Annotated in this window: 49 protein-coding genes (1 of these 49 running past the window's edge); 29 read left to right on the forward strand and 20 right to left on the reverse strand. The window is 44.5% G+C overall.

Features of this window, described 5'->3' with window-relative positions; translation table 11 throughout:
* The 9 genes from pseI to OH456_RS20560 all read left to right on the forward strand — a co-directional run.
* Window positions 1–555: the 3' portion of a pseudaminic acid synthase gene (gene pseI / locus OH456_RS20520; protein ID WP_198558416.1), read on the forward strand. It extends 504 nt beyond the left edge of the window; 555 of the gene's 1,059 nt are visible here — the last part of the coding sequence; the start codon falls outside the window, past its left edge; it ends in the stop codon at window positions 553–555.
* Complete coding sequence (locus OH456_RS20525; protein ID WP_242456546.1) at window positions 555–1,337, forward strand: glycosyltransferase family 25 protein; 783 nt, start codon at window positions 555–557, stop codon at window positions 1,335–1,337. Before pseI ends, OH456_RS20525 begins: the two co-directional genes overlap by 1 nt.
* Before the next feature lie 28 nt (window positions 1,338–1,365).
* The gene (gene waaF, locus OH456_RS20530) at window positions 1,366–2,409 is read left to right on the forward strand and encodes a lipopolysaccharide heptosyltransferase II (RefSeq protein ID WP_198558417.1); all 1,044 of its coding nucleotides are present in this window, start codon (window positions 1,366–1,368) and stop codon (window positions 2,407–2,409) included.
* On the forward strand, window positions 2,406–3,422 hold the full coding sequence (locus OH456_RS20535; RefSeq protein ID WP_198558418.1) for a glycosyltransferase family 9 protein: 1,017 nt from the start codon (window positions 2,406–2,408) through the stop codon (window positions 3,420–3,422). Before waaF ends, OH456_RS20535 begins: the two co-directional genes overlap by 4 nt.
* Window positions 3,423–3,429: 7 nt before the next feature.
* Window positions 3,430–4,395 carry a glycosyltransferase family 2 protein gene (locus tag OH456_RS20540; protein ID WP_198558419.1) on the forward strand — a complete coding sequence of 322 codons (966 nt, stop codon included), beginning with the start codon at window positions 3,430–3,432 and terminating at the stop codon, window positions 4,393–4,395.
* Window positions 4,388–4,795, forward strand: a complete 408-nt coding sequence (locus OH456_RS20545) for a GtrA family protein (RefSeq protein WP_198558420.1) — start codon at window positions 4,388–4,390, stop codon at window positions 4,793–4,795. Before OH456_RS20540 ends, OH456_RS20545 begins: the two co-directional genes overlap by 8 nt.
* Before the next feature lie 16 nt (window positions 4,796–4,811).
* Window positions 4,812–6,140 carry a 3-deoxy-D-manno-octulosonic acid transferase gene (locus tag OH456_RS20550; protein WP_270034153.1) on the forward strand — a complete coding sequence of 443 codons (1,329 nt, stop codon included), beginning with the start codon at window positions 4,812–4,814 and terminating at the stop codon, window positions 6,138–6,140.
* Between the two features lie 4 nt (window positions 6,141–6,144).
* On the forward strand, window positions 6,145–7,407 hold the full coding sequence (gene waaA / locus OH456_RS20555) for a lipid IV(A) 3-deoxy-D-manno-octulosonic acid transferase (protein WP_270034154.1): 1,263 nt from the start codon (window positions 6,145–6,147) through the stop codon (window positions 7,405–7,407).
* Between the two features lie 304 nt (window positions 7,408–7,711).
* Window positions 7,712–8,737 (forward strand): O-antigen ligase family protein, encoded by a 1,026-nt coding sequence (locus OH456_RS20560; RefSeq protein WP_270034156.1) that lies wholly within the window; start codon window positions 7,712–7,714, stop codon window positions 8,735–8,737.
* A gap of 32 nt (window positions 8,738–8,769) precedes the next feature.
* On the opposite strand, the gene OH456_RS20565 is transcribed toward OH456_RS20560, so the two are convergent.
* Window positions 8,770–9,513: a 3-deoxy-D-manno-octulosonic acid kinase gene (locus OH456_RS20565; protein ID WP_270034176.1), complete on the reverse strand. Its 744-nt coding sequence runs from the start codon at window positions 9,511–9,513 to the stop codon at window positions 8,770–8,772.
* 75 nt (window positions 9,514–9,588) lie between these two features.
* Here OH456_RS20565 and OH456_RS20570 point away from each other — a divergent pair, with 75 nt between their 5' ends.
* Both OH456_RS20570 and OH456_RS20575 read left to right on the forward strand, forming a co-directional pair.
* Window positions 9,589–10,641: a glycosyltransferase family 9 protein gene (locus OH456_RS20570; RefSeq protein WP_270034158.1), complete on the forward strand. Its 1,053-nt coding sequence runs from the start codon at window positions 9,589–9,591 to the stop codon at window positions 10,639–10,641.
* 217 nt (window positions 10,642–10,858) lie between these two features.
* Window positions 10,859–11,644 carry a glycosyltransferase family 2 protein gene (locus tag OH456_RS20575; RefSeq protein ID WP_031493551.1) on the forward strand — a complete coding sequence of 262 codons (786 nt, stop codon included), beginning with the start codon at window positions 10,859–10,861 and terminating at the stop codon, window positions 11,642–11,644.
* Here OH456_RS20575 and OH456_RS20580 read toward each other — a convergent pair.
* Window positions 11,613–12,647: a glycosyltransferase family 9 protein gene (locus OH456_RS20580; RefSeq protein WP_270034159.1), complete on the reverse strand. Its 1,035-nt coding sequence runs from the start codon at window positions 12,645–12,647 to the stop codon at window positions 11,613–11,615. The two genes, OH456_RS20575 and OH456_RS20580, sit on opposite strands and share 32 nt — an antisense overlap.
* A 140-nt stretch (window positions 12,648–12,787) precedes the next feature.
* Between OH456_RS20580 and coaD the strand changes: the two genes are divergently transcribed.
* Together coaD and OH456_RS20590 are read left to right on the forward strand one after the other, a co-directional pair.
* Window positions 12,788–13,282, forward strand: coding sequence for a pantetheine-phosphate adenylyltransferase (coaD, locus tag OH456_RS20585; RefSeq protein WP_124940402.1), 495 nt, complete (start codon window positions 12,788–12,790; stop codon window positions 13,280–13,282).
* Window positions 13,283–13,472: 190 nt separating this feature from the next.
* Window positions 13,473–14,879 (forward strand): ArnT family glycosyltransferase, encoded by a 1,407-nt coding sequence (locus OH456_RS20590; protein ID WP_270034177.1) that lies wholly within the window; start codon window positions 13,473–13,475, stop codon window positions 14,877–14,879.
* Between the two features lie 55 nt (window positions 14,880–14,934).
* On the opposite strand, the gene pyrE is transcribed toward OH456_RS20590, so the two are convergent.
* Complete coding sequence (gene pyrE, locus OH456_RS20595; protein ID WP_270034161.1) at window positions 14,935–15,576, reverse strand: orotate phosphoribosyltransferase; 642 nt, start codon at window positions 15,574–15,576, stop codon at window positions 14,935–14,937.
* Window positions 15,577–15,747: 171 nt separating this feature from the next.
* Window positions 15,748–16,464 (reverse strand): ribonuclease PH, encoded by a 717-nt coding sequence (gene rph / locus OH456_RS20600; protein ID WP_270034162.1) that lies wholly within the window; start codon window positions 16,462–16,464, stop codon window positions 15,748–15,750.
* A gap of 199 nt (window positions 16,465–16,663) precedes the next feature.
* Between rph and OH456_RS20605 the strand changes: the two genes are divergently transcribed.
* Entirely contained in the window at window positions 16,664–17,530 is an 867-nt protein-coding gene (locus OH456_RS20605; protein WP_031493547.1) for a YicC/YloC family endoribonuclease, read from the forward strand.
* A 22-nt stretch (window positions 17,531–17,552) separates the two neighbouring features.
* Window positions 17,553–18,674: a hypothetical protein gene (locus OH456_RS20610; RefSeq protein ID WP_198558428.1), complete on the forward strand. Its 1,122-nt coding sequence runs from the start codon at window positions 17,553–17,555 to the stop codon at window positions 18,672–18,674.
* Window positions 18,675–18,752: 78 nt separating this feature from the next.
* Here the strand turns inward: OH456_RS20610 and OH456_RS20615 are convergent, their stop codons facing one another.
* Window positions 18,753–20,123 carry an NCS2 family permease gene (locus tag OH456_RS20615; protein ID WP_270034164.1) on the reverse strand — a complete coding sequence of 457 codons (1,371 nt, stop codon included), beginning with the start codon at window positions 20,121–20,123 and terminating at the stop codon, window positions 18,753–18,755.
* Between the two features lie 389 nt (window positions 20,124–20,512).
* On the opposite strand from OH456_RS20615, the gene gmk reads away from it, so the two are divergent.
* The 5 genes from gmk (at window position 20,513) to recG (ending at window position 26,718) form a co-directional block, all read left to right on the forward strand.
* Window positions 20,513–21,136: a guanylate kinase gene (gene gmk / locus OH456_RS20620; protein ID WP_031494034.1), complete on the forward strand. Its 624-nt coding sequence runs from the start codon at window positions 20,513–20,515 to the stop codon at window positions 21,134–21,136.
* Between the two features lie 178 nt (window positions 21,137–21,314).
* Window positions 21,315–21,587 carry a DNA-directed RNA polymerase subunit omega gene (rpoZ, locus tag OH456_RS20625; RefSeq protein ID WP_006071268.1) on the forward strand — a complete coding sequence of 91 codons (273 nt, stop codon included), beginning with the start codon at window positions 21,315–21,317 and terminating at the stop codon, window positions 21,585–21,587.
* Between the two features lie 45 nt (window positions 21,588–21,632).
* The gene (gene spoT, locus OH456_RS20630) at window positions 21,633–23,750 is read left to right on the forward strand and encodes a bifunctional GTP diphosphokinase/guanosine-3',5'-bis pyrophosphate 3'-pyrophosphohydrolase (protein WP_006071270.1); all 2,118 of its coding nucleotides are present in this window, start codon (window positions 21,633–21,635) and stop codon (window positions 23,748–23,750) included.
* A 63-nt stretch (window positions 23,751–23,813) separates the two neighbouring features.
* The gene (gene trmH, locus OH456_RS20635; protein WP_270034165.1) at window positions 23,814–24,500 is read left to right on the forward strand and encodes a tRNA (guanosine(18)-2'-O)-methyltransferase TrmH; all 687 of its coding nucleotides are present in this window, start codon (window positions 23,814–23,816) and stop codon (window positions 24,498–24,500) included.
* 139 nt (window positions 24,501–24,639) lie between these two features.
* Window positions 24,640–26,718, forward strand: coding sequence for an ATP-dependent DNA helicase RecG (gene recG / locus OH456_RS20640; RefSeq protein ID WP_270034166.1), 2,079 nt, complete (start codon window positions 24,640–24,642; stop codon window positions 26,716–26,718).
* A 140-nt stretch (window positions 26,719–26,858) separates the two neighbouring features.
* Here recG and envZ read toward each other — a convergent pair whose 3' ends face one another.
* Both envZ and ompR read right to left on the reverse strand, forming a co-directional pair.
* Complete coding sequence (gene envZ / locus OH456_RS20645) at window positions 26,859–28,178, reverse strand: two-component system sensor histidine kinase EnvZ (protein ID WP_006071275.1); 1,320 nt, start codon at window positions 28,176–28,178, stop codon at window positions 26,859–26,861.
* A gap of 93 nt (window positions 28,179–28,271) precedes the next feature.
* A complete protein-coding gene (gene ompR / locus OH456_RS20650; protein WP_006071277.1) occupies window positions 28,272–28,991 on the reverse strand; it encodes an osmolarity response regulator transcription factor OmpR in 720 nt (239 codons plus the stop codon).
* A gap of 355 nt (window positions 28,992–29,346) precedes the next feature.
* On the opposite strand from ompR, the gene OH456_RS20655 reads away from it, so the two are divergent.
* The gene (locus OH456_RS20655; protein ID WP_006071279.1) at window positions 29,347–30,210 is read left to right on the forward strand and encodes a helix-turn-helix domain-containing protein; all 864 of its coding nucleotides are present in this window, start codon (window positions 29,347–29,349) and stop codon (window positions 30,208–30,210) included.
* A 61-nt stretch (window positions 30,211–30,271) separates the two neighbouring features.
* On the opposite strand, the gene greB is transcribed toward OH456_RS20655, so the two are convergent.
* The gene (greB, locus tag OH456_RS20660) at window positions 30,272–30,757 is read right to left on the reverse strand and encodes a transcription elongation factor GreB (protein WP_006071280.1); all 486 of its coding nucleotides are present in this window, start codon (window positions 30,755–30,757) and stop codon (window positions 30,272–30,274) included.
* 282 nt (window positions 30,758–31,039) lie between these two features.
* On the opposite strand from greB, the gene OH456_RS20665 reads away from it, so the two are divergent.
* The 6 genes from OH456_RS20665 (at window position 31,040) to OH456_RS20690 (ending at window position 37,119) form a co-directional block, all read left to right on the forward strand.
* Entirely contained in the window at window positions 31,040–31,573 is a 534-nt protein-coding gene (locus OH456_RS20665) for a hypothetical protein (protein ID WP_240207256.1), read from the forward strand.
* Window positions 31,574–32,064: 491 nt separating this feature from the next.
* A complete protein-coding gene (locus tag OH456_RS20670; RefSeq protein ID WP_270034167.1) occupies window positions 32,065–32,829 on the forward strand; it encodes a hypothetical protein in 765 nt (254 codons plus the stop codon).
* A gap of 61 nt (window positions 32,830–32,890) precedes the next feature.
* Window positions 32,891–33,550 carry a fimbrial biogenesis chaperone gene (locus OH456_RS20675; protein WP_107307270.1) on the forward strand — a complete coding sequence of 220 codons (660 nt, stop codon included), beginning with the start codon at window positions 32,891–32,893 and terminating at the stop codon, window positions 33,548–33,550.
* An 11-nt stretch (window positions 33,551–33,561) separates the two neighbouring features.
* Window positions 33,562–35,892, forward strand: a complete 2,331-nt coding sequence (locus OH456_RS20680) for a fimbria/pilus outer membrane usher protein (protein WP_270034168.1) — start codon at window positions 33,562–33,564, stop codon at window positions 35,890–35,892.
* Window positions 35,893–35,895: 3 nt separating this feature from the next.
* On the forward strand, window positions 35,896–36,603 hold the full coding sequence (locus OH456_RS20685) for a winged helix-turn-helix domain-containing protein (RefSeq protein ID WP_270034169.1): 708 nt from the start codon (window positions 35,896–35,898) through the stop codon (window positions 36,601–36,603).
* 36 nt (window positions 36,604–36,639) lie between these two features.
* Window positions 36,640–37,119 carry a hypothetical protein gene (locus tag OH456_RS20690; protein ID WP_270034170.1) on the forward strand — a complete coding sequence of 160 codons (480 nt, stop codon included), beginning with the start codon at window positions 36,640–36,642 and terminating at the stop codon, window positions 37,117–37,119.
* Between the two features lie 91 nt (window positions 37,120–37,210).
* Here the strand turns inward: OH456_RS20690 and OH456_RS20695 are convergent, their stop codons facing one another.
* Window positions 37,211–37,798, reverse strand: coding sequence for a YjaG family protein (locus OH456_RS20695; protein ID WP_006071293.1), 588 nt, complete (start codon window positions 37,796–37,798; stop codon window positions 37,211–37,213).
* A 65-nt stretch (window positions 37,799–37,863) separates the two neighbouring features.
* Here OH456_RS20695 and OH456_RS20700 point away from each other — a divergent pair, with 65 nt between their 5' ends.
* A complete protein-coding gene (locus tag OH456_RS20700; protein WP_006071296.1) occupies window positions 37,864–38,790 on the forward strand; it encodes a D-2-hydroxyacid dehydrogenase in 927 nt (308 codons plus the stop codon).
* Window positions 38,791–39,001: 211 nt separating this feature from the next.
* Here OH456_RS20700 and OH456_RS20705 read toward each other — a convergent pair whose 3' ends face one another.
* The 3 genes from OH456_RS20705 to nudC form a co-directional block, all read right to left on the reverse strand.
* Window positions 39,002–39,532, reverse strand: a complete 531-nt coding sequence (locus tag OH456_RS20705; RefSeq protein WP_270034172.1) for a DUF4136 domain-containing protein — start codon at window positions 39,530–39,532, stop codon at window positions 39,002–39,004.
* Between the two features lie 100 nt (window positions 39,533–39,632).
* Window positions 39,633–40,700: a uroporphyrinogen decarboxylase gene (hemE, locus tag OH456_RS20710; protein ID WP_006071299.1), complete on the reverse strand. Its 1,068-nt coding sequence runs from the start codon at window positions 40,698–40,700 to the stop codon at window positions 39,633–39,635.
* Window positions 40,701–41,009: 309 nt separating this feature from the next.
* Complete coding sequence (nudC, locus tag OH456_RS20715; protein WP_124941201.1) at window positions 41,010–41,783, reverse strand: NAD(+) diphosphatase; 774 nt, start codon at window positions 41,781–41,783, stop codon at window positions 41,010–41,012.
* Window positions 41,784–41,947: 164 nt separating this feature from the next.
* On the opposite strand from nudC, the gene OH456_RS20720 reads away from it, so the two are divergent.
* A complete protein-coding gene (locus OH456_RS20720; RefSeq protein ID WP_031493852.1) occupies window positions 41,948–42,436 on the forward strand; it encodes an Rsd/AlgQ family anti-sigma factor in 489 nt (162 codons plus the stop codon).
* A gap of 248 nt (window positions 42,437–42,684) precedes the next feature.
* On the opposite strand, the gene rpoC is transcribed toward OH456_RS20720, so the two are convergent.
* The 8 genes from rpoC to secE form a co-directional block, all read right to left on the reverse strand.
* On the reverse strand, window positions 42,685–46,887 hold the full coding sequence (rpoC, locus tag OH456_RS20725; RefSeq protein WP_006071303.1) for a DNA-directed RNA polymerase subunit beta': 4,203 nt from the start codon (window positions 46,885–46,887) through the stop codon (window positions 42,685–42,687).
* An 87-nt stretch (window positions 46,888–46,974) separates the two neighbouring features.
* Complete coding sequence (rpoB, locus tag OH456_RS20730; RefSeq protein ID WP_006071304.1) at window positions 46,975–51,000, reverse strand: DNA-directed RNA polymerase subunit beta; 4,026 nt, start codon at window positions 50,998–51,000, stop codon at window positions 46,975–46,977.
* 249 nt (window positions 51,001–51,249) lie between these two features.
* Window positions 51,250–51,618, reverse strand: coding sequence for a 50S ribosomal protein L7/L12 (rplL, locus tag OH456_RS20735; protein WP_031493851.1), 369 nt, complete (start codon window positions 51,616–51,618; stop codon window positions 51,250–51,252).
* 59 nt (window positions 51,619–51,677) lie between these two features.
* Entirely contained in the window at window positions 51,678–52,172 is a 495-nt protein-coding gene (gene rplJ, locus OH456_RS20740) for a 50S ribosomal protein L10 (RefSeq protein WP_038231063.1), read from the reverse strand.
* A 259-nt stretch (window positions 52,173–52,431) separates the two neighbouring features.
* On the reverse strand, window positions 52,432–53,133 hold the full coding sequence (gene rplA, locus OH456_RS20745; protein ID WP_031496662.1) for a 50S ribosomal protein L1: 702 nt from the start codon (window positions 53,131–53,133) through the stop codon (window positions 52,432–52,434).
* Between the two features lie 4 nt (window positions 53,134–53,137).
* The gene (rplK, locus tag OH456_RS20750) at window positions 53,138–53,566 is read right to left on the reverse strand and encodes a 50S ribosomal protein L11 (protein WP_008078231.1); all 429 of its coding nucleotides are present in this window, start codon (window positions 53,564–53,566) and stop codon (window positions 53,138–53,140) included.
* A 165-nt stretch (window positions 53,567–53,731) separates the two neighbouring features.
* Window positions 53,732–54,280, reverse strand: a complete 549-nt coding sequence (nusG, locus tag OH456_RS20755; protein ID WP_031496663.1) for a transcription termination/antitermination protein NusG — start codon at window positions 54,278–54,280, stop codon at window positions 53,732–53,734.
* Between the two features lie 13 nt (window positions 54,281–54,293).
* Entirely contained in the window at window positions 54,294–54,671 is a 378-nt protein-coding gene (secE, locus tag OH456_RS20760; protein WP_031496664.1) for a preprotein translocase subunit SecE, read from the reverse strand.
* Between the last annotated feature and the right edge of the window lie 299 nt (window positions 54,672–54,970).

The raw sequence follows: 54,970 nt of genomic DNA on the forward strand, positions 1-54,970 counted from the left end.
GCTATTACCGTGGCAAAAAGCAATGGGTGTAGTGACCTGGTAGTTCTTCATTGTGTGAGCGGGTACCCTGCTCCAGCCGAGCAGTATAACTTAAGAACCATTGCGGATATGCAAGAACGCTTCGGTGTTCTCTCAGGTCTCTCCGATCATACAATTGATAATGCAACTGCCGTGGCTTCTATTTCTTTAGGTGCATGCTTGATAGAGAAGCATGTGACTTTAGATCGAAACGGTGGTGGTCCAGATGATAGCTTCTCTCTTGAACCCTCAGAATTGAAAGCGCTTTGTCATGATACTAAAACCGCCTGGGCTGCACTTGGCAAGGTAAACTATGAACGCACAGAAGCAGAAAAAGGCAATGTGAAGTTTCGCCGCTCTCTTTATGTCGTGAAGGATGTGAAAGCAGGGGAGCCTTTAACCTCCAATAATATTCGTTCAATACGACCTGGTTATGGGTTGCCTCCTAAATACTTAAAAGACGTCATAGGCAAAGTTGCAGATGTAGATCTTGTTAGAGGTACACCCCTAACAATTGAACACTTGAAGAACATGTAGTGAATACCAGAAAGACAGTATCAAAGCATATGAAAATTTATGTGATCAACTTGAAACGTAGTACTGATAGACGTCAACGCGTGCTTGATAACCTTGGCAATTTAAAGGTGCCGTTCGCATTTTTTGATGCTATTGATGGTAGAAATGCCCTCCCTGATGATCTAGAGCCTTTACTTGATCATAATCATCGAAAATGGTTTAGAAGTCGTCCTTTGTCACCAGGAGAGCGAGGTGTCTATGCCAGCCACTTTCGCCTTTGGCAAAAGTGTGTAGCGCTTAATGAACCAATAATTGTGATGGAAGATGATTTTCTGCCTACAGAATTTTTCACGTCTGCATTAACTATTGTGCCAAGTTTGATAGATAACGGGTATGAGTACCTTCGTCTAGAAGCACAAGATAAAGGTTTTTCACCGATAGAAAGCGATGGTTCATATCAAACCGTTCTTTGGCACGACAATTCTAAAGGAGCTCGAGCTTATGCAATATCTCCTTCTGGCGCCAAAAAGTTGATAGACGGTAACCGTAGATGGCTATGTGCAGTGGATAATCAAATAGGTGAGTCCTATCGAACCAAGCTTGTCTGTGCAGGTTTGTTACCCTATGCCGTATACAATCCTGCCGACTTTGAAACCACTATTCAAACTGGCGGAAAAACAAAGGTTAAAATTATTTTCAAATTAACTCGTGAATTGTATCGCTTCTATAGGTTCATTCGACAAGTAATCTGGAATCAGGTTGGATTAAGTCAGTTAAAAAAAAGCAAGACACATGATTCCTAATAGAGCTATACAACGTCAGAACGTTTCGATGAAAATTCTTGTAATTGGTCCTTCTTGGGTCGGCGATATGGTTATGTCTCAAAGCCTTTATATTCGCCTCAAAGAGCTTTATCCAAATGCCAGTATTGATGTGCTGGCTCCTGCTTGGTGTAAACCTATCTTGGAGAGGATGCCGCAAGTAAATAGAGCAATAGAAATGCCTATCGGCCATGGTTCTTTTGACCTCACAGGGCGCTGGAAACTAGGTCGCAAGTTGAAGGGTGAACGGTATACCCATGCATTTGTTTTACCCAACTCTGCCAAATCTGCACTGATTCCCGTTTTCGCTGGTATCCCGAAGCGCATTGGCTGGAAAGGAGAAATGCGCTACGGCCTCCTCAACGACTTACGCCCTGATAAGCGGGTGTTTCAATACTATGTAGAGCGCTTTGTCGCGCTCGCGTCGACGAAAGAGACCATGCTACAAGAGGTGAAGCTGTCGTCTTGCCCCCGTCCGGCATTTACTATCGACGCGTCCATTCAACAGCAGGCACTTGATAAATTCAGCCTGTCGACGTATCGAAAGGTCTACGGCATGTGTCCCGGAGCAGAATTTGGACCGGCTAAACGCTGGCCAGATGCACACTATGCTAAGGTTGCACAATCCCTGATTGAAGAGGGTCATCAGGTCTGGTTGTTCGGTTCACAAAAAGACAAACAGGTGACCGAGAGCATACGAAAAGCACTGCCCCCTGAAGCGATGCAATATTGTCATAATTTGGCAGGAAGCACCTCATTAACCGAAGCAGTTGATCTGTTGGCGGCATGCGATACGGTTATCAGCAACGACTCTGGGTTAATGCATGTCTCAGCGGCAGTGGGCTGCAACATAGTGGCTATTTATGGCTCAAGTTCACCGGACTATACGCCACCACTCAGCGACAACGTGAAAATAATCCATACTGACATTGAATGTCGCCCTTGCTTTAAACGTGAATGCCCTCTTGGGCACTTGAAATGTTTGGTGGACTTGCCACCAAAGTGGATTCTGGACGCAATCCATCAACTAAACTCAAAAGAGAATTTGCAATGAAATACTACTGGTGTGAGCGCGGCGGCTATATCTCGAAGAAGGCCGAGCAATATCTACACAACGATTTTTCACCAGAGAAAGTCAAAAATATCACCGTCATTCGTCAAGCAGCACTGGGTGACTTAGTGATCGTGCGTCCATTTCTGACCGAAGCCAGACGATTTTTCCCGAACGCTAAAATTACCCTAGTCGGTGTATCTAACTACCAGTATGGCATGCCGTCTGATCTAGCTGACGAAACCATTTTTGTATCCGGCCGAGAGAAAAAGGCTGAGATGACACTGAAAAAGAAGTATCAGGAATTCTCTCAACTTTCTGAGCAAGATATTATTTTTGACTTGGCGGGTACCGCGCGTTCTTACTGGATGATGGCACTAAGCAAGGCAAAGTTGAAATTTGGCTTTCCCTACAAACCATACTTGAATGGCACTCTCTACAACATCTCCGTATTTCGTTCGGATTATCAGCCTGAAGTGGAGTGTATGTTAGATATGTTGAAAATGCTGGGGCACGCTCCACAGAGACCTCTGGATTTTGCCTACCCAAGTAATTTAGATGTCGTAGAATCAACAGAGGATAAACCGCAAATACTTTACTTCAATGGCGCTTCTACTAAGTCAAAAATTTTGTCTGAGCAACAAATGAAACAGCTACTCGAGAGCGCGGTTAAGGAACTTCCTGATTATGAACATGTCTATCTGGAAGGCAAAAACGATTTTGAAAAAGGCGATTTTGTCCGTCACCTGGAAACGCATGACAACTTTAAAATTCAGCCCTGTTTGCCTTTGGATGAGCTCGTCAGTTACGTTTCTAAAGCGATATTGGTAGTGGCTCCGGATACAGGTGTGAGAAATATTGCAGTCTCAACACATACACCAACCGTTGGTATTTTTTATTCGACCGTACCATTTCGCTATACACCCCTCGACGGACGCCATAATATTGTTATGAATGCCAATGGTGATATTCCGTCGAATCAACAGATTATCGACGCTGTTAAACACGCTCTATAGGTTACTTATGTCAAACTCCGAGCCCATTATCTCTGTAGTATGCCCATGTTATAACGAACAGGCCGTACTAACTATTTTCATGGAACGAATTTCATCGGTCCTACAAGACACCGGGTACAGCTACGAAGTCATTTTAATTAATGATGGCAGTAAAGACGACACCTTAAGTGTGATGGAATCTTTAAGAGAACAAGATCATCACGTTCGAACAGTAAACCTGTCTCGTAACTTTGGTAAAGAGGCCGCGCTGACTGCAGGACTGGATTTGGCTCGCGGAGAAGTCATCATTCCAATTGATGCCGACTTGCAAGACCCTCCTGAATTGATTCATGATTTTCTACGCGAATGGAATAAGGGGTTTGATGTTGTAGTGGCTAAACGAGTCGATCGCAGCACGGATTCATGGGCGAAAAAACTCTCTGCCGAGCTATTTTATAAGTTTCATAACGCGGTGGCACACGTGGAGATCCCAGAAAATGTTGGAGATTTTCGCTTAATCAACAGACGAGTTCTCAAGGCAATTCAGTTGTTACCTGAAAACCAGCGCTTCATGAAAGGGATTTTTTCTTGGGTGGGTTTCAAAACAGCGGTTGTCGAATATAAACGTGAGTCACGCGAAGCCGGAGAGACCAGTTTTAATGGGTGGAAGCTGTGGAACTTTGCACTAGATGGCATCACCAGTTTTAGTACTGCGCCGCTGCGTATTTGGCTGTATATTGGCAGTGTCATTTCAGCGTTTGCCTTTTTGTATCTTAGCATCACGGTCATTAAGACGCTGATCTTTGGTATCGACTCTCCTGGTTATGCGTCTTTGATTACCGTCATTCTATTTTTGGGTGGAGTGCAGTTAATAGGCATTGGTGTGCTTGGTGAATATGTAGGCAGACTCTACATGGAATCTAAGCGTCGGCCTAGCTATATTGTTGAGAGTGACAAGTACCAAGACGCCCCTGAAGAGAAGCAAAATGACTGATCTCCTTAACCGATTACTACAATATCGGATAGTAAGATTCATTTTGACAGGTGGTATGGCAACGGCAATTCACATTGCTGTTGCCTTTCTGTTTCTTCACTTTATTCAAGACAATGTGCTCTACGCCAATGTTTGTGGTTTTACTATTGCGTTCTTTTTTTCTTACTTTGCTCAGACGCTCATTGTATTCAAGAACAAAGTAAACTGGGGGAATGCGGTTAGATTTTTCACTGTTCAATTTGCTTCACTGATGGTAGCACAAAGCATTAGTGCGCTATTCAGTGATGTTAACAGTTATATTAGAGTATTGATTGTAGTGGTGATATTGCCCATCATTACCTATCTTGTTCATAAAATCTGGACTTTTTCAGAGCCAAACGATACCGCCACTAAAAAATAATCTCTAGAGTGATCTTATGCTGTCAAAAAAATTCCTAGAAAAACATTTTTCAACCCTTTATTTAATAGGTTTTGGGGTTGGTTTAGCCTTTGCGTTCATTTACGCCAACAATCAAATCATTGCGGGCGATCAAATACAAATGCTGCACAAAGGCTACTTGGCGGCTTACTCCGGAATCTGGACTAACTTTGGCAATGCCGCTAGTGCTGTCGGCAGCGTACCGGGCTCACTAACAACCTGGTTGGTTGCAGGACCTTTATTGCTCTGGGACTCACCTTGGGCCCCAGTAGTTTTACTATTTGCTCTGCGCATTTTGTCACTTCTCCTTTTAGACTCGGTGATTAAGCAAGTTTTCAATAAGCCAATGCGTCTGGCATTGTTAGCACTTTATTGGCTAAATCCATGGCTGCTGTACGATAGCCTGCTCTACAACCCCTCTTATTTGTGCTTCTTTGCCGCTTTGCATCTTTGGAGCGCCTTCAAGATGCGCGAAGGTGGCAATACGTTCCTGTATACCTTCCTGCACATCCTGTCTATCGGCTTAGCAATGCAGCTTCATTATTCCTGGCCTGTGCTGGCTGTACTTTCTCTCTATCTACTATATCGAGGTATGGGTAAAGTCTCGTGGTTAGGTTTGGCAGCAGCCATACTGGCACTTGGACTGTCGTTGATTCCGTATCTACTAGAGTACATGGTTAATGAGCAGCTCAGCCGTGAAAGCGATCGCTATATTGGCTACGGGCTTGTTCACGTCTATCCTGTGCTCAAAGCATTGCTATATTGGTTCCGCTACGCCTCTCTGCTTTTTTCGAATAAGGTAATTGCATATAGTGAGTTTGATTGGCTCACCAGTATCGAGTGGTTAAGAATGACCGCTTTATACGCTTGGAAAGGTCTCATTTTTATTATTGGCGGGCTCAGTGTGCTGATTTCAATAAAAGCGAATTGGGACTGGTGGCAACAAATCAAAAGTAAAATTAAACGCTCAACATCTACAGAAGCCCTTTCTGACAAGGCACTATGGCTTAAACTGTATGCTTTTGGTGCCGTAATTGGGGTACTAGTCAGTGCGGGCTTGTCTCCGATTACGTTTTCTTATTGGCACTTGATCCTAGTCTACCCAATTGCCCTTATTCCAATGTTGTTCGCGGTGCAGAAGTGGAGCAACGAGAAGCCCCAGATAATGAACAAGATTGCACCATTGTTCTGCGTTTATATTATTATGATCAACTTACTTGCCTCTCACGACAGCATTAAGTACTCATATAAGGTGAACTACGCCGACCAAGTAGAAGCGTTCCTGCAAGCAACGCCTGAAAAATACAACTTACAAGAACATAGGTAGAGCAATGCTGCGTCAAGTCTATACGTTGTTGCTTTTTATCGTCAGCCCCTTTTTTCTATACGGTTTGTTCAAAAAGAAAAAGGATAAGCCGAGTGTTAGTGGACGATGGAAAGAACATTTTGGGTTTACGCCTGTTCTCTCAAACACTAGCTCTCAGCCTATATGGATTCATGCTGTCTCTGTCGGTGAAGTCATTGCAATATCTCCACTGATAAAAAGGCTCAAGAAAGCTCACCCGGAAACTGTTGTTGTATTGACCACAACAACACCAACAGGAGCAGAGCAAGCCTGTAAGTTAGGAGATATAATCGAGCATCGTTATATGCCGCTCGATTTTGGTTTTGCTGTGAAAGGATTCTTAAAAGCAATCCATCCAAGTCAACTTCTTATTGTAGAAACTGAGCTTTGGCCAAACACCCTACACTGGGTAGCAAAAAACGGCATCCCGATTACCATACTTAACGCCCGGCTTTCCGAGCGTTCTTGTCAACGCTATGCCAAGGTTCAGCCTATTTTCAACCTGCTATCTAACCGTATTTCAACCTTTCTCTGCCAACACCAAGATGACGCTGAGCGATTTATTCGTCTCGGCGTCCAACCAGAAAAAGTTAGTGTCACGGGCTCGCTTAAGTTTGATATTTCCGTTAATGAACGAGATATTGAAGCGGGTAAAAAACTACGACAACAGATGGCAGATCGCCCGGTGTGGATTGCTTCTAGCACTCATGAAGGAGAAGATGAGCTATTACTAGCTGTCCATAGAGAAATTCTAAGGCAGTTGCCTGAGGCTCTGATGATTCTGGTACCAAGACACCCAGAACGTTTTCAAAGCGTGCTTGATGCTATTAAAAAATACGGCTTCACGGTTACTAGACGAACGAAGAAGCAGCCTATCACTCCAAATACTGAGGTCTTTTTGGGCGATACCATGGGTGAAATGATGACTCTGCTGTCCGCATCTGATGTTTGCTTTATGGGAGGTAGTTTACTAGGTAACAAAGTAGGGGGGCACAATCTTTTGGAACCAGCTGCACTTGGTATCCCAATGATAACAGGGCCTAGTTATTTTAATTTCAAAGACATCACTGAACAATTAAATCAGCTTGGAGCATGCGATATCATAGACAATACAGCAACCGCTTCGACCACCATTCTAGCGCTAATGAAAGATCCATCATATAGAGCCCAAATTGGGGAAGTAGCAAAGAGCTTTGTTCAGTCTAACAAAGGGGCCATCGAACGGACATTAAGTGCTTTGAACCTATAAGCCTACCCGCAGCAATCGCGGTTACCCTTACTAATTGATATATTATGAAATGAGAGACAACACAGTGACAAAGTCTTATGACATCTTAGTGCGAAGTAATATTTTCTTTCTAATCGGATTGGCTTTATCTATCCCATCTTCTAAAGCTGGGATGAATATATTTCTATACCCTTACTTGCTAACAACTTTCGCACTTTACTTCAAGAATGAGATTCAACTAAACCGTTCACAGTCTCTTGTACTAAGATCTTCTACTTTAGTATTTGTCTTAGGCCTACTATTCTCCTTTTTTTCAAAAGGAACAATGCTTGATTCACTAGTATATATACAGAAGTATTTATACTTACTCCTCCCTGCAGCCTTTTTGGTAACAGCCTATACGAAGCCAAAAGCAATATGGTGGTCCTTGACTGCTTTTCTATTAAGTATACTAGTTTGCATTTTTATCGACCTATACCTATTTGCCTATGTTTATGATTTTTTTAGCGAACAGACTGTTAGGCTTTGGGGACGTATAGGCTATAGCCGTTGGCCAGTAGTTCTAACAACTGGAATAACGATTTCATTAGTCTATATTTTGAGCAGTAGGCATTTACTCAAAACTGTTGTCGCTTTAGCATTTGTAGCACTATCAGTCTTTGCAGCGTTACTTGCTGGGAGTAAAGGTGGCATTGTATCTATTGCTATTATTTTATTTGGGTTTTCGATAGTCATCATTAGAGGTAGTTGGAAATATATCTTCGCCGTTTTATTGCTTACATTTTCAGTGTTTCAAATGGATACATTCCAAAGAGAGGTCGTTGATCGAGGCTTTTCAGCAGAATCGATTCAGGGCGAGTCGATTCAAGCTCGAATTGTCATGATTAGAACTGCGTGGGAGTTGTCCAAAGTTAATGCATCTGAAGATAAACAATACCTACTCTTTGGTGGTGGCTTAGACAAACCTGAAATTGCATTTGAGAATACACTTAGCTCACTCCCTAAAGAGCTAAGTGAAAGCCTTACATATGGCGGAAATAACTGGGGCTTTACGGACCTTCACAACAGCTATTTGGACCAAATATTTAAAAATGGGCTTGTTTTTTCTTTGTTATACGCCGCATTACTCATGATATTGATCATACAAGGTTATCGGGCAGCTGAAGTATCCAATGAAAAATTCCGGTACTCCAGTTTTATGTTTGTGGCTACGATTTTTTCCTACATAATGTTTAACAGCTTTTACAGTAATTTTGCAGATTATGCTGTTTATTCGCAATTTTACTTCCTATCTTTTGTCCTAACGCTTCCTATTCTGTTAGCTTCATCCAATAAGCCATCAGTTCAATAGAGAAATAACGGCAGCTTAGTCTTTGTCTGAGACTAAGCTGCTGAAGACAAGAGTAAAACAATGTCGTTTTCGGTTACCTGTATATTAGCTTTGAGTATTTCTTTATGGAACGATCTCTTCAGTCGATCTAAATTAGATTGCTTCCAGTTGTCACCAGCCTGCTTACTACACTTATCAAAATCAATAATCCAAACCTTCTCCTGATTATCAATCAGAATATTGTGGATATTGAGATCAGTGTGGTTCACCTGAGCTTGATGCATCTTACGAATTTCTTTACCAATCTTTCGATACATTGACTCTGGTAACACCTTCTCCTGCAAAATAGAAACAAGATCTCGAGCATTGGGGATTTTTTCACTCAGCAAGTCAGCTTTGTAATAAATGCCCATTTTAGTTGCCTGTGCAGCGATCGGTCTTGGCACATTGACCCCAGCTTTAATCAAGGTTTGAAGCAATTGAAACTCTTGATAGCTGCGAGTTTTGTCCCAGCTCGAAAACCAATACTGGTCTTTCACCAATTTACCGAACAAGCCTCCACGGCGATAATGACGTAGTGCCCCCTCGATAGTTTGTGTTTCTACAAACCACGTTGTTCCGCGCCCTTGAGCGCTGCCAATGACTCGGTTATTATCTTGCCAATATTGGGGGTCAAACACCTTTTCGATCGGTTCCTTCAGCAAGCTTTCATCAAACCAGTAAGTTGTGTTGTTGTTTTTAACTGTTTTCAATTTCTTGCTCCAATATAAGGGGGCTACATGAAGGTGGAGAGTCATTTTCCATCCATCTGATTTTACATTCATTCCGCCCCCCTGCATAATCTTTACATCTGACTCTAGCTTTGCGATTTTATGGCACTTTTTGATACCCCACCTCAATCCATATGTATTTTGCGTCTGTCTGCCATTGGTGATGTCTGTAATACCATTGCAGCCGTGCAAGCCATTCAGGCCTATTGGCCTAAGACTAAAATCACTTGGATTACTGGTAAGCTTGAGGCTCGGTTGTTAGAGAGCATTACTGGTATCAAGGTTGTTGTCTTTGATAAAAAAACTGGTTGGCAAGGCTACAAGCAGCTTTGGCAGCAATTGAAAGGACAGCAATTTGACGCTCTGTTACACATGCAATACGCATTTCGCGCTAGCATTGCGACATTAGGCATCAAGGCAAAATATAAGCTTGGTTTTGATGGAGAGCGTGCGCAAGACTTTCAAGGTCTATTTACTAATGTAAAAGTTCCGTCCCCGAGAAAAATGCACGTTCTTGATGGGCTAATGGCTTTTACCGAAACGCTGGGAATACTAGCCACAGAACCTACATGGCAACTTCAATACTCTGAGGAAGATCATGCCTGGGCTAAGCAATATGTTGCTGATAAGCGCAATTTGGTCATCGTGCCCGCGGCAAGTAAAGGCTATAAGAACTGGACCGCCGACGGCTATGTGGATGTGATTGAACATGCGATACAGCTAGGCTGGAATATACTACTCGCGGGAAGCCCTGCTCAGATCGAAATTGAGCTTAGTGAAAAGATTGAGAAAAGTCTCTCATCGCCTATTACTAATCTGGTTGGTAAAAGTAGCTTGCTCCAAATGCTTGCCCTTCTTGATCTAGCCGATTTAGTTATTGCACCAGACACTGGTCCTACTCATATGGCTAACGCCATGGGAACTCCAGTTATAGGCCTGTATGCTCACCATAACCCAAAGCGTACTGGGCCATATAATTATCAGGATTATGTAGTGTCTGTATATGAAGAGGCGATTTTAGCTGAGACGGGGAAACCAAGTGCAGAGCTCAGTTGGCGCGCTCGAGTTAAGGATAAAAAAGCAATGCAGCGAATTTCGTCAGATAACGTGATTGAAATGTTCGATCGGGTTATCGAGGCGGAAAGACTAGGTTAATCCAAGGGGTAAATCCACCGTCATCCCCTTGAAAAATGGGATCTCATGAAGCGTGCTGTGGAGTTGAGTACGCTTTAATTACTAGGCCGTTATTCACGTATAGTCACTCGCTTTGGGAGATCCTCACTTTCGTGAGGATGACGAGATAATTGGGGACGGCGAAAATTTACGAATTACATTACCCCTCTATAATAACCGGGGGTACAAACCAAGGACCATTACCGTGACCAAACCAACACTTGCTGTCGCAATGATTGTAAAAAACGAATCCAAGCACCTACGTGCCTGTCTCGAGTCTGTGCAAGGCTGGGTGGATGAAATCGTCATTATGGATTCTGGTAGTACTGATGATACCGCGGAAATAGCAGCGGAGTTCGGTGCGAAGTTTCATGCAAACCCTGAGTGGCCGGGGTTTGGACCACAACGACGCTTGGCACAAAGTCATGTAGAGTCAGACTTTGTATTCTGGCTTGATGCCGATGAGAGAGTTACTCCTGAACTTAAGCACAGTATTGTAGAGGCTGTAGAAAAGAACCTACCTTCCACTATCTACCAATTTGCCCGCCTTAGTTGGGTATTTGGGCGCTTTATTAAGCATTGCGGTTGGTATCCTGACAAAGTATTGCGTCTTTATCCAACCAAACTAACTCAATACGATGATTCTTTGGTTCACGAAAAAGTTGAAACGAATGGCGACATGCAAGTTGAGACGTTGAAAGGTGACTTAATCCACTACACCTACGATGATATCCATCATTATTTAGTCAAATCTGCTGGCTACGCAAAAGCTTGGGCAGAACAGCGAGAGAAACGTGGAAAACGCTCAAGTATCTCTCAAGGGATCATTCATGCTATTGCTTGCTTTGTAAAAATGTACATTATTAAAGCTGGATTCTTGGATGGTAAGCAGGGCTTTTTGTTATCAATTTTGTCAGCGCACTCCACCTTTGTGAAATACGCTGACTTGTGGGTTAGGACAAGTACTCAGCCGCCCAAGGATTAAGCTCCGCTGCTACCTGAACTAAATCAATGCGAGTCATATTCTCTTGGCTCGCTTTGTCCTCAGCTTTTGGTGGACAGAAAGCAATGTGCCTGCCATCTGAATTCAAAGGCTTCCAACGCAGCGGTGTTGCTGAACGCTTAGCGGGGAAAAAACCAACAGTTGGAACATCTAAAGCCGCCGCGATATGTAATGGACCTGTCGAACCAGCAACAAACAAGCTTGCACATGCGAGTGAGCATGAAAAATCCACCAGCCCGTCATTCTTATCATAAACCACACTGCGAATATCGTTGCTCGCAAGCAGTTGTTGCAGCACTCTTGCCTTGTCTTGTTCTCCGGGCCCAGCAGTCAGCACGATTTCAGCACTATGTTTGATACCTGCAATCAACTCGCAATATTGTTCTAAAGATAGATTATTGGCTGAGCCACCACTTCCAGCATGTACGTAGATCCATGGTTTAGCTTTATTTAGTTCTAGTTGAGAAGAGAGCTTTTCTTTTTGCTTAGCTAACGCATCAAGGGAGAAAGAGAAATATGGTGCGCGAGGCTCGACAATATCGATTTTTTGGTCTTTTAAAAATGCTCGAATTAGATCTAGGTTATATTCGTATTCTGGCTTAGCACTTTGCGAGCGCTTTTGTTTGATGCGTTTGTTGTAGAAGATTTGCGCTAACTTAGTTGCAGGGGCGAGTCGGTATGGGATTTTTGCTTTCCAAACCAATAAAGCGTTATATGTCGTTGAGAATAAATTAATCGATGCATCGAATTTCGCACCTTTTAAGGTATTTACGAGTGTTGCCTGAGCGTGTTTATCCGCCTTTTCTCCACAATCAATAATCACTTCATCAATCCACGGACATGCTTTCGCTAAAGCGACAGTATAACTGGGTACAAGCGCAGTAATGCGGCATTCCGGCATAGACGCTTTTAGCATAGCGAAGCTCGGCCAAGCCAACATAAAATCACCGATTTTATCGTTTCGAACTACCAGAATGTTTTTCATGTGATCTTTCTCTTTTATCTCGTATACCTAGCAACTCAGGATAATAGCAAGTCATTGGATTAATGATAACTGTTGCATGCCTGTTTGTTCGCATCTATAAAATGTTACACTGAACAAAATTTCTTACTAGAGCAAACATTGTGACCCAAAAGCGTTTATCTCGAGTTATCTACCCGGGTACATTTGACCCTATCACCAATGGCCACCTTGATCTTATTGAACGAGCGGCCACTATGTTTGATGAAGTGATCATAGCGATTGCAGCAAGTCCAAGTAAGAACACCATGTTTACGCTGGATGAACGTGTAGAATTCGCTCGCGAGGTCACCAAGCATTTAGAAAATGTTTCAGCCAAAGGGTTTTCTGGACTACTGGTGAATTTTGCTGAAGAACAGAAGGCCAATGTACTTATTCGTGGTTTACGAACCACTGTCGATTTTGAGTATGAATTCGGGTTGACCAATATGTACCGACGCTTGCTACCCGGTTTAGAGAGTGTGTTTCTAACTCCGGCAGAAGAGCATGCCTTTATTTCTTCAACCTTAGTTCGAGAAGTCGCCATCCATGGCGGTGATGTTAGTCAGTTTGTACCACCTTTAATTGAAAAGGCACTTCAAACTAAAAAAGTCGTCTAACTGTGGAACTTTGTTTTTAAAATTACACTCCCTAACAATAGATTGATTGCCAATTTATTGACCTACACTTAAAGAATGTGTGAGACTTCGTGAGTTTTTATTTGGCAGGATGATATAGCTATCATCCTGTTTTGGTTTGTAACAGAGACCCTGTTATCTTTTTTGGCGACAAGTTGGAGCTAACAAAATGATGAATAAAGAGCGAACGCTGTGGACCTTGCTAATTGGTGCGTTGCTCATCCGCCTACTTTCTCTTGGACTTTATCCTCTTATGGATACAACCGAGTCACGTTATGGAGAAATGGCGAGAATGATGGTGGAAACCGGAAACTGGTTAACACCTCTGTTTGATTATGGGGTGCCTTTCTGGGGCAAACCGCCGCTATTCACTTGGATGAGTGCGGCAAGTGTCGAGCTATTTGGCTTGTCTGAGTTTACTTTACGTCTTCCACACTGGATGGCCGGAGTATTAGTGGTATGGGCAGCGGCATGGTTCGCGAAAAAGAATGGTTATAACCCGCTTGTCACTGCGGTTGTGTTATCGACGACGCTCATTTTCTCCATCTCTGCAGGTGCAGTGATGACAGACATGGCCCTTACCGTGGGTCTAACACTAGCGATGATTGGCTTCTATCAATGCTGGCGTGGTGAGACTCTATGGGGCTACGTTGGCTTTGCAGGTCTCGCTATTGGCTTACTGGCTAAAGGACCAGTAGCCATCGTCTTATTTGGTATCGCGGTCTTCCCATGGATGGTGGTTCAGCATGGCATTATCGGTGCGTTTGTTGAACTTTGGCGTCGTTTCCCGCTCATCAAAGGCACCTTGTTAATGCTTGCCATTGCCCTACCTTGGTACATTATGGCTGAACGCGCTACACCTGGCTTTATCGATTACTTTATCGTTGGCGAACACTATAAGCGTTTTGTTGAGCCTGGCTGGACAGGTGACCTATACGGGTCTGGTCATGAAGAGCCCAAAGGAAAAATCTGGTTCTTCTGGCTATTGGCAGTATTACCATGGTCAATCATTCTGCCTATTTTGATGCTAGTTCGCGCCAAATTTGGTTGGGAGCAAGCAAAGCAGAATCACGGTTTTACCAGTTTTGCAATTTGGTGGGCGTTGTCTCCGTTGATTCTATTTACTATGTCGAGCAATATCTTGCCAACCTATGTTCTCCCAGGCACACCAGCTATCGGTATTTTGTTGGCCATTTTCTGGAAGAAGAAGGACACCATTTGGTTTGCCATTGCATCACTGATTGTTCCAGTGGCGCTGATTGCAGCAACTTATATGCTCGCTACAGGTAAGATTGCTGATAACAGTGATAAGGCGATCTTTGAAACTATCGATCCTAATGTCCGTACTTTCTACGTCTACCCTAGATCATACTCAGGCCAGTACTACAGTAACGGTCAAGCTAAGGTGTTTGAGTCGGATGACCAAGTGAAAGGGTTAAACGAGTTCTACATCATCTCGTACAAAGATAGACAGCGTGACTTTATTCCATTTAAGGAAAAGTACGACTGTAGCAAGCAAGCTGTAGCCGAGAGTCACGATAGAATGGCGTTACTTTGTAAAATAAAGCCAAGTAACTAAAAAATAAAAGGGTCGGTATGCAAGCATACCGACCCTTTTTTAACTTTGCTAATAGTTAGATACCGTACTCTGCACGATACGCTTTCACTGCCTCTAAGTGCTCAGCGTTATCACCTTTCTCTTCAAGGAAAGTTACAAGGTCAGTTAAGCTTACAATCGAAATGACCGCACAGCCGAAGTCACGTTCTACTTCTTGAATCGCTGATAGCTGGCCTTTACCCTTTTCTTGACGGTCAATAGCAACAAGTACGCCTGCTAGATCCGCGCCATTAGCTTTAATGATTTCCATCGACTCGCGAATCGCTGTACCGGCGGTAATCACATCATCAACCAACATAATGCGGCCTTCTAATGGGCTGCCAACCAAATTACCACCCTCACCATGGTCTTTTGCTTCTTTACGGTTGAAGCAGTAAGGAGTGTCCACATTGTGGTGGTCAGCCAGCGCAACCGCTGTCGTTGTCGCAATAGGGATGCCTTTATATGCAGGGCCAAACAGCACGTCATAATCAATGCCAGAATCTGCTAACGCTGCTGCATAGAAGCGACCTAGACGTGCAAGGTCACGGCCAGTATTGAAAAGCCCAGCGTTAAAGAAATAAGGGCTTTTACGACCAGATTTAAGGGTAAATTCGCCAAATTTTAGAACTTCTTTTTCTAGTGCAAATTCAATAAATTCACGCTGGTATGCTTTCATTTTTTCTCTCTCGGTTGTTGTGTTTAGGTATGCCATTGTCATACCTGATTTAGACAAAGGTCTAGTCAAAGTTGTCGCTCGCTTTGAGTAGATTCCTGCCTACGCAGGAATGACATACGACGTTAGCCTGTATCTTAGTCAAAAAAATAGCCCCCTTACGGGAGCTATCAATCAATCTTCTAATGCCAGCTTCTGAGCTGCAACGATCTCGGCAATGCCTTTATTTGCTGACTCTAGCAATGCCATTAGTTCTTTGTGAGTGAACGGTTCGCCTTCCGCTGTCCCCTGAATCTCAATCATTCGACCGTCTTCAGTCATTACCACGTTCATATCGGTATCCGCAGCTGAGTCTTCGGTATACTCAAGATCGCATAGGATGTCTTCGCCTAAAATACCGACAGATACTGCAGCAACGTGGCCTTTCATTGGGTTCGCTTTTAGTTTGCCTTTCGCAACTAAGTGAGCGAACGCATCTGCCATTGCCACACTTGCACCTGAAATAGACGCCGTACGTGTGCCACCGTCCGCTTGAATCACATCACAATCGACAGTGACCATGACTTCACCCATTGCTTCCAAATCAACAACAGCGCGAAGGCTACGTGCGATAAGACGCTGGATTTCCATAGTACGACCGCCTTGCTTACCACTCGCTGCTTCGCGACGCATTCTCGAATGCGTTGAGCGTGGTAGCATGCCGTATTCTGCAGTTACCCAGCCTTTACCTTGGCCTTTTAGCCAGCGAGGTACATTTTCCTCTACCGTTGCATTACACAACACTTTGGTATTGCCGAACTCGACTAATACAGAACCTTCTGCATAAGCGGTATAGTTGCGAGTAATTTTTATTGGGCGCACTTGGTCTGCTGCGCGATCATTTGGACGCATGGACATTACCTTTGTTGGGGAAGAGGATTTGGTTGGGCGAGGATTATAGCGAAGATGGCTTTACGGGTCTAGCATCCTAAGTGCTAGGGACAATTCAATACATCCACCATTGGATATCTCATCGTGTATGACTTAGCGCACCTCACTATGCTAACATGAAGACAGTTTGAACAATTTATCAATCCAAGGAAATCAATCCATGATCTACAGCATGACCGCATACGCGCGTAAAGAAGTCAAAGGTGACTGGGGTAGCGCAGTATGGGAAATCCGCTCAGTAAACCAACGTTATCTAGAAACTTACTTCCGTCTTCCTGAGCAGTTTCGTGGTCTAGAACCTGTACTTCGTGAACGTTTCCGCAAACGCCTAGCACGCGGTAAAGTAGAATGCCACTTGCGCTTCGAAGCAAACCCTGCTGCAAAAGGTGAGTTAAGCATCAACGAGACACTGGCTCAGCAAGTAATTGGTGCAGCAAAGCAAGTTATGACAATGACAGGTGAAGATAGCCGCCTAAATCCATTCCAAGTGATGCAATGGCCTGGTGTTATGGAAACACCTGAACAGGATATGGATACCATCAATAAAGCATTGCTTGAGGGTTTCGAGCAAGGTCTTAGCGACTTCATCGATGCTCGTGCTAGTGAAGGTGAAAATATGAAGGCGCTAATCGTCCAGCGTCTTGAAGCGATCACTGCTGAAGTAGTTAAGGTCCGTGCGCGTATGCCAGAAATCCTTGAATGGCAACGTGAACGTCTACTGAACAAGTTTGAAGAAGCAAAAATCGAGCTTGATACCTCACGCGTAGAGCAAGAACTCATTCTACTGGCACAGAAATCAGACGTTGCTGAGGAACTGGATCGCCTAGACTCTCACGTAAAAGAGACAACCAGCATTTTGAAGAAAGGTGGCTCTATAGGTCGTCGTCTCGATTTCATGATGCAAGAGTTCAACCGTGAGTCGAACACACTGGCGTCTAAGTCTATTAGCACCGATATCACGGCATCGGGTGTAGAACTTAAAGTTCTTATCGAGCAGATGCGCGAGCAAATCCAAAACATCGAGTAGCACCAACAAGGCCCTAAACACCATGAGATTAATAGATAAAAATATCATCATTGGCAGCTATGGTCAGATGTTCGCCGAGCTTTACATCGATTTATTGATAAATCGATGTGAAATACCTTCTGATGATATTTGTTTTGTCGCGTTGGACAATCAAATTAGCAATCAGTGCAACTCAGTTTGTGGAGTACCTGCATACAATTTTAGTGATTGTAGCTTAGATGAGTTTAGTGAGTGCAGAAGTATCACTACGATATCACTCAACCCCAATAATAGTAGTCAACTAGAGCAGATGATTACCACAACACCCAAGCTGATTGAAAAAATCTATGTGCATCTTACTGAAGATGAAGTGAATCGTTGGGTGAGTACGAAAAAGCAGTACGGAGAGCTAACTATCACCAAGAAGAATTTTATGAGTGATGCTTGCTTACGTATTATACCCAAAATAGAAAATTTCATTGCTGCAGAAACCCCATTCAGAGAGAAACTTCAGTATGTTTTAGAACGCGATAACTTCAAGATATTTGATGCTAGAGATGCATTCCGTTCGTTGCCAGACAATACTTGGCGGTTGTTCTCACGGTTATATGAAGAAGATAAGAAAAGCTCTAAGCCGGAACAGAAAATTCTCTTCGGAGCAAAGCAGGGAGTATTTAGCATCAAGTACATTCTGGGTGTTTTTAAGGAGTTATCCTCGAGAGGGAAACTTCTTGATTACAAGTACATGGTTTTTACTTACAAAAAAGATAAGTCGGTACGAATTATTCTTGACCTTTACTGTATTTACATGAGGAACATCAAGAGGAAAAATATCGATATAAGCTATCCAACAGCATCGAATGCAATATCTTACAATGCCCTAATCAATTCTTGTAATCACCTTATCCTCCAATATAGAGGGAGCATGACAACAGCGAAGAGTTACATTGCTCTTGGATGTGGCAGTGTACATGTTGAACGTGGCTCTAATAATGAGATAGAACTTTGCCAAAATGATGGCATTAATGCAGGTATCTATAGCAATACAGCTGAGCTCATTGACAACATTACAAACAATGCAATTGATATTGTCGATAATAAAAGGCTCATAGAGGAAAACTACGATTACAAGTATAAAGTCCTCAACAAAATATATCGTGCATAGCTAACCAATGGTCCTTTTGAATCTCAAAGGACCATTGGGCTCATCACCTAACTAGTGGCGACTCTCTGTCACTAGTTTCTATAGCAAAATCAAATACGCCATAAACACCACAGATAACACATAAATCACAGGATGCACCTGTTTCCCTTTCCCTGCCACAACCATACTAAATGCATAACTGATAAAGCCCATCGCCATACCATTTGCTGGTGAGAAGCTTAATACGGTAAACATAATGGTGAAAAAGGCAGCGATGCGAGACTCTTTCTTTTCCCATTGAATATCACCTAAGCGACCAATCATATAGATACCAACCACGACCATAGCTGGCGCTACCATTGCCGCAGAGAATAGCGAGAACAACGGGTATAGGAAGAGTGATAGTAGGAATAGACCCGCTACGACGACTGCAGCTAAGCCAGTTTTTGCACCTTGCGATGAGGCAATACCAGACTCTGAGAATGCCGTGACTGATGTGGTACCAAACACTGAACCCATTACTGTACCGCCTGCATCTGCAATCAGCGCTGAGCGGGCGTTAGGCACCTTACCATCTTTATCAATGATACCGGCATCACGACCTACCCCTACGATAGTACTGAGCCCATCGAAGAAATCGACAATCAAAAAGATGATCATAATAAACAGCAGATCAAACATCTTCTCTGCGGTAATCCCTGAGAAATCGAAGATGGCGCCAAAGCTGCTCGCCATGCTTGGTGGCATTGCCACGAGTTGTTCAGGGATTGGCGCATTGTTGGTTCCCATGAAGGTATCAGCCAAAATCGTAAGCACGATGGCAGACACAAAAGAGATAAATGTCGCCAACTTAATATCGCGAACCATACAGCCTAATGCGATAAAGATACTGATATAAGCGATGATGACTTTCGGGTCAGAAATATCGCCCATACTCACGAGAATAATCGGGTTGGATACGATAATGCCCGCATTCTTAAGACCAAGAAACGCAATAAATAAACCAAGAGATACGGTAATAGCGAGTTTCAAATCTTCTGGAATCGACTCAATCATCGCTTTGCGTATTTTAGTTAGCGATAAAATAAGATAGACAACACCCGAGAAGAAGATGCCAAGCAGCGCTTCATGCCAAACTAATGCCACTGAGCCACTTAGTAGCATACCTTTAAAGAAACCATTCATGCTCATGCCGGGGGCTAGCATCACTGGGTAGTTTCCAAAAATACCCATGATTAGCGTAGCGAAGGCCGCAGCCAAAGCCGTTGCTGTAAATACAGCGCCACGGTCCATTCCAGGAATGTCCCCCAAAATGGCTGGGTTTACCGCCAAAATGTAGCTCATAGCGAGGAAAGTGATAAAGCCAGCATATACTTCAGTACCGATAGTGGACTTACGCTCACTCACTTTGAAGGTGGATTCAATGATAGTAGGGCTAGCTTGGCGTTGCCCGGTTAGTTCTGCACTCACAGTAGGACCTATAGCGATAAAAAGGGAGACGCAAACGTATGCGCGATAGAAATATTGGCGCGAATTCTAATCAGACTCAGGAATAAATCAATGCTTTTGTGAGTTATTTTTATCTCTTTAAAAACAAAACGTTGATATTTAAGCAAACGTTTGCTTTCAGGCAAAAAGAACAACTGGCTTCCGCGGTGTTTTTGCTCCCTTTTAAAATGCAGCCACACGTTGCCTGAGCACTCACCGGATGACTTGTCGAGCTCCTAGCAAACATGATACTCTTCGCCTCCATTTTTCTGGCCGATTTTTAAACGCTTTGGTCAGTGAACGTATAGAATAGAAGTATCAAATAACGATATTCTCTACCCCTTCAACCAAGATGTGGACTCTGAAAAATGATAGGTAAAGGTACGCTTTATATCGTGTCAGCACCAAGCGGTGCTGGTAAATCGAGCTTAATTTCAGCAATGTTGGAAAAAAACCCGACATACGCAATGAAAGTATCAGTGTCTCACACGACTCGTGGTATGCGTCCTGGTGAAGAAGACGGCGTTCATTATCACTTTGTTGAGAAAACCGATTTTGAATCGTTGATCGAACAAGGTGCGTTTTTGGAATACGCCGAAGTCTTCGGAAACTACTACGGTACTTCTCGTCTATGGATTGAAGAGACGCTAGAAAAAGGCATCGATGTATTCTTGGATATCGACTGGCAAGGCGCTCGTCAAATCCGCGAACAAATGCCAGAAGCGAAAAGTGTCTTTATTTTGCCACCATCTAACAGTGAGTTAGAGCGTCGCTTGAACGTACGTGGCCAAGACAGTGATGAAGTGATCGCCAAGCGCATGAGCGAAGCGAAGTCAGAAATGTCTCACTACAATGAGTACGATTACGTCATTGTCAACGACGACTTCGACGGCGCACTTGTTGATTTTAAAGCTATTTTGCGTGCTGAGCGTCTTAAGCAAGACAAACAAGCGGTGAAATACAAAGGTATGTTAGACGCCCTACTCGCCGAGTAAGGTAGATTTTAACCACTTCCTTGCAAAGTGAGGCTCAAAATAGGGTCTCACCCTAAGCAAATAATGCAATAAACCAGAAGTAACAGTAGCTAATAGGATCATTTGTGATCTAGAATCTAAACGTAATAGCCTGTATACTTTCTCGTCATCAAAAATTTAGTTAACTATTGGAGTTCTTATGGCACGCGTAACTGTTCAAGACGCTGTTGAAAAAGTTGGTAACCGTTTCGACCTAGTTCTTATTTCGGCTCGCCGCGCACGTCAGATGCAAATCGGTGGTAAAGATGCATTAGTGCCAGAAGAAAATGATAAGCCAACGGTTATCGCACTTCGCGAAATCGAAGAAGGCTTGATCACGAAAGAAGTACTAGATGCACGTGAACGTCAAGAGCAGCAAGAGCAAGAAGCTGCAGAACTAGCGGCAGTAAGCAGCATTGCTCACAACCGTTAATTCCTAGTACCTAATCAGAGTTCCATCGACTTTCGGGCCTAAAATTTGTACCTATTCGATAGCCTTAAAGACGTTGCCCAAGAATACCTAACAGAGCCTCAAATTGAGGCTCTGCGTCAATCTTATGTGGTAGCAAGAGATGCCCATGAAGGGCAGACCCGCTCTAGCGGTGAACCATACATCATCCACCCTGTTGCTGTAGCTCGTATCCTCGCGGAAATGCGTCTGGATATTGAAACGCTACAAGCGGCACTGCTGCATGATGTTATTGAAGATACGGAAGTCACCAAAGAAGAGCTAGAAGAACAATTTGGTACGACGGTGGCGGAACTCGTCGACGGCGTATCTAAGCTCGATAAGCTTAAATTCCGCGATCGTAAAGAAGCCCAAGCAGAGAACTTCCGTAAAATGGTTCTCGCTATGGTGCAGGACATTCGCGTTATTCTTATAAAGCTGAGTGACCGTACCCACAACATGCGCACGCTTGGGGCTCTTCGTCCTGACAAAAAGCGTCGCATTGCTCGTGAAACCCTTGAAATCTATGCGCCACTTGCGCACCGATTAGGTATTCACAACATCAAAACCGAGCTTGAAGAGCTTGGCTTTGAAGCGCTTTACCCAAACCGTTATCGCGTACTAAAAGAAGTCGTGAAATCGGCACGTGGTAATCGTAAAGAGATGATTCAGCGAATCCATAGCGAGATTGAAGGACGACTTAATGAAGTTGGCCTCAACGTTCGCGTATTGGGACGTGAGAAAAACCTCTTCTCTATCTACAACAAGATGAAAACCAAAGAGCAGCGATTCCATACCATCATGGATATCTATGCTTTCCGCGTCATCGTAGATACTGCAGACACTTGTTATCGAGTCCTTGGCCAAGTCCACAGCCTGTATAAGCCACGTCCTGGTCGCATGAAAGATTACATCGCGGTACCAAAAGCGAACGGCTATCAATCCTTGCACACCTCAATGGTGGGCCCTCATGGCGTTCCAGTAGAAGTACAAATTCGTACTGAAGACATGGACCAAATGGCGGACAAAGGTGTGGCAGCACACTGGGCATACAAGGGTAATGGCGACCGTACTGGCACCACTGCACAAATTAAAGCGCAGCGCTGGATGCAAAGCCTACTTGAACTACAACAAAGTGCTGGTAACTCCTTTGAGTTCATTGAAAACGTAAAATCGGATCTATTCCCAGACGAAATTTACGTGTTCACACCAAAAGGTCGTATTGTCGAACTGCCACTTGGCGCAACCGCCGTCGACTTTGCTTACGCCGTCCATACCGATGTCGGTAACACCTGTGTGGGTGCGCGAGTGGATCGTAATCCATACCCACTTAGCAAAGCACTGAAAAACGGCCAAACCGTCGAAATCATCAGCGCACCAGGTGCAAGACCTAATGCCGCATGGCTTAACTATGTGGTGACTTCACGTGCCCGCACTAAGATCCGTCAGGTTCTGAAGACAATGCGCCGTGAAGAATCTGTAGTATTAGGACGCCGCCTGCTGAACCATGCTCTAGGCCGTCACTCTGTTGATACGATCTACCCAGAAAACATCAACGAAGTGCTAACTGATCTCAAACTGGGCAGTATTGATGACCTGCTAGCCGCTATCGGCCTTGGTGAGTTGATGAGTATCGTTATTGCTCGTCGTCTACTTGGCGATACCGATGAACTGACGCAGACCAGTTCAGTACCAACGTCGGGTAAACGCTTACCGATCCGTGGTGCAGAAGGTATCTTGCTGACGTTCGCGAACTGCTGTCACCCTATTCCAGATGATCACATCATCGCACACGTTTCTCCGGGCCGCGGCTTGGTGGTACACAGAGAAACTTGTCCGAATGTTCGTGGTCACCAGAAAGAGCCTGATAAGTACATGGCGGTTGAATGGAGTGACGATTACGAGCAAGAGTTTACTGCTGAGCTAAAAGTTGACCTGCAGAATCACCAAGGTGCGCTCGCAGAGCTGACCAATGTGATTGCCAAGACTGGCTCTAATATTCACGGTATCTCTACAGAAGAACGCGATGGCCGTTTGTACACAGTCACTGTACTGCTAACGACTAAAGATCGTGTTCACTTAGCTGGTATTATGAAGCGCATTCGTGTGATGCCACATGCACTACGTGTTAGACGTCGTAAGAACTAACACAACTGCTTGATCTAATACGGGTTCGATAATTATCGAGCCCGTTTTATTTGGAACCTATTGATGAACTTAGAACGCTACACTCGTATCCAAGAAGTGCTTAAGGCACGCCAACCTGACCTGACTTTACTGCTAGAACAAGTCCATAAGCCCAATAATGTCTCAGCGGTCATTCGTACTGCCGATGCTGCTGGAGTGCATAAAGTTCATGCAGTTTGGCCGGATGAGAAAATGCGTACTTTAAGTCACACCTCCGCAGGCGCTAGAAACTGGGTTGAGGTTGAAACTCACGATACTGTAGCTGATGCCGTTCGCACGTTAAAATCGCAAGGTATGCAGGTACTAGCCACTAACCTTTCCGAAAACGCTGTCGACTTTCGTGATATCGACTACACCAAGCCAACCGCGATTATTCTTGGTGGCGAGAAGCACGGCATCACCCAAGATGCACTCACCGAAGCAGATCAGGACATCATTATTCCTATGGTAGGCATGGTGCAGTCCCTAAACGTCTCAGTCGCCAGCGCACTGATTTTGTTTGAAGCTCAAAGACAACGCCAGAATGCCGGCCTGTACGATCGCGATGTCAGTGCTCTGCCCGAAGAAACCATCCATCGAATCCTATTCGAACGCGGCCACCCCGTACTGGCGAAAGTTGCCAAGAAAAAACGCCTCCCTTATCCGCCACTCGATGACCAAGGCCAAATTTTAGCGACAGAAGAGTGGTGGCAGGAAATGCAGAAAAAATAGAACTGAGTATGCTTTAAGGCTGGTTTTATAGTTCCTTTGAAGCGCTTCGGCAATCACACACCAGACCTCGCTAAAAACTGTACAAAAAGACAGTAAAATGCTTGAATATCTGCATATGACATTTTAATGGATGGTAAATATGGCTCAGCTGTTATCGGCAATTTCTCTTTCTTCGCTTTCTGGCGTAGGAGCTAAAGTCGCTGAAAAACTGGCGAAAGTCGGCTTACACTCGGTTCAAGATTTACTGTTTCACTTACCTCACCGTTATGAAGATCGTACTCGTATCTATCCGATCGTTCGTTTGCACCCTGGTCTTTGGGGATCAGTGCAAGGGAAAGTCATGAGTAGTGATGTGGCTTTCGGGCGTCGCAAGATGTTGACGGTCAAAGTAAGCGATGGCAACGGTACTATTACACTACGCTTCTTCAATTTTACCGCAGCGATGAAGAACAACTTCTCTGAAGGTCGCCTTATTGTCGCTTATGGTGAAGTGAAGCGTGGCAACCATGGTCTTGAAATCATCCATCCAGAGTACAAATTTCAAACCGAAGGTAAAGCACCAAAGTTAGAGCAAACCTTAACCCCTGTTTACCCAACCACAGAAGGATTAAGGCAGCTCACACTGCGTAATCTCACTGACCAAGCTCTTGAGCTCATGGACAAAGCAGCTGTAGACGAATTGCTTCCAAGCGGTCTGTATAACCAACAAATTACCCTGGCCGAGGCGCTACACACGATCCATCGTCCACCACCAACGATTAATTTGGACGACTTTGATGAAGGTAAGCACCCTGCTCAGCAGCGACTGATTATTGAAGAGTTGATGGCGCAAAACCTTTCTATGCTAGCGGTGCGCAGTAAAGGTCAACAAGATACAGCCATTGGCTTAGCGCCTGTTGAAAAACTGAAGGATCAATTTCTTGAACAATTGCCTTTCTCCCCAACGGGTGCGCAATCACGAGTGGTGCAAGAAATCGAAACTGACCTTGCTAAACCTATTCCCATGATGCGCCTAGTTCAGGGTGATGTGGGGTCAGGTAAAACCTTGGTAGCTGCGCTCGCTGCTGTTCGTGCGATAGAACATGGCTATCAAGTGGCTATGATGGCACCGACCGAATTACTTGCAGAGCAGCATGCCATCAACTTTGCAGGTTGGTTTGAAGCCATGGGGATACAAGTTGGTTGGTTATCAGGAAAACAGAAAGGCAAGGCTAAGGAAGCAGAGTTAGCACGTATTGCCAGCGGTGAAGCTCAAATGGTCGTAGGGACACATGCCCTATTCCAAGAGTCGGTTGATTTTCACAACCTTGCGCTGGTTATTATTGATGAGCAACACCGTTTTGGTGTCCACCAGCGCTTAGAGCTGCGTGAAAAAGGTGCTAAACAAGGTTTCTACCCTCATCAGTTGATTATGACTGCCACGCCAATCCCAAGAACCTTAGCCATGACGGCATATGCCGACTTGGAGACCTCGGTAATCGACGAACTGCCACCAGGAAGAACCCCGATTCAAACCGTTGCCATTCCAGATACAAAACGCGACGACATCATTGAGCGTGTCAAAAATGCTTGCTTACACGAGGGCAAACAAGCGTATTGGGTTTGTACATTAATCGATGAATCAGAGGTATTAGAAGCACAAGCAGCAGCTGAGACCGCCGAAGATCTGCAACGTAAACTGCCTGATCTTAAAATCGGTTTAGTTCATGGTCGAATGAAACCGGCTGAAAAACAACAAGTGATGAAGCAGTTTAAAAATAACGAGCTGCACCTTCTGGTTGCAACCACCGTCATTGAGGTCGGTGTGGATGTCCCTAACTCCAGTTTAATGATCATCGAAAACCCAGAGCGCCTTGGTCTAGCTCAATTGCATCAGTTACGGGGCCGTGTTGGCCGTGGTAGCGTGGCAAGTCATTGTGTGCTGTTGTATCACTCTCCACTCTCTAAAACTGCTCAGAAGCGCTTAGGCGTACTGAGGGAAAGTAATGACGGCTTTGTTATTGCCCAAAAAGATCTAGAGATTCGTGGCCCAGGTGAGCTACTTGGCACCAAACAAACTGGACTGGCTGACTTTAAGATTGCCGATTTGGTGCGTGACCAAAGGCTGGTACCGGAAGTCCAACGAATTGCACGACATGTGCATGAGCAATATCCAGAGAATGCTAAGAAAATTATTGACCGTTGGTTAGGCGATAGAGAGTTTTATGCCAAGGCATAAGACGCCTACTCTTTCTTTATGACGGGGCTATTCAATGAAGGCACTATTCAATGAAATAGCGCCTTCATCACCTTGAGAAAGGGATCTTATTCAGCACGCCGCTTACGTAAAGTAAACCTTCTGCACAACCAATAAGTCCTCTACCTCAAACCATTCTTAGCTACAGGGAAACTCACTTGTGCCTTCAGTCCACCAGCGCTGCGATTCGAAATACTCACAGAGCCGTGATGCTGGCTAATAATCCGCTTCACAATCGCCAGTCCTAGACCTGTCCCTTCACTGCCTCGTGCGGTATCACCTCGCGTGAAAGGTTCGAATAGACGACCGATTTGGCTCTCTTCGATACCGGGACCATTATCTTCAATAGTGACCCAAGCCAGTTTGTTGTCCGCCGTCATACCTGTGGTTACTTTCACCCAGCCATTGCCGTAACGAACCGCATTAACCACCAAGTTGGTAATAGCACGTTTAATCGCAATTGGACTGCCTTCAATATCTTTGATAGTTGCCATTGGGGCATATTCTATCTGGATCTCATATCCGCCTTCCGATGAGACAATATCAGAAGAAATGTCATTCAGGCTCATCGGTTCAAATGACTGAGTATTAACCGGTTTTAGATAATCCATAAACTGGCCAATGATTTCATTACACTCTTCAGTGTCGCTGATGATGCCCTCTGCTAAGTAGCTATCTTCGGGCGACATCATTTCTGTCGCAAGGCGAATTCGCGTTAATGGGGTGCGAATATCATGGCTGATGCCCGCCATTAATAAGGTACGGTCTTGCTCAAGCTCTTGAATACCTTTTGCCATTTGATTAAAGGCACGCGTAACCGAGCGAATCTCAGACGCCCCCTTCTCAGGTAAAGGTGGCGGGATTTCCCCTTTACCCACCAAATTGGCTGCATTTTCGAGTGCGGTAAGTGGCCGGTTTTGCAAGCGAATGAATAGCCAACCACCCGCAATCACCAATAGCGCCATAATCAAACTGTTTCTAAACAGCGGCGCAAAGTCTTCTTCCTGCAACTCTGACAGCGGAATGCGTATCAACGAGTTGGGCAGTGCGTCTATCTTCATCCAAAGGATGTAGCTTTCAGCTCCCAGAATCAGCCTAACTTCAGTTTTTGAATCCAGCTCATCACTCATCTCCTCGCTCATCAGGTCGATAGGCATCGCATGGTTAAACTCGTTCGCCATCGCGCTGTCATCAGCATGAATAGTGACACCCAACTGCTCCAATACACGTCGGCGTAAAGGAGCATCCATTTCAAGCTGCTCATCAATCGCTTCATTGTCTTCCAAGAAAAACGATAGCTCATGCGCCAGTATCTTATTGAACTGCTGCAAACTAGGTACAAGAGCGTAGTTGTACACGGCGTAATAAGAAAAAACTTGGCTAGCAATCAAGAGTGTAAAAAACAGCAGAATGGATTGCGTGAAGGAGCTACGAAATCGCATAGGTTTTCCTTAGAGAGCGAAGATGAGAAGAATCTGAGGTAGATAATAAACAAAAGGCCCTGAATCCATCCAGAGCCTTATCGACATTTCTGATTATGCTTCTTTGCCGTCCGGCACAAACACATAACCTAGACCCCACACAGTTTGAATGTAGCGAGGTTTGCTTGGGTCGATTTCCAGCATACGACGCAGACGAGAAATCTGTACGTCGATAGAACGTTCCATTGCCGAGTACTCACGACCACGAGCCATGTTCATCAGCTTATCACGGGACATCGGCTCACGTGCGTTGGTCACCAAGGCTTTTAGTACTGCAAATTCACCAGATGTTAGAGGCATTGCCTCTTCACCACGGAACATTTCACGTGTACCAAGGTTCAAACGGAAATCACCGAACTCAACCACTGACTCTTCTTGGCTTGGCGCGCCAGGAGCTTCAATAGTTTGACGACGTAATACCGCTTTAATGCGAGCAAGTAGCTCACGAGGGTTAAATGGTTTCGGTAGATAGTCATCCGCACCGACCTCTAGGCCGACAATACGGTCAACTTCATCACCTTTGGCTGTCAGCATCAGAATCGGCAACATGTTGTTGGCGTTACGTAAACGACGACAAATCGACAGGCCATCTTCACCTGGTAGCATTAAATCCAATACCATAAGGTGAAAGTTTTCACGGGTTAACAGGCGGTCCATCTGCTCACTGTTAGCAACACTGCGTACTTGGAATCCTTGCTCTGATAAGTAACGCTCTAGTAATGCACGTAGACGTGCATCATCATCAACAACTAAAATCTTGTGATTTTCTTGCATATTCGATTCCACCACTAAAAAGCAATTTACCGACCCCTCCGTCAACAAAAAGTGTGTCAGAAGAGTATCTGCACTAAATGTAACATTTCATGGCCAATAATTGCGCAGAGAATTGTTAACGTTTATTAATTATGGCTCATATCAGACACATTCGTCACTGCTCTAAGTGATATAAGTGATGTATATCTAATGTTGCCTAATTTTACTTGCTGCAACTTCGTTAACCTGCACGCTAACTATTCAACGTCTACTAACCCTTTGTAACGTTTTAAAATATGCTTTTGTGCGCCCCACCAAGCCCATGTCATATAACCTAAGTAAACTATCACTAGTTTATCGAACTCAAGGAGAGATTATGACATTTGAAGCACAATCGGAGAGTCCGTTTTCACGCGATAACTTCGCACAAGCACTGAAGTATTGGCGCAATTTTAATGGCATGTCTCAATTGGAACTGGTTGAAGCGCTGAGCTTATCCCATCGAGCATTTCAAGGGATAAACCAGCCAATGCTCAGTAAGTGGGAGCATGGCAACGGACAGCCTTCATTGATGCGCCGAATCGGGGTCGCCACGTTTTTCCAGCAAAGTTACCATTATTCAGAAGATGAACGTCGCATCATTCAAGGGGTCGAAAAATATGATGACTTCTTTAGAGGGTTTGACACGCTCTACCCTTATACGATTGATACTTATGAAAGCTATCGTTGGGATAATCTGCCAGAGATCTATCGAGAGCAAATCGTCTACGCACAAGAGCACTATCGTTTTATCACGTTTCAAGAACTGATAGACGTCATGTCCATTCAAGAAATCAATGTGGTTCTTGCTAAGCACCGGGACGCAGTGGTTGGTCATATTGTGCATGGTAAGGATATTAACGGGCAGAACTGCCTACTTAGCTATGTGGCGCTTAATAAAGACTTGCATCGATTAGTGCATAACTACGCGTGTGAGCTGTTTGAAGGTAAAACCTTATTGATCACCGCGATCAAGCCTTACGCTAAAACTCTGATCTCGGATATCTATATTCCTGAAAAGTACCAAAGCGGACATATTACTGTGTATGAATGCCAAGTCGACACGCTAGCCGCCAATCCGTTTTTCGACCAAATTCACGATGAAGGGCGAATCCTAACGTTACTGAGCCATCATCAGAAGATTCAACGTAACCGCCGCTCAGCTCCCACACACAAAACGGACGAGTTAGCTCTGTCATAAATCACAGCACGCAATTTGAGCTCTCAAAGACATACCACTTTAGGAGCTCAAATCGCTCTATTTATTCAGAGTGCTGTTGGTAAGTGATGGAGTTAATAAACCACTCCTTATCTCCTTGAGGGGTCTTCACCACTACCTCATCATCCACTTGTTTTTTTAGCAGCGCCCTCGCCATAGGGGAATCAATCGATATATAACCTTTTGCATCGCCGTAAATCTCTTCGGGACCAACAATACGGAAATGCATGGTTTCACCTTCTTCATTTTCAATCTCCACCCAGGCACCGAAAAAGACCTTCCCTTCTTGTTGAGGTGAATAATCAACGATGGTGACCTCAGGTAAGAACTTGCGCAGAAAGCGAACACGGCGATCGATTTGGCGAAGCAAACGCTTATTGAAGGTATAGTCTGCGTTTTCAGAGCGATCACCTAAACTCGCCGCCCACGTCACTATCTTAGTGACTTCAGGACGTCGCTCGTTCCAGAGGTAATCATGTTCTTGTTTCAGTTTGTTGTAGCCTTCACGCGTGATCAATTTGGTCTTCATTTTGCTCTCTATTAATAGCAACTGCTGCTGAGAGATTATAACGAACTATTTGACTTTGTATGAACCCAAAATCCTCCCTCCTTGCACTCCAACGAATTGCTGAAATGATAGTAAACCGTCAAAACACCATTTTAAACTACCTAATTATCAACATGGTTACCCAATGATTTATATCGTTTTTATTTTTTATTAGGACTTATTCTTTTACTTACCCCCTTAACTAATACCAATAATGAATTCTCAACGCATCACTTTCGAACATTCACTGTTAAGGAAAACATCATGTTTAGAAATAAAGCCTCTTTTCTACCTCCACTTAAACTTACCAAAAGAGATCTTCAATTAGAGGATATGGAGCAATTAGGCGTACATTTTGTTCATGGCACTAATTCAAGCGCTTTAGAAGGGTTGGTGAAATTCCGAGCGTTACTATCGGCTGAAGAAATAGATTGTACCCCTTGGTTCCATCGAGCCGAAGGACTAAAATCTGGAGAAAGGGGGAATACATTAGACAACTTGTTTCGCAATCAACCCATAAGCCAAGGTGTTAGCCTAAATTATACTCGTAGGTACCACGAAAGCCTTAATCATTATGCCAAACGCGGTTTACTCGATGAGGACAACTATGAAGTGCTAATCGGTTTAGACTCATTTGTCCCACTGCGTGCTAAGTTTACCGCACATCCCGTTAGTATCAGCGGTATTAGCATAATGAGAATCTGCGCTATTTATGTTCCTGCACAATATGTATCAGACGTAAAAGAGATGTTCCAAACAATTCCCTTTTTAGTCACCAAAATACGAAGTTTTAGATAGTTGACCAATACTTTCGTGAAGATAAACCCCATAGAGTGCTGAAAATCTTACTTCGCTTAGCACTCTTTTTCGAAAGTCGTTGACCTCTTTCTATTTATCAACTTTAGAAGCATATTTCAAATAACTCCACCAACCAACAACTTATCTAATTGTTGCCCCCATATCAAACTGCAAACTAATACCAGGTTCTAATATCTAACTTTCAGTAGTTTCTCTCTCAAGTTTGTTTGTTTTAGTGCAATAGCCTCTACAACTGGTGAGAAGCTCAAGCTCAAGCTCAAGCTCAAGCTCAATATCAACAAGAATTAGTGCTGTATAAAAACACAATGAAAATTATAAGCCACTGATATGTATGACTTTTTATTTTTTATAATCATTTATTAGTTAACTGGGTTCCAAAAAAACAATAAATTTCGTCTCGAATCAGAACACACTGACATTCATATTTAACCCCACTCAAGCAACAAACTATTTAATTTGGAAAATAACTCATGACTTTTAACTTAACAAAACAAACTCTAGCTAGCAGCGTTGGCCTTGTATTAGCACTAAGCACATCATCAGCAATGGCAATCGATAACGATAAGGATGTGCATCCGGGACAAAAGGGCGAATATGACTTCTCATCTTATTATGGCGAACACAACAACATAAAAGATCGAAACGTGGAAAGCAAAGACCTTCAACTAAACATCACAGCAAATGTTAACTATGAAGGCGCCATTTGTTCATTTGATTTTGCTTCTGGTGCCGGGTTTGATGTTCAATTTGGCGATGTGACACTCAATAATGAGAAAGACAATACTCTTGATACTCGAGAAACGGGCTTACAATTAACTGGTAATGGCTGTGAAATGGCGTTTTTTAATATTGAAAATACATCAATGAATGGAAAAAGTGCAACAGAAGGAAAGTTTGCCTATCCCGTTCAAGATGCCTATTGGAAGGAAAATGATCAGACTTGGTATGCACTAGGGGACGATATTGGCGTATGGTTTACAACGGTTATCAAGAAAAAAGACTTCGAGATTACAGCATCTATTGATGGCAATAATAAAGTCCAGATCGAGAATGGCTATAAAATTGTAAAAGCAGGAGAAACATCAGAATGGCACCGACTTGCAGAATTTGCCAAAGATAATACTCTTACATTAACAACGATTATGAATATTGACCATAGGAAGTACGCTATGTGGAATCACACGGCAGATAAAGAAGTCAATAAAGTAATGTCTTTTACTGCAAAGATTCAATAATACTTATTTAATTCCTATCTTTGGAGTATTTATATACTCCAAAGATATAGAGATGTAAAAAATGAAAAAATATATATTTCTAATACTAATGCTACCAAGTATTTGCTATGCCATTGCCATTCCCGGAGCTAGGGTTGTTTATATTGAAGGGAGTAAATACTTTCAAGGTGAAATCGTTAATAACTCAGATTCTGCGACATTAGTACAGCTTTCTATATTAGATGACAGCTTTGATGAAGAGAAGCTGCCGATAATAACACCGAATATCATTCTATCGAAAGCAGATAGCCGCTCAGGGTTCAGAATCTATAATTTAGAGTCAGTAATGGACTCTAATGAGGTAGAAACATATCGAACTCTTAGTGCTGTCTCTATAAAAGAGCAGTCAGATACTCCATCTGATGTCATTGCTAGCATGGATATGCATTACAAGTTATTTATCAGGCCGAAATCCATTGCGACAGTAACCATGGCAGACGCAGTAAAGAAACTCGTTATTAACAAACAAGGTGATGATTTTACAGTAAGAAATGATTCTCCATTACACATCACGCTCATCTCTATTGAACAACGAAAAGAAGAGACGATGGTAGTACAAATGATTGCCCCTTATCAGGAGATTACATTTACTAAAAGTAGCAATTTTAACCCCAAACGTTCTTTTGAATTAAATTACATCGACGACATTGGATTACTTGCTAAAGATAAACGCTCGCTATAGAAATATTACCCATGTTACGCTCCCTAATTCTGTTCATTCTAACTGCTCCCTTACTATCTTTTGCGGGAGGCTTTGATCTTGCTCTCCTTAGTGGCATCTCTGAAGGAGCTTCCCTCGGTAGCTTGGTTAATCACATCCCTGATGGCAACTATGACTTTAAAATTACCGTCAATAAAAGGCGAACGTATTTTGAATCCATTCGCTTCTACACCAATGAGCAAGGAGAAAGCACGCCATGCTTCTCAGAACAGCAATTAAGTGAGTTCGGCATTAAACCGGATATCAACTTAACACAAGGCTCGTGTGTGCTAAGCAGCGAAATTGGCTTGGATATTGATTTTGGCAGTTTCGAAATAACCATGAACATCCCTTCCAGATTTTTGCTGTCAGAAAAGCAGTATGCTCTGGCTCATTATGATGATGGTGTCACAGCATTAATGTTACCGTATTCGGCTGGAATGACGACTAGGTTTGACGATAACTACAAAGCGTACGGTTCAGCAAGCCCTCAATTCAATGTGGGACGGTTTCGCTTCAAGAGTAGCCTCTCGGCTTCTCTGATGAATCAAAAGACGACAATGTCCAATGGATATCTCTATGGATATACCAATATTCCTTCACTGCGCAGCAAGTTCATGTTTGGTGAACTTAGTCAAAGCACAGCAGTCATGGGGTCGGTCGATATGCAAGGCGTTAGCTTGAGCAGTAATAGCCGTTTGTATCAATCAGGGCAAATGACGGACACTACGACCATTCGTGCCAATGCGGAAACGAATGCCGAAGTGCGTGTTTATCAAGACAACGAACTGATTCACACTGAATACGTGGCGGCCGGCGAATTTACTATTAACGATATGAACATTCGTTCCAATAGTGATTTCGTGGTCAGCATTAAAGAAGAAGATGGACGTGAAGCGGTTTTTTCAGTTCCTAGTCAATTGGTACTCAGTGTCCTAAAGCAAGGCACTAGCGAACATAGCTTATTTACAGGGCTACAACGAACCAACTCACACGCCTTTTTAGGAGGGGAGTTGATCTATGGCCTAACGGATACTCAATCTTTAACTACTGGGCTTTTTGTCGAACGCGACTATAGTAACCTATCTGTAGCTAGTACGATGAATTTCGACCTATTGGGTGGTGTTCGCTTTTCTGCTGCACATTCTACTTACCTACCGACGGGTCAGTCAGGGACTAAAATCAATTCAAGTTTAACCAAAAGCTTGCCATTCTGGTCACTAAATTTTCAGACCTCTCTGAGTCATTTTTTGGGAAATGGGTACCGAGATATCAATAGTAGCCATATTGCCGATACGGGTAGAAAAGGCTATCAGTTCTCTACATCAGCGGGTAGCGACCTGCCCTTTCAACTTGGAAGCGTCAGTCTGTTTCAGTCTCTGGGAGGATCAGACAAAGCACAATTCCAAAGCTTTGGCTTAGGGTACTCATTTGGTAATGAATACTATCGATACTCCGTTAGCGCGCTAAAGGCCTATTCTAAAGAGAGTAACCAGAATAACTTTGCCGTCGACAATCGACTCTCAATGAATTTTTCGATGCCGCTCAACTGGGGAAAATCGCGCGTAAGCCTATCTCGCTCACACAGCAGTGGTCGCCCTGCGAGTACCTCGTTGTCTAGTGGTATGAGGTTCGGCGACAGTAGCTCCGTATCAGGCTCTCTGCGTCTCGATGATAAGAAGGGCATTGTTGGGCATGGGTTGTCTTTATCAAGCAATAGTGAATATAACAATTATTCTCTGCAATACTCCAACTCTCAATCGGGCTCACAGGTTAGAGGCACCGTGAAAGGTGGCTTGGTCGTTGCGGAAAATACCGTGCTTCCCACTCGGCGTCTATCTGACACCAATATATTAGTCAGAGTTGACGATGTGGAAGGGTTAAAAATAAGAAATGCCGGTAAAACAAACGCGGATGGCTTTGCGCTCATCCCTTCAGCCTCTGCGTACAGTCAAAATCGAGTTTCAGTCGAATCCAAGTCGATTCCTGATGGAGTCTACCTTGACAATACCGTCGCAAATACGATTCCAAGTGAAGGCGCTCTCACCTTAGTCACTTATCACGTTAAAAAAGGGCGCGACACCATGCTTAAGCTGAGGCAAGAGGTTTCATTAGGAACTAAGCTTTATAGTAATGATGCCCCGATTAGTAGCTACTTTGACAGTGATGGCCGTGTATTTATTGCGGCATTTGACAAAAATGAGGAACACCTAAGTGTTCCTATGCTCAGCTGTGACGTAAACATTATTGAAGACAGCTATACCGATATGTCTGGCTTAGATTATTATGAAGCCGAGTGTCTGTCCCCAAGTAATAGAAGCTAAATCATGACACCAACCACAAATATAACCTTGAACCCGAATAATGGTCACCTGGCGGAAGACGGGCTTGCTATCGCCAAATTAAACAGCAGTGAGCGACTTATCCTAGAAGCTCTTTGCAATGCCCAAGGGCACCCATTAACCAAGCAACAGTTATTGGACGTTGGCTGGCCTGGCAAGATTGTTGTCGCTAATTCGCTCAATGTCGCCATCCGAAATATTCGGACAGCGTTGGATAAAGTTGGCTTAGTGATGTGCTTAGAAACCGTTCCAACTATTGGTTTTCGGTTAGACCCTAATGTCATTTTGATCACCAATGACGTGCCTTTTGTCAGCGTGAACGTAAGTTCAGCCAGCGCTAATGCTAATGACAATGACGCCAGCTCTTCTGAACTAGCCGCTCAGCCAGTCGAAGAATGCTCTTCACCCAACGACACAGTTGCGACACCAACTCGGTTTGAGTTAGTAAAAAAGGTGCCTTTAATGGCACTTTATGCCGCCTTGTTGTTTTGTGCTTTAGTGATTTTTTACGTGTCATCGATAAAGCCAAGTATGCACACCTATAAGCGTGGCAACACCACTTTAGTCGGCTCATTCTCTCTGCCAGATAACACGGTACACACCCTCTCTAAAGAGACGGAGGGTCATGTGGTGTATTTTCGGGATACTTCTGATGAAGATGGCATTATTCGCTTGGTCCCAATAGAACACTGAACCGAGATTTTAGCTTCGAATAGTAAGGAATACTGAATGCGCTCTACCAATGCTATGGCCAACCTGCGAACAATAGCGACATCAAAATGCTTCGTTGCTTTGCTGCTAATGGTTTCTGTTGTTTGGCTATTGTACCCCTTCGTTAATGGCTTGGGATGTAGCTATAGGTTTACTCATGATGGTGAGCTCAACTTGCAAAAAGGCAAATGCCGCTCGGGCGTGTTGTCTGTGTATATTGAAAATAAAGCCAGCGGGAGAGTCATTAATAAGACCATGCTTTGGGGTAAACGAGGTTCGGAGATTTACACGCTATTTATTAGTCAGAGAGAGGTAAAACCTGCAGTGGCCACCGATAATCAAGCACTTTATGCCGATACGTTTTATGATAATCAGCTGTTAATTGTTGGACTGTTGCTCAAGACAAAACAGCCTAATCAGTACATCTCTGTGTTTGATTACCCTTTTGATATCGGCTACGACATCACCTTGTTTGGCAAGACGAGTTTTTTTGATTAATACGAGAAGGTATTGAGTTTAGTTTGGTCGTTCTCAGGCGGGTCGTGGAAAACTTACCTGAGAACGTACTTTTCTATCCTGAAGGCGTACGCTAGATACTTACACCAATGTTACTGACTCCCTCTTCCTTAAGCTCAAGGCGAAGATCTTTAATCAGCTCTATATCACGCTCAGTGCAATCACGTAGTGGACGGAAAATAGCCCACTGAACATCCCATTCTTCACACACAGCTTCGTTTTCTTTTTGGTTCTCATTGGTGATTTCCACACCGGTTTCTGCTTGCTCAAGCTGAGCCACAGTCGCGACAGACTGTTGACTGATCTTAAGCGTTGATTCCAGTAAGTAATCACGATCGAGCAAACCATGCAGTAAAGTCGATAAGGCAAAACACGCATCAATCGCTGGATAGACGCCGTAGATATCAAAATCTTCTGAGTTCGGAATGACCTCTTCTAGCTTTTCTAGCTGCTTTTCGAAGTTGATTTTGGCGGTTTTCACCGTCAGCAGCTCCCATACAGCATCCAAAATATTGCGGTACACGCGCGCTTCAGCAAACTCGGTTTGCTCACAGAACATAGCGAAGTTGGGGTACATACGCTCGCACAAACAGGTCATAAAAGTGATATGCTGCCAAGGCTCAAATTTTTCGATACGTACCTGAATAGGGTTCTTTAACATGGTCGCTCTGCCGTAGTGAATATAGTCTGCGGAAGTGTAACCAAACGGATAGGGAATAGCCAGAAATGACGACGCAAAAGCATCGCTTAGCACTTGTGACGGACAACAATGAACACTACCTGCCACTGCTTGAAGCAAAACAACTGCCTGATTTGGAGATTATCTCTGAGTTGAGTAATGCCACTATTGTACTGGCAGCGCCGCCAAAGCTTGCTTCCGAACTCGATAGTGCTGAGCAGTTACAGTGGGTTCAATCTACCTATGCTGGCATTGATGCCTTACTTGGCGAATCTCTGCGTAAAGACTACAAACTCACTAACGTAAAAGGCATTTTTGGTCAGCAGATCAGTGAGTATGTGCTGGGTTACGCCATCAATTACTTCCGTCATTTCGATCTCTATAAACAACAGCAGCAAAAACGTGACTGGCAGCCACACAGCTATCAATCGCTGATTGGCAAACGTATGGTGATTTTTGGTACGGGTGCGATTGGTAGTCATCTGGCGAATTCCGTCAAGGTACTGGGTATTGTACCTATCGGTGTCAATCGCACCGGCATTCCTCCTCGCCAAAGTGCGTTTGCAGAAACTTTTCATATCAATGAAGCAGAAAAAGCGCTGGAGCAAGCGGATATTATCGTCAATACCTTGCCCAACACCCCGACGACAGATGGACTGTTCAATGAACAACTCTTTGCGGCCTGTCGTCATGCTTTGTTCTTCAATGTAGGTAGAGGCCAAACCGTTGATAGTAATGCCCTACTTAGTGCGCTGGATAAAGGTCACTTGGCCCATGCTTTCTTGGACGTATTTATCAACGAGCCTATTTCTCAAGAGTGCCCTTACTGGCACAACCCAAATGTCACCGTAACCCCACATATTGCTGCCATCAGCTTTCCTGAGCAAGTAGTCGAGATTTTTGCGGAGAACTATTTGCGCTGGCGTGATGGGTTTCAGTTGCAGAATTTGGTGGATTTTGAGCGTGGGTATTAAAGGGGGATGCTATAGCGTTATCAGGCATAACTCTCAAAAAAGTTGTCACTCCTGCGAAGGTAGGAGTCCTCTCAACGCACGCACTAAGCCTCAAATAGATTCCAGCCTTCGCTGGAATGACGTGAGTTGTGAATCAGTCATACTAAAGAACAGTCACACCACTCGCAGCTAGTGGAATGACGTATGCAGTAAGCCACCTGAGACAGATAAACTATTTCGTAGGGTATTCTTCGAACATCTTGTGCACCTGCTCTTGCACAAACACATCTCTATCTGCGGGCTCCATGGTTTCAGTCAATTGGCGCTGTGACACCGAGCGCCACACCACGTCGTTCGACTTGACATCAATAAGTTCAACGCTTAGTTTTCCGAACTTCTTCTCTTTCACTCGAGTTGGCGTTCTAACTCCTACTCCATAAGCACTGTTGTATCCACCTGACCCGATACCGAAACCAAAACTTGGCCCGTCCGCCAACAACTCTGTACCTTCTAGGATGTCATAATACACCAGCACATCGGCATCTTTATCCACCAGCGTCAGTCCTCGCAATGCCATTTCATTGTCGACCGCTTTTTTGATGCGGGCTCTATCAAGGCTAACAGGATCTGCACTGTTTTCTTGATATTGATAGGTTTTGAATGCTGAGAAGTTAGTACTTGAGTCGTAATCCGTCGCCACATCAGAGGCGCAACCAATGAGAAAGAGCAGCGAAGTAAGGAATGGGGTGACCACTTTAAACATAATCAGTCCTCTTAACGAGTGCCTCTGTTTAGCTTAGTCAAAAATAGAAAAAAAGCCGTCATCGACTTAAGATGACGGCTTTAAAAAACATTAACTTGATTTACTTGTGATACGGTTTAGATAACTCGTGCACCGCTTCTACAAATACACCTGCATTTTCAGGTGGCACATCTAGATGAATACCATGGCCTAAGTTGAAGACGTGACCAGTGCCACCATCACCGAAGCCTTCCAGAATGGTCGCAACTTCTTCACGAATGCGCTCTGGCTGAGCGTAAAGCATTGATGGGTCCATGTTACCTTGCAGTGCCACTTTGTCTCCGATACGCGCTTTAGCGTCCGCGATGTTAATCGTCCAATCTAGACCTACTGCGTCACAGCCTGTCGCTGCGATTTGTTCAAGCCACATACCGCCATTCTTAGTAAATAGCGTTACTGGAACGCGACGACCGTCGTTTTCACGTATAAGACCATCAACAATCTTGTGCATGTACTGAAGTGAGAACAAGTTGTAATCACGAGGTGTCAATACACCGCCCCATGTATCAAATACCATAACCGATTGGGCACCCGCTTTAATTTGCGCATTAAGGTACTCAATAACACTGTCCGCTAACTTATCCAGTAGTGCGTGCAGAATTTGTGGCTCTGCGTACATCATCTTTTTGATCTTAGTGAAGGCTTTCGAACTGCCCCCTTCAACCATGTATGTCGCCAGCGTCCAAGGGCTGCCCGAGAAACCGATAAGTGGTACATCGCCATTCAAGTCTTTACGAATTTGACGTACTGCATTCATGACATATTGCAGCTCGCCTTCTGGATCAGGTAAACCAATTTTGTCGACGTCTGCTTTGCAAGTAATAGGACGTTCAAACTTAGGACCTTCACCCGCTTCAAAGTGTAAACCTAAGCCCATCGCATCTGGAATAGTCAGGATGTCAGAAAACAGAATGGCAGCGTCGAGTGGGAAACGACGAAGCGGCTGTAGCGTCACTTCAGATGCTAACTCGGCGTTCTTACACAAAGACATAAAGTCACCAGCCACAGCACGTGTTTCGCGATACTCAGGCAGGTAACGTCCTGCTTGGCGCATCATCCATACTGGTGTGTAATCTACAGGTTGCTTTAACAACGCTCGAAGATAGCGATCGTTCTTTAATTCCGTCATTCTTTTTTCTCCAATTCGAAAGGCGTTAGTTTAACGCTAATCGTTGACCGTGTGCAGCCATAGATAACAATTCTTTTACCAAAATTTGAGGGCTATCCGGTCTTATGCTTGAACGCTCAAAAAAGAGTCACTTTGCAAGCCAGATCATATTATTAATGACCAATCTAATAGCGAATTTGCAACCCATTAATAGGAATGTTAAAAGTTTGTTTGCTAGCGAAAATTACAATAATACAACTGAGTATCGCACTCAGCATCTCATAACGACATCTTACTTACCCCCTCCGCTTGCGGAGGGTTTTTTTTATCCTACTTAACTTGCTCTGCCGTGGCATTGATCAATGCTCGAGCAATGGTCCCTTCTGGTGCCACTAGAGGCAGTGCATTGGTTTCAAACCACTGCGCATCTTTCAGCTCGGAGAAATCTGGTTTAATTTCACCACTCTCATAATCAGCCAAAAACGCCATCATCATGCTTGATGGAAACGCCCAGGGTTGGCTGCCGAAATAGCGAATGTTCCCCACCTTAATGCCCGTTTCCTCTTCCACTTCGCGTGCGACACATGTTTCTAGGGTTTCGCCCACTTCTAAAAACCCAGCAATCACGGTATACATGCCGCCTGCATGGCGATTATGCTGAGCTAATAGAATCTGCGACCCTTTGCGGACGGCCACAATAATGCATGGGAAAATTCGTGGATAATGTAGCGTTCGGCAATCTTGGCATTGCATAGCCAGTTGATTGTGATTGAGATGATTTCGTCCACCACATTGAGGGCAAAATCGCATCGACTGACTCATGTAGCCATATTGGATAGCTTTGGATAACTGGTAGAAAAGCGCCTCTGGTAAATGCAGTAACTCACGTAAAGAAGTAAGTGGTCGCTCACCGTCTAGGTCTGCATCATTGAGCCACATTACCGGTGTACCTTCAAACTCTCCAACCTGAATAGCCTGCGCCGCTGGGAGTTGAAATTGCTCCGCCGAACCTTGCGGCACCTCACCGTCTACAAGCCATAGTTCGTTCCCTGACACCACACACCAATAAGCTTGATGAATGTGGTTTTCACTTTTTTTTAACATCATGAATCCTCATTGCTTGCAGTTCGACCATTTTACTGGCAATCTAAATTCATACCAGCTAGAAAAACGAAATTCTAATTCTGGTACCATGAGAAACGACTTCTCAGTAACTCTTTGTCATTACAAAGCTAGAGACTGCCTATTGCGGTCCCGATCATGAGGACATGGTCATGTTAAATAAATTCAAACAAGTACAAGAACAATGGGGTGGCTCCAGCGAAGTCATCGACCACTGGCTAGAAACTCGCCAAGCGCTTATCGTCGAATACTGTAAGCTTGGTTCTCTACAACCTTCTCAAGCTCAATCCAACGTCGTCGAACTGCCTTCTCCTAAAGACATCGGTTCCTTTTGCGACCATCTTGTCGACTATATCTCTGAAGGTCATTTTAAGATCTACGATATGGTCATGGATAAGTGGAAAGCGACTGGCTTCAAGACCAACGATGAGATTGATGCCGCTTACGCCAAGATTGTCCTGACCACTGACCCACTGCTTGAATTCAACGATAAGTACAAGAAAGTGGATGATGAGATGCCTAGTTTCGAACAGGATATGTCAAAAGTTGGGGAGATCTTAGAGTTACGCTTTGCGGTAGAAGATAAGCTGATCCAACTGATTGCTGATAGTTTAGCGATTCCGCCAGGGGCATAGAGGACGCTGTTGTAAGCAACAATAGACTTATAACTTTGACAGGCCCGCAAGGTGGGTCTGTTCTGTTGCGTCTTCACCTTCTATATTATCGTCATCCTAGACTTTCATTACCCTTGCGAAGGCAGGGGTCTACTCACCACTAACACCAAGTCTCAGCTAGATTCCCATCTGCACAGAAATGGCGATAGAGCGATAATTCAGATACAAAAAAGGCGCCTTTCGGCGCCTTTTGTCATTTCTTTCTACGATTACTCGTCAGAAGAGAAACCTGCGTTTAGAAGCGCAGCTAGGTTATCCGTCGCTTGTTCAGCTGATGGACCTTCCTGAGCTTCGTCACGCTTAGCTTGACGGTCTTGGTGATACGCAAAACCAGTACCAGCTGGGATCAGACGACCCACGATAACGTTCTCTTTCAGACCACGTAGATCATCACGCTTACCAGATACCGCTGCCTCTGTTAGTACGCGCGTCGTTTCTTGGAACGATGCCGCAGAGATGAACGATTCTGTTGCTAGAGATGCCTTAGTGATACCTAGTAGGTCACGCTCAAAACGTACAAGTTCTTTGCCTTCAGCTTCTAGCTGACGGTTTGCGATCTTAACGCTTGAGTATTCAACCTGCTCGCCTGGTAGGAACTCAGAGTCACCTGCATGCGTGATTGTACACTTACGTAGCATTTGACGAACGATAGTCTCGATGTGCTTATCGTTAATCTTTACACCCTGTAGACGGTATACTTCTTGAACTTCGTTCGCGATGTATTGAGTCACAGCGTGAATACCACGCAGACGTAGAATGTCATGCGGAGTTTCTGGACCATCAGCGATTACGTCACCACGCTCAACGCGCTCACCTTCGAACACGTTTAGCTGACGATGCTTAGGAATCATCTCTTCGTAGTTATCGCCACCATCACGAGTGATGATTAGACGACGCTTACCTTTCGTCTCTTTACCGAATGAAACGGTACCAGAGTGCTCAGCAAGAATTGCTGGCTCTTTTGGTTTACGAGCTTCGAATAGGTCCGCAACGCGAGGTAGACCACCGGTGATATCTTTGTTACCGCCAGATTTTTGTGGGATACGTGCTAACGTGTCACCCACACCTACTTCTGCGCCATCTTCGATGTTCACAATCGCTTTACCTGGTAGGAAGTAAAGTGCTGGCATTTCTGTGCCTGCGATCATTACGTCTTTACCATGCTCATCAACAAGTTTGATAGCTGGACGCATATCTTTACCTGCTGCTGGGCGAGCGGCTGCTTCTGTTACTTCGCTTGAAGATAGACCTGTTAGGTCATCTGTTTGACGAGAAACAGTTACGCCATCGATCATGTCTACGAATTGGATACGACCCGCTACTTCAGTAATGATTGGCAGCGTGTGCGCTTCCCAGTTCGCTACTGTTTCACCAGCTTGAACTGCATCGCCATCACCTTTAGTTAGCAATGAACCGTAAGGAAGTTTGTGCTTCTCTTTAGTACGGCCAAACTCATCGATAATCGTCATTTCTGACGCACGAGAGGTGATAACCAGTTTCTTATCTTTGTTGATAACAAACTTAGCGTTGTGAAGCTTCACAGAACCTGTGTTTTTCGCCTGGATGCTGTTCTCTGCTGCTGCAGTAGATGCCGCACCACCGATGTGGAACGTACGCATCGTAAGCTGTGTACCCGGTTCACCGATAGACTGAGCAGCGATAACGCCCACTGCTTCACCTTGGTTCACTAGGTGACCACGTGCTAGGTCACGACCGTAACACTGTGCACAACAACCGAAGTCTGCATCACAGGTAACTACTGAGCGCACTTTCATGCTATCTACAGAGTTATCTTCCATGATCTGACACCACTTCTCATCAATTAGAGTGTTACGTGGAATCAGAACATCTTCAGTACCTGGCTTAAGAACGTCTTCAGCAACTACACGACCAAGCGCTAGCTCAGAAAGTGCAACTTTAACGTCACCACCTTCGATATGAGGCATCATATCGATACCTTCGTGCGTACCACAGTCGTGCTCGTGAACAACTACGTCCTGAGCAACGTCTACTAGACGACGAGTTAGGTAACCCGAGTTCGCTGTCTTCAGTGCCGTATCCGCAAGACCCTTACGAGCACCGTGCGTTGAGATAAAGTACTGAAGTACGTTTAGACCTTCTTTAAAGTTCGCAGTGATCGGTGTTTCGATGATTGAGCCATCTGGACGAGCCATCAGACCACGCATACCAGCTAGCTGACGAATCTGAGCTGCAGAACCACGAGCGCCCGAGTCAGCCATCATATAGATGCTGTTGAATGACTCTTGTTGCTCTTCCGCACCTTCACGGTTAATTACCGTTTCAGATGAAAGGTTGTCCATCATCGCTTTCGCTACGCGATCGTTGGTCGATGCCCAAATATCGATCACTTTGTTGTAGCGCTCACCCGCAGTTACAAGACCAGATTGGAACTGTTCTTGAATTTCGCGAACTTCTTCTTCCGCTGATTCGATTTCGTCGTACTTCGCTTGAGGTACAACCATGTCATCGATACCAACTGATACACCAGAAAGTGCAGCGTATGCAAAACCTGCGTACATCACTTGGTCAGCAAAGATTACTGTATCTTTCAGACCCAGCTTACGGTAAGCCTCGTTAAGTAGGTTAGAGATTTGCTTCTTACCTAGCTTTTGGTTTACCAAGCTGTATGGAAGACCTGCAGGAACGATTTGCCACAGCATTGCACGACCGATAGTCGTATCGACCATCTTCGTTTCTGTTGTGCTGTTGCCATCTTCGTCCACTACCGTTTCAGTGATACGTACTTTAACGCGAGCGTGTAGCTCTGCGCTCTTAGTACGGTATGCCTTCTCAGCCTCTTCAGGGCCAGCAAGGTACATACCTTCACCTTTCACGTTGATCTTTTCACGAGTCATGTAGTAAAGACCCAATACAACGTCCTGAGAAGGTACGATGATCGGATCACCTGACGCTGGCGACAGAATGTTGTTTGTCGACATCATCAGTGTACGAGCTTCAAGCTGTGCTTCTAGAGTTAGAGGCACGTGAACCGCCATTTGGTCACCATCGAAGTCCGCGTTATACGCCGCACACACTAGTGGGTGTAGCTGAATCGCTTTACCTTCGATTAGTACTGGTTCGAACGCCTGGATACCAAGACGGTGAAGTGTTGGTGCACGGTTCAATAGTACTGGGTGCTCGCGGATTACTTCGTCTAGGATATCCCAAACGATCGCTTCTTCGCGCTCTACCATCTTCTTAGCTGCTTTGATTGTCGTCGCCATGCCACGAGTTTCTAGCTTGCTGTAGATAAATGGTTTAAATAGCTCTAGTGCCATCTTCTTAGGAAGACCACACTGGTGCAGACGAAGGTATGGACCTACTGTGATTACAGAACGGCCAGAGTAGTCTACACGCTTACCAAGTAGGTTCTGACGGAAACGACCTTGTTTACCCTTGATCATATCAGCAAGAGATTTCAGAGGACGCTTGTTCGAACCTGTAATTGCACGACCGCGACGACCGTTATCTAGGAGGGCATCAACAGACTCTTGCAGCATACGCTTTTCGTTACGTACGATGATGTCTGGAGCCGCTAGCTCTAGAAGACGCTTCAAACGGTTGTTACGGTTGATTACACGACGGTATAGATCGTTCAGATCAGACGTTGCAAAACGACCGCCATCTAGTGGTACTAGAGGACGTAGATCTGGCGGAAGAACCGGAAGCACAGTTAGGATCATCCACTCAGGGTTGTTACCTGATGCAATGAACGCTTCAACTAGCTTCAGACGCTTAGTGATCTTCTTACGCTTAGTTTCTGAGTTAGTAGACTCAAGTTCTTCGCGCATCATCTCTGCTTCAGCGTGCATGTCCATAGTGGCAAGCAGATCTTTGATCGCTTCTGCACCCATCTTAGCAGTGAATTCGTCACCCCATTCTTCTAGACGATCAAGATACTCTTCTTCAGTTAGCATCTGACCTTTTTCTAGATCCGTCATACCTGGTTCAGTTACTACGTACATTTCGAAGTAAAGAACACGCTCGATATCACGTAGCGGGATGTCCATTAGCAAACCGATACGAGATGGTAGCGATTTTAGGAACCAGATGTGAGCGACAGGAGACGCAAGCTCGATGTGGCCCATACGGTCACGACGAACTTTAGTTTGCGTTACTTCAACGCCACACTTCTCACAGATAACACCACGGTGTTTCAGACGCTTGTATTTGCCACAAAGACATTCGTAGTCTTTAACTGGACCAAAAATACGCGCACAGAACAGACCATCGCGCTCAGGTTTGAACGTACGATAGTTGATCGTCTCAGGTTTTTTAACTTCACCAAAAGACCATGAACGAATCATGTCTGGTGAAGATAGACCGATTTTGATTGCATCAAATTCTTCGGTCTTATGCTGTGCTTTTAGAAAGTTTAATAAGTCTTTCACAATCAGCTCCTGTAAGGAGTTTAAAAAGGTGCTCGCTTGGTCAGCAAACCTGCGCGAGCCCCTTTTCTACCAGATAATCCTGATGGATTATTCGTCTTCTAGCTCGATGTTGATACCTAGCGAGCGGATCTCTTTCAACAGTACGTTGAACGATTCTGGCATGCCAGGTTCCATGCTGTGGTTACCATCGACGATGTTCTTATACATCTTCGTACGGCCGTTAACGTCATCAGACTTAACCGTTAGCATTTCTTGAAGCGTATATGCTGCACCGTATGCTTCTAGTGCCCATACTTCCATCTCACCGAAACGCTGACCACCGAACTGAGCTTTACCACCAAGTGGTTGCTGAGTTACTAGGCTGTACGAACCAGTTGAACGAGCGTGCATCTTGTCATCAACAAGGTGGTTCAGTTTCAGCATGTACATGTAACCTACAGTTACAGGACGCTCAAACGCATCACCAGTACGACCGTCAAACAGAGTTAGCTGACCAGATTCTGGTAGGTCACCCAGTTTTAGAAGTTCTTTAATAGACTTCTCAGACGCACCGTCAAAGACAGGTGTAGCAATCGGTAGACCGCCACGTAGGTTCTTAACCAGAGTACGTACTTCGTCATCAGACAGAGATGCAATATCAACGTTCTGACGAGTACCACCTAGATCGTAAACCTTCTGCAGGAATTCGCGGAATTTCGCTAGCTCTTGCTGCTCTTTAACCATCTGGTTGATCTTGTCACCGATACCTTTCGCTGCCAGACCTAAGTGAACCTCAAGGATCTGACCGATGTTCATACGCGAAGGTACACCCAGTGGGTTAAGTACGATGTCGACAGGTTGACCCTTCTCATCGTAAGGCATGTCTTCAACAGGGTTGATCTTAGAGATAACACCCTTGTTACCGTGACGACCCGCCATCTTATCACCAGGCTGGATACGACGTTTAACCGCTAGGTAAACTTTAACAATCTTAAGAACGCCAGGCGCTAGGTCATCACCTTGAGTGATCTTACGACGCTTAGTTTCAAACTTCTTATCAAAGTCTGCACGTAGCTCGTCGTACTGCTCTGCAAGTTGCTCAAGCTGAGATTGCAGTGCATCGTCTTCTAGCGTTAGTTCTAGCCACTTCTTACGATCGATAGTATCTAGTTTAGCGTCAGAGTAACCACCTTGAAGTAATACAGCTTTCACACGGTTTAGAAGGCCACCCTCAAGAATCTGGAATTCTTCAGTTAGGTCTTTCTTCGCTTCTTTCAGCTGCATTTGCTCGATTTCTAGAGCACGCTTGTCTTTCTCTACGCCATCGCGAGTGAAGACTTGAACGTCAATGATGGTACCTGAAACAGAGTTAGGTACACGTAGTGAAGTATCTTTAACGTCAGATGCTTTTTCACCGAAGATCGCGCGTAGTAGCTTCTCTTCAGGAGTTAGCTGAGTTTCACCTTTAGGCGTTACTTTACCAACTAGGATGTCGCCACCCTTAACTTCAGCACCGATGTAAACAATACCTGACTCGTCTAGTTTAGACAGAGCAGACTCACCTACGTTTGGAATATCCGCTGTGATCTCTTCAGAACCCAGCTTAGTATCACGTGCCACACAAGAAAGCTCTTGGATGTGGATAGTCGTGAAGCGGTCTTCTTGAACTACGCGCTCAGATACTAAGATCGAGTCTTCGAAGTTGTAACCGTTCCAAGGCATGAACGCGATACGCATGTTTTGACCAAGCGCTAGTTCACCAAGGTCTGTTGAAGGACCATCAGCAAGAACGTCACCACGTGCTACTGGCTCACCAGGTAGTACAGTTGGGCGCTGGTTAATACAAGTGTTCTGGTTAGAACGCGTGTACTTAGTTAGGTTGTAGATGTCGATACCTGCTTCGCCAGGGATCAGCTCGTCTTCGTTAACTTTGATAACGATACGAGAAGCATCTACAGACTGAACTGTACCGCCACGTTTAGCTACTGCTGTAACACCAGAGTCAACCGCTACATTGCGCTCGATACCAGTACCAACTAGAGGCTTGTCAGCCTTAAGTGTTGGAACAGCCTGACGTTGCATGTTCGCACCCATCAGTGCACGGTTCGCATCATCGTGTTCTAGGAACGGGATAAGCGATGCAGCGATAGATACTACTTGGTTTGTCGCAACGTCCATGTAGTTAACATGGTCGCGTGGGTGAAGACCAGATTCACCTTTTTGACGTGCAGTGATTAGCTCGTCAGCAAAAGTACCTTCTTCAGTTAGCGCAGCGTTAGCCTGTGCGATAACGAATTGGCCTTCTTCGATTGCTGATAGGTAATCAACTTCGTCAGTTACTACACCATCTACAACGCGACGGTATGGCGTCTCTAGGAAGCCGTACTCGTTACAACGCGCAAACGCAGATAGAGAGTTAATTAGACCGATGTTCGGACCTTCAGGTGTTTCGATAGGACATAGACGACCGTAGTGAGTTACGTGTACGTCACGTACTTCGAAGCCAGCACGCTCACGAGTAAGGCCACCAGGACCCAATGCAGAAATACGACGCTTGTGCGTTACTTCTGAAAGCGGGTTGTTCTGGTCCATAAACTGAGAAAGCTGTGAAGAACCGAAGAATTCTTTAACCGCCGCAGAAATAGGCTTAGCGTTGATTAGGTCTTGAGGCATGATTGCATCAAGGTCACCTAGGCTCAAACGCTCTTTTACTGCACGTTCAACACGTACAAGACCAACACGGAATTGGTTCTCAGCCATTTCACCTACAGAACGGATACGACGGTTACCTAGGTGGTCGATATCATCAACTTCACCAATCCCGTTACGGATCGCGATAAGCTTCTTCATCACTTCGATGATGTCTTGCTCATCAAGCGTACCCTGTTCTAGGCCATCTTCACGACCGATAGAGCTGTTAAACTTCATACGACCAACAGTCGATAGATCATAACGCTCTTCAGAGAAGAATAGGCTTTCGAATAGTGCTTCTGCAGCTTCTTTTGTTGGCGGCTCACCAGGGCGCATCATGCGGTAGATTTCTACCAACGCAGAGATGCGGTCTACCGTGCTGTCGACACGTAGTGTGTCAGACATGAACGGACCGTGGTCTAGATCGTTCGTAAATAGAACTTCTAGTTTCTTAACGCCTGCCTGAGATAGGTTCGCTAATGCTTCTAGGCTGATCTCTTGGTTTGCACCAACGATGATCTCACCTGTCGCTTCATTGATGTAGTCTTTAGAAGCTACTTTACCTACGATGTACTCGACAGGTACTTCAATGAACTCAACGCCATCTTTTTCAAGTTGACGGATGTGACGAGCAGTAACACGACGACCAGTCTCAACATAAGTCTTGCCATTGGCTTCGATATCGAATGAAGCAGTCTCACCACGTAGACGCTCAGGTACCAACTCCATAAGTAGAGTTTGGTCTTTCACTTCGAAGTTTACTTTTTCGAAGAAGATATCGAGGATTTCTTCCGACGTCTTACCTAGTGCACGAAGAATGATCGATGCTGGTAGTTTACGACGACGGTCAATACGTACGTATAGGTTATCTTTCGGGTCAAACTCGAAGTCGAGCCATGAACCACGGTAAGGAATAACACGTGCGTTATAAAGAACTTTACCTGAAGAGTGAGTCTTACCCTTATCGCTGTCGAAGAACACGCCTGGGCTTCGGTGCAGCTGGGATACGATAACCCTCTCGGTACCATTGATAACGAAGGTACCATTGTCAGTCATAAGCGGAATTTCGCCCATGTAGACTTCTTGTTCTTTAATGTCTTTTACAGTACCTGCCGGTGCGTCTCTATCAAAGATAACTAAGCGCAGTTTTACGCGTAGTGGTTTTGAATAGGTAACGCCACGAATTTGACATTCTTTAACGTCAAATACTGGCTCACCAAGACGGTAGCTAACGTATTGCAGCTCAGAATTGCCGTTATAGCTCTGAATCGGAAATACAGAACGAAAAGCAGCTTCAAGTCCATATTGTCCTTCAGGATCCTGTTCGATAAATTTGTCGAACGAATCGAGCTGGATCGATAGCAGGTATGGAATGTCCAAAACTTGTGGACGAGTACCAAAGTCCTTACGGATGCGCTTTTTCTCGGTATAAGAGTAAACCATGGGGTTCCTCAGCTCGCTGATAAGTGACCCAAACCGCCCGTCCATCCTAGTTACTTAAGGTGGAGTATGGGGCAGTGACTAACAACTGTTTACTGTAGTGACGTTAACTCAAGCGTCGAGCAACGTTTTTTGCATGGTACGTAGATGCTTAAACAGCAGGAAAATTCATCTACGCCCTACAGCGCAAAAAGGCCGGTGGTCAATAAACCACCAGCCATTAGCCTGTTAGGCTAAGAAATTAAGTAATAATTACTTAACTTCAACAGAAGCACCAGCTTCTTCTAGCTGAGCTTTAAGAGCTTCAGCTTCAGCTTTGTCAACGCCTTCTTTTAGAGGTGCTGGAGCTGAGTCTACAAGACCTTTAGCTTCTTTAAGGCCTAGACCTGTTGCGCCACGTACCGCTTTGATAACAGCAACTTTGTTACCGCCAGCAGCAGTTAGGATTACGTCGAATTCAGTTTGCTCAGCAGCAGCTTCGCCACCAGCAGCACCGCCAGCTACAACAGCAGCAGCAGCAGATACGCCGAATTTCTCTTCCATAGCTTCGATAAGCTCAACAACTTGCATTACAGACATTTCTGCAACTGCGTCTAGGATTTGCTCGTTAGTAATAGACATAACAATTCTCTTTTAAGTCAACAATAAGTTTATTTTGCAACCAGTAAAAAGCAAGCTGATTAAGCAGCTTCTTCTTGCTTCTGGTCGCGTAGTGCAGCGATAGTACGTACCAGCTTGCCTGCAGAAGCTTCTTTCATGCACATCATTAGGCGTGCAATTGCTTCGTCGTAAGTTGGTAGTGTCGCTAGTACTTCAGCATCAGTAACCGCGCCTTCAAATGCAGCAGCTTTGATCTCGAATTCTTTGTTCTCTTTAGCGAAGTCTTTGAAAAGACGCGCTGCAGCACCTGGGTGCTCGTTAGAGAATGCAAGTAGAGTTGGACCAGTGAAAGTGTCAGTTAGACACTCATACTCAGTACCTTCTACTGCACGGCGTGCTAGAGTGTTGCGAACAACTCTCATGTAAACACCCGCTTCACGCGCTTGTTTACGTAGAGAAGTCATCGCGCCTACTTCAACGCCACGAGAGTCAGCTACAACTGCAGAAAGTGCACCACTGGCTGCTTCGTTGACTTCAGCAACAATTGCTTTTTTGTCTTGAAGGTTTAAAGCCATCTTGGATTTACTCCTGGTTGTTTTTACACCACCCGAAATCTTCACGATTTTGGGAGTTCATACGGTGCTTTTTCCAGAAGAAAGATAAACATTACGTTCAACTTCCTTTCAGTCTGGCACCATCTACGTAGGTATGATTAAGTTCTTTTCAGAACGCCTACGGTCTTGGACGGAGGCTAAATTCCTTAAGGAGTTTCAGCCCCAACCACAAATTTGATAGGCGCAAAATTATACATAATTTCTGCGCCTATGCAAGCAATTAAGCTTGAGTGTTTAGTGTAGATTGATCTACAGAAACACCAGCACCCATAGTAGTAGAGATGCTTACTTTCTTCAGGAAAGTACCTTTCGCTGAAGACGGCTTCGCTTTCTTAAGCGCAACTAGTAGAGCTTCTAGGTTCTCTTGTAGTTGGTTCGCTTCGAAGTTCACTTTACCGATAGTAGTGTGAATGATGCCGTTTTTGTCGTTACGGTAACGAACCTGACCAGCTTTAGCGTTCTTAACAGCTTCAGCAACGTTAGGAGTTACAGTACCAACTTTAGGGTTTGGCATAAGACCGCGAGGACCTAGGATAGTACCTAGTTGACCAACAACACGCATTGCATCTGGAGAAGCAACAACTACGTCGAAGTTCATTTCGCCTTTCTTAACTTGCTCAGCAAGATCTTCCATACCAACGATGTCTGCGCCAGCTTCTTTAGCTGCTTCAGCGTTTGCACCTTGAGTGAACACTGCAACGCGGATTTCGCGGCCAGTACCGTGAGGTAGTACAGTTGCACCACGTACGTTCTGGTCAGATTTACGAGCATCGATGCCTAGGTTAACAGCAACGTCTACAGACTCAACGAATTTAGCAGTTGCTAGTTCTTTAAGAAGAGCTACAGCTTCGTTGATTTCGTATTCTTTAGTTACTTCAACTTTTTCGCGGATAACGCGCATACGCTTAGTAAGTTTTGCCATGATCTTAACCCTCTACCACTAGGCCCATTGAACGAGCAGTACCCGCAATAGAACGCTTCATCGCTTCAATGTCAGCACCAGTCATATCAGCAGCTTTAGTTTCTGCGATTTCTTGGATTTGAGCGTCAGTCACTGTACCCACTTTTTCAGTGTTAGGACGACCTGAACCAGACTTAACGCCAGCAGCTTTCTTAAGAAGAACAGCAGCAGGTGGAGTCTTAGTTACGAACGTGAAAGAACGGTCGTTGTAAACAGTGATAACTACTGGAGTCGGTAGACCTTTCTCAATAGATTCTGTTTTTGCGTTGAACGCTTTACAGAATTCCATGATGTTCACACCGTGTTGACCTAGAGCAGGACCAACCGGTGGACTTGGGTTTGCCATACCAGCTGCAACTTGCAGTTTGATATAAGCTTCAACTTTCTTAGCCATGATATTTCCTAATTTTGGGTTCAAACGCTATCCGAGTGGAAAGCTCCCCGTGTTTTGATAAAACTTTCTACAGCCAGTGCTGTAAAAAGGCGCGAAATTATAAGCATAATTCGCGCCCTATTCAACCCTAAAAAGGTGATTTTTTATACTCTTTAAAATCGAGTATTAGTCAAGCTTATCCACTTGACCGAATTCAAGCTCAACTGGTGTTGCACGACCAAAGATCGATACAGACACTTTTACGCGGCTCTTATCGTAATCCACTTCTTCAACAGTACCGTTGAAGTCAGCAAATGGACCTTCATTGACACGTACCACTTCACCCGCTTCGAACATTGTTCTTGGACGAGGAGCTTCACTAGCCTTCTCTAGACGATTTAGGATAGCGTCAGCTTCTTTATCAGTGATAGGTGCAGGACGGTCAGAGGTACCACCAATGAAGCCCATGACACGTGGCACACTGCGTACTAAGTGCCAAGACTCATCGTTCATGATCATCTGAACAAGAACGTAGCCTGGGAAGAACTTACGCTCGCTTTTACGGCGTTGGCCTGCGCGCATTTCCACAACTTCTTCAGTCGGTACTAGCACTTCGCCAAAGTACTCTTCCATTGCGTGCATTTTAATATGTTCGCGAAGAGACTGAGCCACACGTCCTTCAAAACCAGAAAAGGCTTGAACTACGTACCAGCGTTTTTTCGGAGCTTCACTCATGAATTAACACCCTCTATAACCCGGTTATGAATGCAACAAGACGAACCATAATGCCGTCGATACCCCATAACGCAAGCGCCATTACAATACTTACTGCAAGGACAATCAGCGTAGTTTGCATTGTTTCTTGGCGTGTAGGCCAAACTACTTTGCGAACTTCTACGCGAGCTTCACGTGCGAACGTGATCGCTGCCTTACCTTTTGTTGTTGTAGCTGCTACACCAAGTGCCGCAGCAATCAATACAACTACACCTGCAGCGCGAAGAACTACAGAAAGTTCTCCATACAGGTAATTACCCACAACAGCGGCGGCTAGCAGAGCAAAAGCGACAATCCACTTCATTACATCTGCTGCATTTGAGCTATCAGGAGTTTCAGCGTTTGCTTTCATAAAACCAACCTGTGACAAGTCTAACTAGACGACAACAACCCCGCTGCTGCAGGGCTTATTCCTTTAATGTTGATTAAATTTGAGTCAAACCAACATTTTAGCCAAAGGCTCAGGTAGAAATTACTTTCCAACTCAACCCTTAAAATCCTTTCTAAATTCATACAATGAGCAGTCACTGAATGAATTTTGCGCCTCTATATATAGTAGCGCAGAAAAAGGGCATCAAATGATGCCCTTTTTAGCATTGCTTAGTCAAATCTTATTCAAAGATTTTCCCAGAGCTTGCGACAATTCGAAGA

Origin of the sequence: Vibrio sp. La 4.2.2, from assembly GCF_027586995.1 — a bacterium.
In the GTDB taxonomy this organism is placed as follows: domain Bacteria; phylum Pseudomonadota; class Gammaproteobacteria; order Enterobacterales; family Vibrionaceae; genus Vibrio; species Vibrio mediterranei.

Coding starts and splice junctions, on each gene's coding strand:
- recG (WP_270034166.1), top strand. CDS start 24,640: ATGGCTCAGCTGTTATCGGCAATTTCTCTTTCTTCGCTTTCTGGCGTA.
- OH456_RS20560 (WP_270034156.1), top strand. CDS start 7,712: ATGCTTGATTCACTAGTATATATACAGAAGTATTTATACTTACTCCTC.
- OH456_RS20675 (WP_107307270.1), top strand. CDS start 32,891: ATGAAAAAATATATATTTCTAATACTAATGCTACCAAGTATTTGCTAT.
- nusG (WP_031496663.1), bottom strand. CDS start 54,280: ATGAGTGAAGCTCCGAAAAAACGCTGGTACGTAGTTCAAGCCTTTTCT.
- trmH (WP_270034165.1), top strand. CDS start 23,814: ATGAACTTAGAACGCTACACTCGTATCCAAGAAGTGCTTAAGGCACGC.
- OH456_RS20565 (WP_270034176.1), bottom strand. CDS start 9,513: ATGACTCTCCACCTTCATGTAGCCCCCTTATATTGGAGCAAGAAATTG.
- OH456_RS20655 (WP_006071279.1), top strand. CDS start 29,347: ATGACATTTGAAGCACAATCGGAGAGTCCGTTTTCACGCGATAACTTC.
- waaA (WP_270034154.1), top strand. CDS start 6,145: ATGCTGCGTCAAGTCTATACGTTGTTGCTTTTTATCGTCAGCCCCTTT.
- OH456_RS20570 (WP_270034158.1), top strand. CDS start 9,589: ATGGCACTTTTTGATACCCCACCTCAATCCATATGTATTTTGCGTCTG.
- OH456_RS20545 (WP_198558420.1), top strand. CDS start 4,388: ATGACTGATCTCCTTAACCGATTACTACAATATCGGATAGTAAGATTC.
- ompR (WP_006071277.1), bottom strand. CDS start 28,991: ATGCAAGAAAATCACAAGATTTTAGTTGTTGATGATGATGCACGTCTA.
- OH456_RS20665 (WP_240207256.1), top strand. CDS start 31,040: ATGTTTAGAAATAAAGCCTCTTTTCTACCTCCACTTAAACTTACCAAA.
- nudC (WP_124941201.1), bottom strand. CDS start 41,783: ATGTTAAAAAAAAGTGAAAACCACATTCATCAAGCTTATTGGTGTGTG.
- rplL (WP_031493851.1), bottom strand. CDS start 51,618: ATGTCTATTACTAACGAGCAAATCCTAGACGCAGTTGCAGAAATGTCT.
- rplK (WP_008078231.1), bottom strand. CDS start 53,566: ATGGCTAAGAAAGTTGAAGCTTATATCAAACTGCAAGTTGCAGCTGGT.
- rpoB (WP_006071304.1), bottom strand. CDS start 51,000: ATGGTTTACTCTTATACCGAGAAAAAGCGCATCCGTAAGGACTTTGGT.
- waaF (WP_198558417.1), top strand. CDS start 1,366: ATGAAAATTCTTGTAATTGGTCCTTCTTGGGTCGGCGATATGGTTATG.
- OH456_RS20700 (WP_006071296.1), top strand. CDS start 37,864: ATGACGACGCAAAAGCATCGCTTAGCACTTGTGACGGACAACAATGAA.
- OH456_RS20610 (WP_198558428.1), top strand. CDS start 17,553: ATGAGATTAATAGATAAAAATATCATCATTGGCAGCTATGGTCAGATG.
- OH456_RS20705 (WP_270034172.1), bottom strand. CDS start 39,532: ATGTTTAAAGTGGTCACCCCATTCCTTACTTCGCTGCTCTTTCTCATT.
- rplJ (WP_038231063.1), bottom strand. CDS start 52,172: ATGGCTTTAAACCTTCAAGACAAAAAAGCAATTGTTGCTGAAGTCAAC.
- OH456_RS20590 (WP_270034177.1), top strand. CDS start 13,473: ATGAATAAAGAGCGAACGCTGTGGACCTTGCTAATTGGTGCGTTGCTC.
- OH456_RS20695 (WP_006071293.1), bottom strand. CDS start 37,798: ATGTTAAAGAACCCTATTCAGGTACGTATCGAAAAATTTGAGCCTTGG.
- secE (WP_031496664.1), bottom strand. CDS start 54,671: ATGAAAGCAAACGCTGAAACTCCTGATAGCTCAAATGCAGCAGATGTA.
- OH456_RS20605 (WP_031493547.1), top strand. CDS start 16,664: ATGATCTACAGCATGACCGCATACGCGCGTAAAGAAGTCAAAGGTGAC.
- OH456_RS20690 (WP_270034170.1), top strand. CDS start 36,640: ATGCGCTCTACCAATGCTATGGCCAACCTGCGAACAATAGCGACATCA.
- OH456_RS20685 (WP_270034169.1), top strand. CDS start 35,896: ATGACACCAACCACAAATATAACCTTGAACCCGAATAATGGTCACCTG.
- rplA (WP_031496662.1), bottom strand. CDS start 53,133: ATGGCAAAACTTACTAAGCGTATGCGCGTTATCCGCGAAAAAGTTGAA.
- OH456_RS20680 (WP_270034168.1), top strand. CDS start 33,562: ATGTTACGCTCCCTAATTCTGTTCATTCTAACTGCTCCCTTACTATCT.
- OH456_RS20540 (WP_198558419.1), top strand. CDS start 3,430: ATGTCAAACTCCGAGCCCATTATCTCTGTAGTATGCCCATGTTATAAC.
- greB (WP_006071280.1), bottom strand. CDS start 30,757: ATGAAGACCAAATTGATCACGCGTGAAGGCTACAACAAACTGAAACAA.
- rph (WP_270034162.1), bottom strand. CDS start 16,464: ATGCGTCCAAATGATCGCGCAGCAGACCAAGTGCGCCCAATAAAAATT.
- OH456_RS20720 (WP_031493852.1), top strand. CDS start 41,948: ATGGTCATGTTAAATAAATTCAAACAAGTACAAGAACAATGGGGTGGC.
- pyrE (WP_270034161.1), bottom strand. CDS start 15,576: ATGAAAGCATACCAGCGTGAATTTATTGAATTTGCACTAGAAAAAGAA.
- OH456_RS20535 (WP_198558418.1), top strand. CDS start 2,406: ATGAAATACTACTGGTGTGAGCGCGGCGGCTATATCTCGAAGAAGGCC.
- envZ (WP_006071275.1), bottom strand. CDS start 28,178: ATGCGATTTCGTAGCTCCTTCACGCAATCCATTCTGCTGTTTTTTACA.
- hemE (WP_006071299.1), bottom strand. CDS start 40,700: ATGACGGAATTAAAGAACGATCGCTATCTTCGAGCGTTGTTAAAGCAA.
- OH456_RS20550 (WP_270034153.1), top strand. CDS start 4,812: ATGCTGTCAAAAAAATTCCTAGAAAAACATTTTTCAACCCTTTATTTA.
- OH456_RS20670 (WP_270034167.1), top strand. CDS start 32,065: ATGACTTTTAACTTAACAAAACAAACTCTAGCTAGCAGCGTTGGCCTT.
- rpoZ (WP_006071268.1), top strand. CDS start 21,315: ATGGCACGCGTAACTGTTCAAGACGCTGTTGAAAAAGTTGGTAACCGT.
- OH456_RS20580 (WP_270034159.1), bottom strand. CDS start 12,647: ATGAAAAACATTCTGGTAGTTCGAAACGATAAAATCGGTGATTTTATG.